Genomic DNA, 57,671 nt, shown 5'->3' on the forward strand with positions numbered 1-57,671 from the left:
ATTTGGCGATGCTCAAGACCGCAGAAGAATCCACGCCATGCACCATGTCCAGTCTGTCTGAACCGGACAGCCGTGGGACGAGCCCGGGCATGACGATGGGGTTGGCAGGGTGCCCCATCCTGAGGGCGGACGATCGTTGAGGGGCCGATGCCTCAGACTTGAGGACGGGCGCAAGAGGCGGCGCTCGACCCTATCCTCAATCCTTGAAATACGGCTCGACCGGCCCATGCACCTTGATGGTCAGCGGGTTGCCGTGGCGGTCCTTGGCGGTGCCGGCGGCGACGCGGATCCAGCCTTCGCTGATGCAGTATTCCTCGACATTGGTCTTCTCGGCGCCCTTGAAGCGGATGCCGACGTCGCGCGACAGGATCTCCGCGTTGTAATAGGGGCTCTTCGGATCGACCGAGAGACGGTCGGGGAAGGTGAAGGTCTCGTTGTCGCTCACAGCAGTGCCTCGATCTCTTTCTTCAGCGCCTCGGGCGTGGTGGTCGGCGCGTGGCGCGATGCCACGTGGCCGGTGCGATCGACCAGGAATTTGGTGAAATTCCATTTGATCGCCGAGCCCAACAGGCCCGTCTTCTCGCCCTTCAGGAACCTGTACAGCGGGTGCGCGTCGGCGCCGTTGACGTCGATCTTCGCAAACAGCGGGAAGGTGACGTCGTACTTGCCGGCGCAGAACGCGCCGATCTCCTCGGCCGTGCCGGGCTCCTGGGCGCCGAACTGGTTACAGGGAAAACCGAGCACGGCAAAGCCCCTGTCCGCATAGGCGCGGTGCAGCGCCTCCAGGCCGCGATATTGCGGCGTGAAGCCGCAGGCGCTCGCGGTGTTGACGATCAGGAGCACTTGGCCCTCGAAGCGCTGCAGCGGCACCTCCTCGCCCTTCAGCGAGGTCGCGGTGAAATCGTAGATGCTGGCCATCAGCCCAGCACCGGATCGATCGGTGACGGCGGCGTGCCGCCGGCCTCGATGGCCTCGCCCGCGGCGAGGCACATGTCCTCGCGAAAGCGCTGGCCGACGAGTTGGACGCCGACCGGCACGCGGCCGACCATGCCGGTCGAGACCGTCAGGCCCGGCAGGCCGAAGAAGGGAATGGCGATCTGCGTGAGCTGGGCATGCCAGACCTGCCTGAACGACTCCTCGTCCTTGCGGTCGAGCTGGTCGGCGAACGGCAGCATGCCGGAGACCGGCATCAGCAGCAGCGGATGCTGCTCCATGAAAAGGAGCCATTGCCGGGTCAGCGCGGCGCGGCGGGCCAGCGTCGCCGAGAGGTCGAACGGATGAACCTTGTCACTGACGCCGCGCAGGCAGGCCAGCGCGCCGGGATCGCCTTCCTTCTCGGCTGCGGCGAGCTGCGCCTCGTAGCCGTCGCCGAGCCAGAGCCGGGTCTGCAGCAGCGCGGCCTCCTGCAGCGGCGGCGTGTCCGCGATCTCCTCGACGGCCCAGCCGGCGGCTTCGAGCCGCCTGGCGGCATCGCGCAGCGCGGCGACGACTTCCGGCACCGGGTTGAGGCCGTCGGGGTTGACGCAGAGCGTGACGCGCTTCGGCAAGGGAGGGCCCTCGAGCGGCACCGGCATCCACCAGACGTCGCGGACGTCGCGCGCCGACATCGCTGCGAGCGCGATCCTGACGTCGTTGACCGTGCGGGCGAGCGGGCCGGAGACGGCGCTGATCTGCGGGCCGATCGGGCGCTCCGGCAGGCAGGTGTTGAAGGCGGGGATGCGGCCGACCGTCGGGCGCAGGCCGTGGATGCCGCAGGCGTAGGCGGGATAGCGCACCGAGCCGGCGATATCGGTGCCGTGGCCGATATGGCCGATGCCGGCGGCGGTCGCCGCGCCGGCGCCGCCGGAGGAGCCGCCCGGGGTGATGCCGGGGTCGCGGGGATTCCTGGTGTGGCCATGGATGAGGTTGCTGGTGAACCAGCGATACGACACCGCAGGCGTGTTGGTGCGGCCGAGCAGCACGGCGCCGGCCTTGACGAAGTTGTTGACGACCGGATTGTGGGCCGAGGCGATCGCGTCCTTCTGCAGATTGAGGCCGTTGGTGGTGGCGAAGCCTGTCTGGTCGACATTGACCTTGATCGTCACTGGCACGCCGGCGAGCGGCCCCGGATCCTCGCCGTTCGCCAGCCGGGCGTCGATGGCGTCGGCCTGTTTCAGAACCTCGTCTGGACGGTGATCGATCACGGCGTTGATCGCGGGGTTCACCGCATCGAGCCGCGCCAGCGCGGATGTCGCGGCCTCGCGGGCGGAGACCTGTTTCGACTTGATGAGGGCGGCAAGATCGGCAGCCGGCAGGCGCCAGAGATCGGTCATGGGAAGCTCCGTGGTGGTCTCGCGTTCTTAGCGCGACGGAGAGCACGGAGAAAGCCGCGCCAGGCGAGGTGGCCATGCACAAGCGCGGTCCCGCTGGCCTGCGTCTCACGCTCATGTTGCAGAGCAGCCGTGCCCGCGGCCGTCCTTCGAGACGCCCGCCTGCGGCGGGCTCCTCAAGACGAGGGTTGAGGGTGTGCCGCCGAATGTTCGCGGCACATTGCAATGCCTCCCCTCATGATGAGCGAGCTGCTCATGGTCAATGTGCCGCGCCGGCCTCGCGACCAAATCCTCATGGTGAGGAGCCCGCCGCAGGCGGGCGTCTCGAACCATGAGGCCTGGATGCCTCGACGCGACGCCCGAACGATCGATACCCAACCTGCATCGATCGATCCGGAATCAGGCTTGGTCAAGCTTCACATTCGACTTTAAGAGCTGAAGCAACAACATCACAAAGGGGGAAACAGATGATCAGACCGGGCACCATCATGGCCGCAACCTTCGTTCTCGCCGCTGCAGCAACGCTGGCGCCGCGCGCCGGCCAGGCCGAGACCTACGCCTATGTCGGCAACGCCGACAGCAACGACATCAGCGTGTTCAAGTTCGACGCCGCCTCGGGCGAGATGACCCCGGTGCAGACGGCTGCCTTCGTGGGCGTGGAGAAGCCGGGCTCGTCGACCCCGCTCGCGGTCAGCCCGGACAAGCGGGTGCTCATCGCCGGCGTGCGGTCACAGCCATTCGTCGCCGAGAGCTTCGCCATCGACGCCAAGACCGGGCGGCTCAGCCACATCGGCAACGGGCCGCTCGCCGACAGCATGGCCAACATCGCCTTCGACCGCACCGGCAAGGTGCTGTTCAGCGCCTCCTATGGCGGCAACAAGGTGGCGGTGAATCCGGTCCAGCCGAACGGCGTGGTCGCCGCACCTGGCCAGGTGATCCCGACTGGGCTGAACGCGCATGCCTTCCTGCCCTCGCCCGACAACCGCTTCGTGTTCGCGACCAATCTCGGCTCCGACCAGGTGCTCGGCTTCGCCTTCGACGCCGCCACCGGCACGCTGACGGCCAAGGAGGCGCTGACGGTGAAGACGCCGGAGAAGTCCGGGCCGCGGCACTTCATCTTCCACCCGAACGGCAAGTTCATCTACCTTCTGCACGAGCTCAACGCTGATCTCGCGGTCTACGCCTATGATGCCGAGAAAGGCACCTGGAGCGAGCAGCAGCGCACGACCGCCCTGCCCTCGGGCTTCACCGGCAAGCCCTGGGCGGCGGATCTTCATGCGACGCCCGATGGCAAGTTCCTCTACGCCTCGGAGCGCGGCTCGAACACGATTGCCGGCTTCAAGGTCGATGCGGCCAGCGGGCGCCTGAGCCCGATCGGCAGCGTGCCGACCGAAACCCAGCCGCGCGGCTTTGCCATCGATCCCACCGGGCGCTACCTCGCCGCCGTCGGCGAAGTGTCGAACGGGATGACGGTGTATCGGATCGACCCGGCCAGCGGCGCGCTGGAGAAGATCAAGTCCCATGCCGTCGGCAAGAAGCCGAACTGGGTGGAGTTCGTCAGCCTGCCGTGACCGGCGGGCTGCAACACCGCTGTTGCGGCCATCCTTCGAGACGCCCGCCTCCGGCGGGCTCCTCAGGATGAGGGGCTGAGGGTGCGGCAGGAATTCTTCCGCGTTGTGATGCCTCCCCTCATGGTGAGGAGCCCGCCGGAGGCGGGCGTCTCGAACCATGAGGCCCGGATGGCTCCAACCTTTCCATCGGCGCTGCGAGTGCCTATATGCAACACCATGACCATGCCTGCCGCCCAGCCCGACCGCCATCCCCTCGCCGTTCAACATCCGGACCTCGACGACGCCTCGATCCGCCTGCTGGTCGAGACCTTCTACGGCCGCGCACGGGAGGACGAGCTGATCGGCCCGATCTTCAACCGTACGGTGGAGGATTGGGACGAACATATCGGCAGGATCAGTGATTTCTGGTCGTCGATGTTCCTGAAGACGGGCCGCTACAGCGGCGCGCCGATGCGGCCGCATCTGCTGCTGGAGTTGCAAGGCGGGCATTTCGACCGCTGGCTGCGGCTGTTCGAGACGACGGCGAAGGACCTGTTCGCGCCCGAGCTCGCGGAGCTCTTCATCGTCCGCGCCCGCCGCATCGCCGACAGTTTCGAGATGGGCATCGCCAGCACGCGCGGCGACATCGCGCGCCCGCGCCATTCGGTCTGACCTCGGCCGCACGCACGCGGGCGTTCGGGAAGCGGCGATGCGGCCGTCCTGCGCTCAATGGCGCGTCATCGACTGCGCCGGCATGTTGAAGATCGCTTCGGAGAACGGGAACTCGAGCACGATCTCGCCGTCCTCGTCGGTGACCTCGATGACGGCCGTCATCAGCGCCGCGTTGCCACCTTCGGTGCGCAGCAGTTCCTTGATCATGTCGCGCGCGACTTCCCAGGCGCGGTCGGGATTGCGCAGCACCTCGCCGTCGGTGTCGGAGACCAGTTCCTCGCCGATCCGTGTGTTGAAGAAATATCTAGGCATCATCAGCTTCCAATGGGGTCGCGCGCTGGGGTTTTGAAGTCTCGAACATCTCACGACTGCTTTATCCGGCCAGCTCAGCCCCTCAAGCTAGGGGCTGAATTGTACGGCGTTGCGAAGCCATCGATCACGAATTCGTTGTTTTCACGGCTCAATCCGACGAAAACGGCAGCAACTCGCATCTGCAACTTCGCACTGCAATAAACAGGCCTGAGAGGCTCAAACAAAAAGATTCCACTGGCGAACTTTTCGTAGCACGGTAGTTTATTGCTGAGGACGATAACCGTCCCGTCTTGAAGGAGAGGACAATGGCCTGGAAAGCACCGAAGATCGTTGAAGTGCCGGTCGGCATGGAAATCAACATGTACGCCTGCGCGGCCCGCAAATAATTCGCGGGTGTGACGTCCAGGTCTCGGCGATCAGGACGTCGACGCTTGAGGGTGGGGATCAGCGACCGCGTATGTGCCAGCCCGTGCGCTGGTCGGATGTCCCACCCTCGTCACCTTCCCTGCGGGCGATCCTGACCGTCGGTCAGCCTGTCCGTCGGTGATCCTGCCGCTGGTAATCGCGTGCGCCACCACAGCTGAATTCCAGGAGACGGCTCATGCTTCGCCTCGTCGTCCTGGGCGCCGCCGCGGGCGGTGGAGTGCCGCAGTGGAATTGCGGCTGCGCCGTGTGTCGTGCCGCGCGCACCTCACATCCCGAGATCAGCAACAGTCAGGCCTCGGTTGCGGTCAGCGCAGATGGCGCCAACTGGTTCCTGATCAACGCCTCGCCCGATCTGCGTCAGCAGGTCACCCGCACGCCGCAGCTGCATCCGAAGCCAGGCGCCCTGCGCCACAGTCCGATCGCCGGCGTGATCCTGACCAATGGCGAGATCGATGCGGTGACCGGCCTCTTGTCGATGCGCGAGAGCTCGCCATTTTCGATCCATGCGCACCCCAAGGTGCTTGCGATCCTCCGCTCGAACAACATCTTCGATGTGCTGAAGGACGAGACCGTCAAGCGCGTGCCGATCGTGATCGACGTGCCGTTCCGGCCGCTGCTGCAGGACGGCAGGCCCTCGGGCCTGGAGATCACGGCCTTCGCCGTCTCGGGAACGAGCGCGTGGTATCTGCGCGACAAGCAGCATCCCGGCGGCAGCTCCTCGACCGGCGACACGCTGGGCCTGAAGATCGCCGATCTCGAGGGCGGGCAATATTGCTACGTCATCGCCGCCTGTGCGGCCGTGGACGATGATCTGAGAACGAGATTGAGGGGCGCGCCCTTGGTGCTGTTCGACGGCACGGTGTGGCGCGACGACGAGATGATCCAGGCCGGACTCGGCAACAAGACCGGGCAGAGCATGGGGCATATCGCGATGTCCGGAGAAAGCGGTGCGATCAAGCAGCTGGCGGACCTCGCGATCGGCAGGAAGGTCTTCCTGCACATCAACAACTCCAATCCGGCGTGGCTGCACGCCTCACCCGAGCGGCAAACGTTGGAGCGCGAGGGATGGGAAATCCCCGCTGAAGGGATGGAGATCGTACTGTGAGTGAGGTCAATCTGAGCGGAATGACGGCGCTGTCGATCGGCAGCGGCGTGACGCTGAACAATGCGAGCGAATTGGAAGCGGCGCTGCGCCACATCGGGGCGACGCGCTATCATAACCATCATCCGTTCCACAAGCTGCTGCACGGCGGCAAGCTCAACAAGGGCCAGGTGCAGGCCTGGGCGCTGAACCGCTACTACTACCAGTCGACGATCCCGCTGAAGGATGCGATGGTGATGACGCGCTTCCGCGACCGCGCCACGCGGCTGGAATGGCGCCACCGCATCGAGGATCATGATGGCGATGTCGGCAGCGAGGGCGGCATCGAGCGCTGGATCAAGCTGACCGAAGGCCTCGGCCTCGACACCGCCTACGTGGAATCCACCGAAGGCATCCTGCCGGCCACGCGCTTTGCGGTCGAAGCCTATGTGCATTTCTGCCGCGACCGCTCGCCGCTGGAGGCGATCGCCTCGTCGCTGACCGAATTGTTCGCGCCGAGCATCCATGAAGAGCGCATCTCGGGCATGCTCGAGCACTACGATTTCGTCAACAACGACACCATGAGCTACTTCAAGCGGCGTCTCACCCAGGCGCCGCGCGATGCGAATTTCGCGCTGCATTACGTCAAGGAGCACGCCACCACGCCGGAGCAGCGCGCCGCGGTCTGCAACGCGCTGATCTTCAAGACCAACGTGCTGTGGGTGCAGCTCGACGCGCTGTATCACGCGTATGTCGAGGGGCACATTCCGCCGGGTGCGTTCGTGCCGAAGGAGGGGTGAGCGTGCGCGTTGTGCAGCGAGCCTTTCACCACACGGGCACAGGGCTCCCTCCCCCCTTGCGGGGGAGGGTCGGGGTGGGGGGTCCACACGGGCAATCTTTCCGGAGACCCCCACCCGCGACCCCTCCCCGCAAGAAGGAGGGGAGTGGCGGCGCGCTCTGTGCAGCCGCTGTGCTCCCTCACGACCACACTTGCTAGAGAACCCCACCATGGCCCCGCGTCACATCCAAGTCACCGAGACCAGCCGCGTGGTGCTGCCGCGGCATACGAAGTTGAAGTTCGACGAGACGCGCCAGGTCTGGGTGATCCTCGCCCCCGAGCGGGTGCTGGCGCCGGATGAGATCGCGGTCGAGGTGCTCAAGCTGTGCGACGGTACGCGCAGCGTCGCCGGGATCATCGACGAGTTGGCGGCGAAATACGCCGCGCCGCGTGACGTGATCGCGATCGACGTCGTCGCCATGCTGCAGGATCTCGCCGACAAGGGATTCCTGACCGAGGTTCGGGAGACGACATCATGACCGAGCTGACCGACACCTCACCGCCCAGCGACAGCAATGACGGCCTCGCCGTGCTGGAGCGGCGCGGCTCCGTGGCCGAAACCTTCGGCATTCCGCTCGCCGTGCTGGCCGAGCTCACGCATCGCTGTCCGCTGCAATGCCCCTATTGCTCCAACCCGCTGGAGCTCGACCGCGCCGGCCAGGAATTGACCACGGCAGAGTGGAAGAAGGTGCTGTCCGAGCTCGCCGAGATCGGCGTGCTGCAGATCCACTTCTCCGGCGGCGAGCCGACGGCGCGCAAGGATCTGGTCGAACTGGTGCAGCATGCCAACGACGTCGGACTCTACACCAACCTGATCACCTCGGCCGTGCTGCTGACGCGCGAGCGGCTGAAGGAGCTGGCCGATGCCGGGCTGTCCCATGTCCAGATCAGCTTCCAGGGCAATGAGCCTGATGTCGCCGACCGCGTCGGCGGCTACAAGGGCGGCCACGCCAAGAAGCTCGAGGTGGCGCGCTGGACCCGCGAGCTCGACATGCCGCTGACGGTGAACGCCGTGATGCACCGGCAGAACCTGCATCAGCTGCCCGACATCATCCAGATGGCGGTCGATCTCGATGCCGACCGGCTCGAGGTCGCCAACGTGCAATATTACGGCTGGGCGCTGAAGAACCGCGCCAGCCTGATGCCGACCTACGCCCAGTTGGAGGAGACCGACCGCCTGGTCGAGGAGGCGCGCGAGCGGCTGAAGGGCACGCTGACCATCGACTACGTCGTCCCGGACTACTACGCGCTGCGGCCGAAGAAGTGCATGGGCGGCTGGGGCCGGCAGTTCTTCAACATCTCGCCGTCGGGCAAGATCCTGCCGTGCCACGCCGCCGAGAGCATCACCGGGCTCGACTTCATGTCGGTGCGCTCGAACCATTCGATCGCCTGGATCTGGCAGAACTCGGAGGCCTTCAACCGCTATCGCGGCACCGGCTGGATGAAGGAGCCGTGCAAATCCTGCGAGTTCCGCGAGATCGATTTCGGCGGCTGCCGCTGCCAGGCCTTTGCGCTGACCGGCGACGCCGCCAACACCGATCCGGCCTGCACGCTGTCGCCGCTGCACGAGAGCATCTTCAAGCAGGCCGAGCGCGATGCCGCCTCCGGCCAGGACCGCTTCCTGTATCGCAACTTCGCCGGCGGCACGCCTGAGAGCAATGATGCCTGACGCCGAAGCCGGCCGCGCCTCCGCGCGCCGCAGCGATCCGTTCGCGCCGCTGACGTCGGAATGGCTCGACGTCTCTGGCGGCCATCAGATCTATGTCGAGAGCGCCGGGCGAGTCGGCGGCCTACCCGCCGTCTACCTGCACGGTGGACCCGGCTCCGGCTGCCAGCCGGATCACCGCCGGCTGTTCGATCCCGAGCGCTTCCACGCCGTGCTGTTCGACCAGCGCGGCGCCGGCCGCTCGCGTCCCGCGCGCAGCCGCGACAACAACACTCTGCACGATTTGATCGCCGACATGGAGGCGATCCGCACGAAATTCGGCTTTGAGAAATGGATCGTCGCCGGCGGCTCCTGGGGCGCGACCTTGGCGCTGGCCTACGCCCAGGCGCATCCAGCGCGCGTGAGCGGCCTGGTGCTGCGCGCGACCTTTCTCGGCACGCGCGCGGAGGTGGAGACGGCGTTCGGCGAGACGCTGGCGCGCTTTCACCCTGCCCTGCATCGCGACTTCCTGGAGATGCTGCCGGAGAACGAGCGCGCCAACCCCTGCGAGGCCTATTTCCGCCGCATCCTCGATCCCGATCCGGCGATCCACGGTCCGGCCGCGCGCGCCTGGCACGACACCGAGCGGGCGCTGTCCGAGATCAAACCGGCGCGCGCCCATCTGGATCGGCTCGCCATCCGCTCCGGCAGCGCGCTGCCGGCGACGCCGTTCATGGAGGCGCATTACTTCTCTCAGGACAGCTTCATGGCGAAAGACCAGTTGCTGCGTGATGCGAGCAGGCTCAGCGGAATTCCCGGAATCATCGTGCAGGGCCGCTACGACCTGCTCTGTCCGCCCTCCACCTCGGCAAGGCTCGCGGACATCTGGCGCGACGCCGAAATCCGTGTCGTCGAAGCCGCAGGTCACAATCTTTATGACCCCGGCATCCGCGATGCGGTCATGAAAGCCATCTGCGATCTGGCGACGCGCACGACAGCGCCTTAAACACATCACTCATTCCCCTCATGCTGAGGAGGCGCGCCAGCGCCGTGTCGAAGCATGAGGCCCGCGACGCTTCGGGCCTCATGCTTCGACACGGCCGCCTTTGGCGGCCTCCTCAGCATGAGGATCAGCCACACGCACCAGGAGGCTCGAGATGCCCATCGCCGGGAAAGGCATGCTGTTGACGTCGATGAACATCGATGCCGCTCACGAGGCTGACTTCAACCACTGGTACGACAGCGAGCATCTCGAAGAGCGCGTCGCCATTCCCGGCTTCATCGAGGCGCGACGCTATGTCGCCGAGCAGGGCAGCCCGAAATATCTGTGCCTGTACTCCGCCGAGACGATCGGCGTGCTCGAGAGTCCGGCCTATCGCGCCCGGCTGGAGTCGCCGACAGAATGGTCGAAGGCGGTGATGGCGCGGTTCAAGAACATGATCCGCAGCGTCGCACGCATCACGATCTCGAAAGGGGCCGGCCGCGGCGCCGTGCTCGGCATCATCCGGCTGCGCCCGAAGCCGGAGCAGGACAAGGCGTTGCGCGAGGCATTGCAGATCGAGCTTGACCCGTACGACCTCAAGGGCGTGATCTCGATGCACCTGCTCGAAGGCGATGCGGATCTGTCCGGCCCCGCCGCTGGCGTTCCAGCGAGCTCGCGCGACGCCGACTGGTTCATCCTGATCGACGGCACCGACAGCCACGCCATCGCGACCTTGATGACGACGCGTTTCGCGGCGGTCGACGGCCCGCTGGCGACGCAGATTTCGGCCGGGATCTATCGCCTGATGTGGGACCTCAGCCGCGCTGATATTGCGGCGCGTTAGTTGGCCAGTCTGATTCCCCGCCGTCATGGCCGGGCTTGACCCGGCCATCCATCCTCTTCGGAAATCTTGGAAAGGTGGATGCCCGGGTCAAGCCCACGGCTGTCCGGTTCAGCTTCCGCATATTGCGAGGCTCAACTGTTGTGGGTTTTTGGCAAGTTGGGGTGGCCCCGTGAGCAATTGATCGATGGGGCGGCGATGCATGAGGTTGGTGCGGACCAATCTGGCAAAGACCAAGGGGCTTTGGATTGCCTTCTGAAGGTCTTGCGCGAGGCGAAGCAAGAGGAAGGCGATCAGGGCAACGGCGATCTGGATACGAACGGCGTTCTCAGAAGTCCCGAGGAACCTGGTGATCTTGAGGGTCTGCTTGACCCAACGAAAGAACAACTCGATGGCCCAGCGGCGACGATAGAGGTCGGCGATCTCTTGAGCGCTGGCATCGAGGTCGTTCGACAGGATGCGCAGGATCTTTCCCGTTTCCAAGGTGACGCGCACTTCGCGCACCGCAGTCTGCATTGGATTGCGGCGGCTGTAGGCTTGGCGTTGTGGAAGGAAGCCGATGCGGTCGGAGAGGATGTTGCCATCCGCGATGACAGGCAACTCCTCCACGACCCGCAGCGGCGTATTGGATTTGAACCGGGTCACGATTCGACAACCGGCGGCGTCCAGTTGAGCCCACCAAGCATATTCATAATAGCCGAGATCGAAGACGTAGGTTGCTCCCGGCTCGATGGGCATCTGATGCGCTGCAGTATTGTCGTTGACGTTGGCTCCGCTGATTGCCGCATAAATCGGCCGGTCGGCGTCGGCATCATAGATCACATGCACCTTGGCACCGCAGACACCGGTAGAGAACCGTGCCCAGCCAGCGCTGGCTTCTGTCAGCCGTACGCTGGTCGAATCAATCAAATACGTCGTCTCGGCAAGCTTGCGGCGTAACCGGCGATGGGCCTGCTTCATCATGATGGCCAACAGGGCGGCAAACATCTCCGCAGGCCGATTCATATTGGCGTCCGCGAAAGTCGAGCGGCGGACAGGGCCCCCACCCAGGTGATAAAGCCGCGCGGTGTGGCTCGACAGCCCGGTGACAATCTCACGCAGACTGGAAGCCCCCGAAAGCTGACCGTACAGCAGCGCCACAAATTGGTCTTTGGTGGAAAGCCGTCGAATCCGCGCGTCCGTGCCATGCTCGTCCACAAGCGCCTCGAAGCGATGCCAGGGGACCAACTTCAGAATGTCTCGGAATACTGTATTCTGATGCGGCATGGCGGGACCTTCCTGGTGTGTCTCGAACATTTGGCGATGCTCAAGACCGCAGAAGAATCCACGCCATGCACCATGTCCAGTCTGTCTGAACCGGACAGCCGTGGGTCAAGCCCGGGCATGACGACCGAGTGCGGAGCAACTCGCGTGTCCGCTCATTCGTTCTGTAAAGGTCACCATCGTCACCAGTCCGTCATCGTTTGTCGCACCACCTCCCGCATCGCAGCACGCGGCGGCATCGCGCCTGCAATGCGGCAGCGCACACTGTGCATGAGGGGCAGCGTTGCAAATTTGCCTTTGTGTGCGCCTTGGAATGGCTCTAGTCTGATAAGACTATTCAATTGAGCCATTCAAAAAGCAGAAGGGCGACGAACAGGACCTGCTCCGGACCCACATCGATCCCCAGCCGATCCTGAACAAACAGTCGTCCTCACGTCAGGAAGGCCGCGCGCTCATGGTTCGCCGCGCGGACAGGGTATGAATGAGAGCGACTGATATCTCGGCCCCCGACTACTTTCACAAAGTGGTCGATTGCCAATGGGCTTGTCCCGCACACACTCCGGTCCCTGAATACATCCGCCTGATCGCTGAGGGTCGCTACAGCGACGCCTACATGATCAATTGGAAATCGAATGTATTCCCGGGCATTCTCGGACGCACTTGCGATCGCCCTTGCGAGCCCGCCTGCCGACGCGGGCGTGTCGAGGAAAGCCCGGTCGCGATCTGCCGCCTGAAGCGCGTTGCGGCCGATTTCAAGGACGACGTGCACCAGCGCATGCCGCGCCCGGCCCCGAAGAACGGCCGGCGCATCGCGCTGGTGGGCGGCGGCCCGGCCTCGCTGACCGTCGCACGCGACCTCGCGCCGCTCGGCTATCACTGCACCGTGTTCGATGCCGATCCCAAGCCCGGCGGCATGATGCGCTCGCAGATTCCAAAGTTCCGTCTGCCCGACAGCGTCATCGACGAGGAGACGGGCTACGTGCTCAGCCTCGGCGTCGACTACAAGGCCGGCCATCGCGTCGACAGCCTCAAGACGCTGCTGGCCGAGAACTACGATGCCATCTTCATCGGCTCCGGCGCGCCACGCGGCCGCGAGCTGAACATCCCCGGCCGCAAGGAAGCCGCCGCGAACATCCATCTCGGCATCGACTGGCTGTCCAGCGTGTCGTTCGGCCATACCGACAAGATCGGCAGGCGCGTGATCGTGCTCGGCGGCGGCAACACCGCGATGGACTGCTGCCGGACCGCACGGCGGCTCGGCGGCGAGGACGTCAAGGTCATCGTGCGCTCCGGCTTCGAGGAGATGAAGGCCTCTCCTTGGGAGAAGGAGGACGCGCTGCACGAGGACATTCCGATCCTCAATTATCTCGTGCCGGTCGCGTTCACTCACGACAATGGCAGGCTGACCGGCGTCACCTTCCAGAAGGTGAAAGCCGAATATGACGACAAGGGCCGGCGCTCGCTGGTGCCCTCCGGCGAGCCCGACGTGACCTATGAGTGCGACGACGTGCTGGTCGCAGTCGGCCAGGAGAATGCCTTCCCCTGGATCGAGGCCGATTGCGGCGTGGAGTTCGACAAATGGCACATGCCGAAGGTCGACCCGGCCACCTTCGTTTCAACGAACCCGAAAGTGTTCTTCGGCGGCGATGCCGCATTCGGCCCGAAGAACATCATCTGGGCTGTCGCGCAAGGCCACGAGGCGGCGCTGTCGATCCACCGCCTGCTCTCCGGCGAGGACATCACCGAGCGGCCGCTGCCCGAGGTGCACGTCTCCTCGCAGAAGATGGGCATCCACGAATGGAGCTATGACAACGACGTCTCGCCGGAGAAGCGCTTCAAGGTGCCGCACCGCGACAAGGTGGTCGCGCTGAAGGACATCCGCGCCGAGGTCGAGCTCGGCTACGACGTCAAGCTCGCGCTCGGCGAGGCGCATCGCTGCCTGAACTGCGACGTGCAGACGGTGTTCTCCGACACGCTGTGCATCGAATGCGACGCCTGCGCCGACATCTGCCCGATGGACTGCATCACCTTCACCGACAATGGCGAGGAGGCCGATCTGCGCGCGCGGCTGAAGGCGCCGTCTGTTCATCCCGACCAGAGCCTCTACGTGTCGTCGGATCTGAAGACCGGGCGCGTGATGGTGAAGGACGAGGACGTCTGCCTCCATTGCGGCCTGTGCGCCGAGCGCTGTCCCACCGGTGCGTGGGACATGCAGAAATATTTCATCGAGACGACCCACGCAGGTAACGCATGTCCCAGCAAGCGCCGCTCAGCAGCGTAAACGACTTCGTCGTCCGCTTCGCCAACGTCAACGGCTCCGGCTCGGCCAGCGCCAACGAACTCTTCGCGCGCGCCGTGCTCCGTCACGGTGTGCCGGTCAGCCCCCGCAACATCTTCCCGTCGAACATCCAGGGCCTGCCGACCTGGTACGAGGTGCGCGTCACCGAAGCGGGCCATCTCGGCGCGCGCGGCGGCGGAACCGACCTGATGGTCGCGATGAACCCGCAGACCTGGGACAAGGACGTCGCCGGCATCGTGGCCGGCGGTTATCTGTTCTACGATTCGACCAAGCCGATGCCGTCGAGCAAGTTCCGCGACGACATCAACGTGATCGGCGTGCCGCTGACGGCGATCACCAACTCGACCTACTCCGATCCACGCCAGCGCCAGCTGTTCAAGAACATCATCTATCTCGGCGCGCTCTCCGCCCTCCTCGACATGGACCCGAAGCTGATCGAGCAACTGATCGGCGAGCAGTACAGGGGCAAGGAGAAGCTGCTCTCCTCCAACGTCCATGCGCTGCATCTCGGGCGCGATTGGGCGCTGCAGAATTTGAAATGCCCGATCGGCCTGCGCATCAGGAAGGCCGACAAGGTCGGCGACCGCATCTTCATCGAGGGCAACAACGCCGCCGCGCTCGGCGCCGTCTATGGCGGCGCGACTGTCTGCGCCTGGTACCCGATCACGCCGTCGTCGTCGCTGGCCGAAGCGTTCAGCAACCACTGCAAGAAGCTGCGGCACGATCCGGAAACCGGACAGGCCAAATACGCGATCGTGCAGGCCGAGGACGAGCTCGCCTCGATCGGCATCGTGGTGGGCGCCTCCTGGAACGGAGCCCGCGCCTTCACCACGACATCAGGCCCCGGCGTGTCGCTGATGACCGAGTTCATCGGCCTGTCCTACTTCGCCGAGATTCCGGCCGTGATCATGAACGTGCAGCGCGCCGGCCCTTCCACGGGCATGCCGACCCGCACCCAGCAATGCGACCTGATCGCCTGCGGATACGCCTCGCATGGCGATACCAAGCATGTGATGCTGTTCCCGGAGGATCCGGCGGAGGCGTTCGAATTCGCGGCGGCAGCGTTCGATCTGGCCGAGCGGCTGCAGACCACGATCTTCCTGATGCTCGACCTCGACATCGGCATGAACCAGCGGCTGTGCCGGCCGCTGAAGTGGGACGATGCCAAGCAGTATGACCGCGGCAAGGTGATGACGGCCGAGATGCTCGACGAAGGCCGCGACTTCGGCCGCTATCTCGACGTCGACGGCGACGGCATTCCGTTCCGCACCTACCCCGGCACGCATCCGACGAAGGGCTCCTACTTCACCCGCGGTACGTCACGTGATCGTTACGCGCGCTATTCCGAGGAAGGCGCCGTCTATGCCGACAACGTGCAGCGCCTGCTGCGCAAATTCCAGACCGCGGAGGACATGGTGCCGCGGCCGCTGCAGGCCAACGCGGCCAAGCCGACCAAATACGGCGTGATCTATTTCGGCTCGACCGCGCCGGCGATGGACGAGGCGATCGAATTGCTGGAGGCCCGCGGCCACCAGCTCGACCGGCTGCGCATCCGCGCCTTCCCGTTCCATTCGAGCGTGGCGAGCTTCATCGCCGAGCACGACTTCGTCTACGTGGTCGAGCAGAACCGCGACGCCCAGCTGCGCCAGTTGATCGTCACCGAGAACGGCATCGATCCGGTCCGTCTGGTGCCGATCCTGCACTATGACGGCACCCCGATCACCGCGCGCTTCATCGCGGATGCGATCGGGACCCATCAGGACCAGATCAAGGTCACCCCGCTGCGCAAGGCCGTATCATGACCTACATCGCAAAGCCGAAATTCCAGCATCCCGGGATCAAGAAGAACGCGCTTGGCTACAGCCATCGCGACTACGAGGGCAAGATCTCGACCCTGTGCGCCGGCTGCGGCCACGATTCGATCACGGCCTCGATCATCGAAGCCTGCTTCGAGCTGTCGATCGAACCGCATCGCGTGGCAAAAATCTCCGGCATCGGCTGCTCGTCGAAGACGCCGGACTATTTCCTCGGCAATTCGCACGGCTTCAACACCGTGCATGGCCGCATGCCGTCGGTGCTGACCGGCGCCAACCTCGCCAACCGCGAGCTGATCTATCTCGGCGTCTCCGGCGACGGCGATTCCGCCTCGATCGGCTTCGGTCAGTTCGCCCATGCGATCCGGCGCGGCGTCAACATGACCTACATCGTCGAGAACAACGGCGTCTACGGCCTGACCAAGGGTCAGTTCTCGGCGACCGCCGACCGCGGCTCGAAGTCCAAGAAGGGCGTCACCAACACCGACAACCCGATCGACCTCGTCGGCATCGCGCTGCAGCTTGGGGCCACCTATGTCGCGCGCTCGTTCTCCGGCGACAAGAAGCAGCTGGTGCCGATCATCGCCGGCGCGATCCAGCACAAGGGCGCCGCCTTCATCGACGTGATCAGCCCGTGCATCGCCTTCAACAATCACGCAGGCTCGACCAAGAGCTTCGACTACGTCCGCGAGCACAATGACGCCGTGAACCGGCTCGACGTGCTGACCGGGCGCGACCCGATCGAGATCGACCAGGATCCGGGCACGGTGCAGATCGTCGAGCAGCACGACGGCTCGCGGCTGGCGCTACGCAAGATCGACGCCGACTACGACCCGCACGATCGGCTGGGCGCGATGACCTTCCTCCAGAAGCATGCGGCGCAGGGCCAGATCGTGACCGGGCTGCTCTATGTCGACCCTGAGGCCGACGATCTGCACAGCCATCTCAACACCGTGGAGCAGCCGCTGAACCGGCTGGAGGCCGCGGATCTCTGCCCGGGACAGGCGGCGCTCGACAAGATCAACGCGAGCCTGCGCTAGGCTGATCGCTACGTTGACAGCTTCCCCATAGCCGTCCTTCGAGACGCCCGCCTTCGGCGGGCTCCTCAGGACGAGGTCTGAATGTGTGGCGCCCCTCCTTCAAGGGCGCCTCGCCGTCCCCCCTCATGGTGAGAAGCGCCGCGCCACCGGTCGCGCCATCGTCAACAGCCGGCCTGACGGCGCGTCTCGAACCATGAGGCCCCGATCTCATGACCGCAGCGCATTCGCCCACACCCGTTCGAGCTGCACAATCGCATCGGGCAACGGCAGCGCCGACAGCGCATCATCACCGCCGCTGATAAGGCCGAACTCGCGCAACCTGATCAGCGCCTCATCGATATTGAACGCCCGACCCAGCCCGAACATCTGCTGCAGCAACTCCTCGACATGACTGCCCAATGCAGCCCGCGAGAGCGGCACCGACGCCAGCAGCAGGCCGCCATAGGCCAGCACGGCCTCCTTCCAGTCCTGGTCCTCGGCCTCGCCGATCAGGTAGTTGAAGATGCCGGAATTGTTGTTGACGTTACGGAAGTAGATGTTGTCGGTGACCTGCTTCTGATGGATCAGCGACCGGCGATGGAAGTTGCCCCATTGCCTGAGGATGAAGGCGCCGAGCGCGAACAGGCCCGACAGCGCCGCCAGCGCCTGCTCGGTATCGTTGTCGTGCACGGTGCCGCTGAGGCCGAGATAGAAGCCGGCGACGATGAACAGCACGGTGAGCGTCGAGGCCAGCTTGAGCAGAATCGGCACGCCGCCGACCAGCGCCGGCACGCCCAGCGTCAGTTGCTCGCGCAGCCCCATGACGACACGGACGTTCGGCAGCAGCGCCTCGAGATCGAAGCGCGCGATGTGACGGAAATATTTGAACAGCACCGCCCCGCCGCGGATCTTGTTGCGGCCGCGCCAGGCTGCGGTCTTGCGCTTCGTCCGGGTCGGCTCGTCGGGCCTGGTCGCGACCATCAGGATGATGTCGTCATAGACCTCGATCTCATGCTTGCGCCGGCGCAGCCCATACAACATGGGGACCTCGATCGTCTCCTGATGCTGGCCGCGCCGGAACATGCGGACGGCGCGGTAGTCCGAGATCGACGCCTTCAGCTTGACCCTGACAAGCGCATGCTCGGCAAACGCGCGCTCGATCTCGGCATGGCTGATCTCGATGAAATTGGCCTCGCCGAGCACCTGCACGACTTCGTCGGCGAGGCTGCGATAGGCCGCGTCGAGCTCCTCGGGCGATCGATGGCGCCCGACCGGCACTTCGGGATCGAAGTCGAAATAGGCGTCGCGCAGGCGATCGAGCTCGTCGAAATACTCGTGATGCAGGATGGCACCGAGCATCTGGGCGAGCCGGCGCAGGTCGGCCGATTGCGTGTCGTCCAGTCCACCGTGCGAAATCACGGCGTCGAGGACCTCGGACTTGCGTATCGGAATGAACCGGTCCCGCCGGCTCGTCGTCTCCCCTGGTCCAACCACGCGTGTCACGCCCGACTTGCCACGTTCTCAACAGCCGATCCCGCTGCTGCTGCCGGGCGGCTCCCCCGTAACATAGCGAGCTCAGCCGACTTGCGCTACTCGCCGGGGACCGGATTGCGCGCGCTCCTCAGTGACGCAAGACGATGCCCGTCTGCATAACGCCAAATCGACGGCGGTTGCTGTTCTCGCGCTCGTCATGCCCGGGCTTGACCCGGGCATCCATGCACTTGGCGAAGAGATGGATGGCCGGGCCTTCGCCGCGCCGAAGCGGCTACGGCCGCGCAGGCGGGTCAAGCCCGGCCATGACGAAGCGAGGTTTGGACACGCACATCATCTTCATGGTCTAGAGTGGGCTGACAGAGAGGGAGAACCCGATGACCGGCACCCCAGAGATCAAGTCCGCCTTCAACGCCATTCGCGCCATCGACTATACGATCATCCTCGTCCGCGATTGGACGGCGATGCGCGGCTTCTATGAGAACGTGCTGGGCTTCCCGATCACGCGCGAGCTGTCGCAGGGCTGGATCGAATACCGGATCGGCGCCAATACATTGGCGCTGGCGCAACCGAAGCGGCTCGCATCGGACCAGCTGACGCCCCGAGGCGCCGCCTCGCTGCAGCTCGCGTTCAAGGTGGGCCGTAACGATGTCGACCGCTGCGCGGCAGAATTGACCAGCAAGGGCGTCGCTCTCATGGAGCCGCCGACGGACCAGCCCTTCGGGCACCGGACCCTGTTCTTCAGGGACCCGGACGGCAATCTGCTCGAAGTGTACGCGGAGATCTAACAGCTGATATCTAAGGCTTGGCGGCCGCGCTAGGCGGCCGCCGGTTGTATCCGGGGATTGAGCACGTACTCCTTCAGCACCTTGTCGGTGGCGGCATCGACTTCGACCAGCGACACGTCGTAGCTCCAGAGATCGGCGAGATGCTGCAGCACGCGCTTGGTGTCGGTCTCGTTGAGCTGGGCGCCCTTGACCACCGTATGCCGCAGCATCAGGCGGCGATCGCCGGCGAGATCGACATCGACCACCTCGATGTTGGGGTCGATGTAGCCGACGTCGTACTGCTTGGACAGCTCGCGGCGGATGCGGCGATAGCCGCGCTCGTCATGGATGGCATCGACAAGAATGCCGGCGCGCTCGGCCGGATCGTCATGCAGGTGGAACAGTCTGAGCTGCCGGATCAGGTTGGGGCTGAGGAACTGGCTGATGAAGCTCTCGTCGCGATAGTTCGCCCAGACGTCACGCAGCACCGCCATTTCGTCGCCGGTGCCGGCGATGTCCGGAAACCATTCGCGATCCTCGTCGGTCGGATCCTTCACGATGCGCTCGATGTCCTGCATCATCGCAAAGCCAAGGGCATAGGGGTTGAAGCCGGAGTAGCGCGGATCGTCGAACTCCGGCTGGAACACGACATTGGTGTGCGACTGCAGGAACTCCAGGAAATTGCCGTCGGTGAGTCGTCCTTCCTGGTGCAGACGGTTCATGATGCGATAATGCACGTAGGTCGCCGTGCCCTCGTTCATGACCTTGGTCTGACCCTGCGGATAGAAATACTGCGCGATGTGGCGGACGATGCGCAGCAGCTCGCGCTGCCAGGGCGCCAGCCGCGGCGCGGTCTTCTCCAGGAAATAAAGCAGGTTCTCCTGCGGCAGGCCGAGCAGCGCGCGGCGCCGCTCGACGTTCAGCATCGCATTGGTCTTGACCGGGCCGGTCGGCACCGTGCGCCAGAGATCGTTGAACTGGCCCTCCTCATAGAGCCTGCGCTTGCCGGCGCGCTTCTCCTCCTCGCGGAAGTCGAGCTTCTTCTTGCCGGGATAGCGGTCGACGCCATGCGACATCAGCGCGTGGGCGGCATCGAGCGTATGCTCGACCGCGAGCCGGCCATAACGTTCCTCGCATTGCGCGATGTAGCCGCGGGCGAAGTCGAGATAGTCGAGGATGCCGTCGGCATCGGTCCACTGCTTGAACAGGTAGTTGTTCTTGAAGAAGTGATTGTGACCGAACGCGGCATGCGCGATCACCAGGGTCTGCATCGTCGCCGTGTTCTCCTCCATCAGATAGGAGATGCAGGGCGAGGAGTTGATCACGATCTCATAGGCGAGGCCCATCAGCCCTTTGCGGTACGAGGCCTCGTGATAGGCGAAGTGCTTGCCGAACGACCAGTGCTTGTAGAACAGGGGCATGCCGACCGAGGAATAGGCGTCGAGCATCTGCTCGGCCGTGATCACCTCGATCTGGTTGGGATAGGTGTCGAGCCCGAGCTCCTTGTGCGCCACCCTCTCGCAGGTATCGTGAATGCGCTGCAAGGTGAGGAAATTCCAGTCGGCGCCCTCGAACAGCAGTCCGCTCATGACGCCGCCCTCTCCTGCGTGGTGCCGCGACGCTGAAACAGGTCGTGGAACACCGGGAAGATCTCGCTCCGGTCGCGCACCTTGCGCATCGACAGCGGCTCGCCATTGGCGCGCAGCCGCTCATACAGCGACCACAGCGCGGAGTCCGGCATCTCGAACGAATAGGTGCCGGACTCGCCGACCTCGAGATAGGCGAAGAACTGCGACACCGGCAGGATGTTGTCGGTCAGGAGCCGCGCGACATTCTCGGAATCCGAGGTGGCGTTGTCGCCGTCGGAGGCCTGCGCCGCGTAGATGTTCCAGTCCGAGGGCCGGAAGCGCGAGCGGACGATGTCGTGCATGCATTGCAGGGCGCTCGACACCAGGGTGCCGCCGGATGCCGGTCCGTAGAAGAAGGTCTGCTCGTCGACCTCCTCGGCACGATCGGTATGGCGGATGAACACGATCTCGACATGGCGGTAGCGCCGGGTCAGGAACACGTAGAGCAGCATGTAGAACCGCTTGGCGAGGTCCTTCATGTGCTCCGACATCGAGCCGGACACGTCCATCAGGCAGAACATCACGGCCTGCGCGATCGGCTTCGGCACCGCTTCGAAGCGGCGGTAGCGGATGTCGATCGGATCGATGAAGGGGATGCGCTTGGCCTTCGCCTTCAAGGCTTCGAGCTCGGCCAGCAGCGCGGCGCGCTTGTCGTCGTCGGTCTCCTGCTCCAGCTGGGCTTCGAGCTCGGCAATCGCCTCCGGCCGCGGCCGGCGGAGCGCGACGCGGCGGGCCAAGGCGCGGGTGACGGTGCGGCTGATCGAGATATTGGCTGGCGAACCCGACGTCGAATAGCCCGCGCGCACCAACCCTTCGCTCTCGGCCTCGGCGAATTTGCGCTTGGCGAGATCGGGCAGCTCGAGATCGTCGAGGAACAGGTTGACGAACTCCTCCTTGCTCAGCACGAAGCGGAAGGCATCCTCGCTGTCGCCCTGCCCCGGCGCCGACTTGCGGCCGCTGCCGTCGCCGGAGCGCGGCAGGATATCGCCCTCGACGAACTTCTTGTTGCCGGGCAGCACCATGTCGCGGGTGCCGCCCTCGCGGCGGAAGCGCGGCTCGTCCATGCCATCGAGCGGGATGGAGACCTCACCACCCTCGAGCACGTCCTTGATGTCGCGGTCCTGCGACGTCTTCTTCACGGCTCCTTGAACCAACGCCTTGGCTCGGCGCAAAAATCGCTGACGGTTTTCGAGACTTTTGCCGCCCGGATTCAGGCGCCGATCAATGATATGCATGACCACGTTTCCATACGCCTCCTGCTGCAGCGGTTTCGACTCCTGCTCTCCCCCGCCGCGATGCCGCGGTGCAGTATCAGACCCGATACCGGACCCGCATCATTCGCTGCCCGACGCGTCCCATCAAAGTTCAGCGTCGAACGTTCCGCTCGCCTCGTCGTCCCGGCGCCAACATCCGCCGATGGCCTGCAGCACATGCAGTGAACATCGGCGCCGGACCGCGATCAACCTGCCTGCTTCACCCGCATGTACCACTCGACCAGCCGGCGGACCTGCCGCTCGGTGTAGCCGCGTTCGACCATGCGCGCGACGAAGTCGTCGTGCTTCTTCTCGGTCTCGCCGTCCTTCTTGGTCCCGAACGAGATCACCGGAAGCAGATCCTCGACCTGCGAGAATATCCTCTTTTCGATGACCTCGCGGATCTTTTCGTAGGAGGTCCAGGACGGATTTTTTCCGCCGTTCTGGGCCCGGGAGCGCAGCGAGAACTTGACAACCTCGTTGCGGAAGTCCTTCGGGTTGGCGATCCCGGCCGGCTTCTCGATCTTGGTCAGCTCCTGGTTCAACAGCTCGCGATTGAGCAGCTGTCCCGTATCGGGATCCTTGAAGTCCTGATCCTCGATCCACGCGTCGGCGTAGTCGACGTAGCGGTCGAACAGGTTCTGGCCGTAATCGGAGTAGGATTCCAGATACGCCTTCTGGATCTCGTGGCCGATGAACTCCGCGTAACGCGGCGCGAGGTCCGCCTTGATGAATTCGAGGTAGCGCTTCTCGACCTCCTCCGGCAGCTGCTCGCGCTTGATCGACTGCTCCAGCACATACATCAAGTGCACGGCATCGGCGGACACTTCCGCCGTGTCGTGATTGTAGGTCGCGGCCAGGACCTTGAAGGCAAAGCGGGTGGAAATGCCGTCCATGCCCTCGTCGACGCCGGCGGCGTCGCGATATTCCTGCACGCTGCGCGCCTTCGGATCGGACTCCTTCAGGCTCTCGCCGTCATAGACCCGCATCTTGGCGTACAAGGTCGAGTTCTCGTGCTTGCGCAGGCGCGACATCACCGAGAAGCGGGCCAGGGTGTCCAGGGTCGCCGGCGCGCAGGGTGCGGTGGCGAGCTCGGAGCCCTGGATCAGCTTCTCGTAGATCTTGCGCTCCTCGGTGACGCGCAGGCAGTACGGCACCTTGATGACGCAGATGCGGTCGATGAAGGCCTCGTTGTTCTTGTTGGTCTTGAAGCTCTGCCACTCCGCCTCGTTGGAGTGGGCGAGGATCACGCCATTATAGGGGATCGCGCCGATGTTCTCGGTGCCGATATAGTTGCCCTCCTGCGTCGCCGTCAGCAGCGGATGCAGCATCTTGATCGGCGCCTTGAACATCTCGACGAATTCGAGGATGCCCTGGTTGGCGCGGTTGAGGCCGCCCGAATAGGAGTAGGCGTCGGGATCGTTCTGGGCGTAGGTTTCGAGCTTGCGGATGTCGACCTTGCCGACCAGCGAGGAGATGTCCTGGTTGTTCTCGTCGCCCGGTTCGGTCTTGGCGATCGCGATCTGCCGCAGCCGCGACGGCTGGATCTTGGCGACGCGGAACTGCGAGATGTCGCCGCCGAAGGCTTCGAGTCGCTTGTAGCACCACGGGCTCATCAAACCGGATAGACGGCGGCGCGGAATGCCGTATTTCTCCTCGAGCATCGGGCCCAGCGTGTCGGGATCGAACAGGCCGAGCGGCGATTCGAAGACCGGGCTCAGCTCATCACCGGCCTTGAGCACGTAGATCGGATGAGCTTCCATCAACTGCTTCAGCCGTTCGGCGAGCGACGACTTGCCGCCGCCGACCGGTCCGAGCAGATAGAGGATCTGCTTGCGCTCTTCGAGACCTTGCGCGGCGTGGCGGAAGAAGCCGACGATGCGCTCGATCGTGTCTTCCATGCCATAGAAGCCGGCGAACGCGGGATACAGCCGAACCGTCCGGTTCAAAAAAATACGGCCAAGGCGTGGGTCCTTGGCCGTGTCGATCATCTGAGGCTCACCGATCGCAGCTAGTAGTCGTTCAGCGGCGTTCGCGTATCGCATCGGGTCGGTTCGACACGATTCTAGATATTCCTGCATCGACATGTCGGTCTGGCTGCGTGCCTCGAACGACCTTGCGAACGCGTTGAACAACGAATCGTTGTACATGATCCCTCTCCACGTAGGTTCCGCCGCACTGCTGCAACGGGCCGAGATCTAAGTACGTTCCTGCTGATCCCGAACCGACTCAGAGTGAAGCGCGCTAGCCCCCATTGGGCACCGTCTTCGTCCTTTTCCGCAACGCAAAGTGCATGCAGCATATGCCCTATCAACATGCACTTCGCTCAATAGTTCGGCAAAAGCCGGCCGACTCTCCCCATTTGTACCTCATTGTCTCTGCTTCGCAACATCCGCAATACCCCGGCACCGTAGTCTTCCTGCGCCGCACAAGGTGTTGTGAAGCCACGTGAACTGGTGGCGTGACAGCTCCGCAATCAGTCTCCCTTCCGGAAGTGAACCGCGAGTGAACGCCAATCGTCGCGCATCTGCGCCAGGCAGCGAATGTCTCATTCGTGGCGCGACGTGATGCGCGCCAGCCACGGCTGGTCAAACAGACACAGCCAAGCTGCAAGCGCGTCGGCCGGCGCTCATACGATGTCATCATGACCCGGCGAGCGATGAACGCGCGCATCTCACAGCGCCATCCGCACACATGTTCACCGCTAGAACCGAATGTCGTAACGCAACGCACCGCCGAAGCCGGACGGATCACTCGATGCTGATCATTGCCATGATCAGGGTGCGGCTCGCCACCGAATGTCTGCAAGCAGAAAGCATCATGGGTTATCCGCCAATCACGAGGCGCAGCCGAGGCGACAATCGCAACACGCTCGCCCTGATCTGTGACGTGAGGCACCATTACCCAGAACACATGTGGCCCCCTTTCAGCATTGCAAGGCGGAGAAGGTTTGATCGACGGCATTTGCTCGCCCACGATGGGAGACCTCCGGCGCGGGAGTCGCAGAGACCGACGCGAGCCGAACACCGGCCGCGCTTGGCGGGCCTTTCCCCCGCCTTGGTCGTACGGCCGGCCGCAGGCTTCAGACTGCCTGCTTCAGACTGCCTGCTTCAGACTGCCTGCTTCAGACTGCCTGCAAGTCTCCCGCCGAGCGCACGCCGCCGGCACGTCGCACCCGGCACGAAGCTCTTGGGATTCCAGAGGGATCAATCCATTATGAATGGCGTTCTCCTGTGGGCTGGCGCATAGTTGTTCATGTGAGGTCCACGACCTGGCAGGCCGCCAGGCGGGAACCCGAAAAAGCAAGCCGACGCACATAGATAGGCATCATGAATCCGGTCAAAGCTCTCGAAGAACACGGCCAGGCGGTCTGGCTCGATTTCCTCGCACGCGGCTTCGTCGCCAGGGGCGACCTCAAGCGGCTGATCGATGAGGATGGCGTCAAGGGCGTCACCTCGAATCCCGCGATTTTCGAGAAGGCGATCGGCAGCTCCGATGAATATGACGCGCCGATCGCCGCGGCGCTGAAGAACGGCGATCGATCGCCGACGCAGCTGTTCGAGGCCGTCGCCGTCGAGGACATCCAGAATGCCGCCGACGTGTTGCGGCCCGTCTACGACCACTTCGATGGCAATGACGGCTTCGTCAGCCTCGAAGTCTCGCCCTATCTGGCGATGGACAGCAAGGGCACCATTTCCGAGGCAGAGCAGCTCTGGAAGGCGGTCGACCGCAGGAATCTGATGATCAAGGTGCCGGCGACCGACGCCTGCCTGCCGGCCATCCAGCACCTGATCGCCAAGGGCATCAGCGTCAACATCACCTTGCTGTTTTCGCAAGAAGTCTACCGGCAGGTCGCCGAAGCCTACATTGCCGGCCTCGAAGCCTATGTCGCCGCCGGCGGTGATCCGTCGCATGTTGCCAGCGTGGCGTCGTTCTTCGTCAGCCGCATCGACAGCGTGGTCGACAAGCAGCTCGACGCGAAGATCGCCCAGGCCAACGATCCCTCGGAGAAGGAGCGGCTGGCCGCGCTCAAGGGCAGGATCGCCATCGCCAACGCCAAGATGGCGTATCAGGACTACAAGCGGCTGTTCGCCGGCGCGCGCTGGGAGCGGCTGGCCGCGCACGGCGCCAAGCCGCAACGACTGCTCTGGGCCTCCACCGGCACCAAGAACAAGGATTACCGCGACGTCCTCTATGTCGAGGAGCTGATCGGACCGAACACCGTCAACACCGTGCCGCCGGCCACGCTGGATGCCTTCCGCGATCACGGAGAGGTGCGCGACAGTCTGGAGGAAGACGTCGACGCCGCCCGGGCCGCCCTGGAGGATCTGGCGAAGACCGGCATATCCCTCGACGACATCACCGCGGATCTCGTGGTCGACGGCGTCAAGCAGTTCGCGGACGCCGCCGACAAGCTCTACGGCGCGGTTGCGCACAAGCGCGCCGTCGTGCTGGGAGCAGGACTTGGGCAGCAGACGATCGCCATTGCTGCTGATCTTGAGAAGAAGGTCGCCTCCGCTACCGAGGACTGGCGCAAGGACGCCAGGATCCGCCGGCTCTGGCACAAGGATGCGACGGTCTGGACCGGCCATGACGAGCACAAATGGCTGGGCTGGCTGACCAGCGCTGACAAGGCCGATATCGCCGATTATGAGGACTATGCGCAGCGGGTGAAGGGACAGAAGTTTTCCGACGCCGTGGTTCTCGGCATGGGTGGCTCCAGCCTCGGGCCGGAGGTGCTGGCCGAGACCTTTCCGCGCAAGGCCGGCTTCCCCAGGCTGCACGTGCTCGACTCCACCGATCCCGCGCAGGTGCGCGCGATGGAGAAGGCGATCGACATCACCAGGACGGTGTTCATCGTCTCCTCGAAGTCGGGCGGCACCACCGAGCCGAACGCGATGAAGGACTATTTCTTCGCGCGTGTGTCCGAGGCGATCGGGCCGAACAAGGCCGGCCACCGCTTCATTGCCGTGACCGATCCCGGCTCGTCGCTGGAGAAGGCGGCCAAGGCGCAAGGCTTCGCCCGCATCTTCCATGGCGAGCCGAGCATCGGCGGCCGCTATTCAGTGCTGTCGCCGTTCGGCCTGGTGCCGGCCGCGACCGCGGGCATCGACGTGCGCAAGCTGATCACGCAGGCGCTGTCGATGGTGCGCTCCTGCGGGCCCGACGTGCCGCCGCTCCAGAACCCGGGCGTGCAGCTCGGTCTGGCAATGGGTCTTGCCGGCCTCGAAGGCCGCGACAAGGTGACGATCTTCGCCTCGCCCAAGATCGCCGATTTCGGCGCCTGGGCCGAGCAGTTGATCGCGGAGTCCACGGGCAAGGAGGGCAAGGGCCTGGTCCCGATCGAGGGCGAACCGGTGGCGTCGCCTGAGCTTTATGGCAGCGACCGCTTCTTCATCGATATCAAGGTCGACGGCGACGACGTGACCGGCCATGATGCGAAGCTCGCCGCGCTCGAGGAGGCCGGCCATCCGGTCGTGCGCATCGTCATGACGTCGATCGACCAGCTCGGGCAGGAATTCTTCCGCTTCGAGATGGCGACCGCCGTCGCCGGCGCCGTGCTCGGCATCAACCCGTTCGACCAGCCCGACGTCGAAGCCGCCAAGATCAAGACCCGCGAGCTGACGGCGGCGTTCGAGCGGAGCGGCGCGCTGCCGGAGGAGCAGCCGGTTGCATCGATCAAGGGCTGCGAGCTCTACACCGATGCTCAGAACGCCGAGAGCCTGCGCGAGCATGGCGCCGACGGCACGCTCGCGTCCTGGCTGAAGGCGCATCTTGGCCGCGCCGGCGCCGGCGACTACATCGCCCTGCTCGGCTATGTCGACCGCAACGCCGGCAATATCGACACGCTACAGCGGATCCGGCTGAGGCTGCGCGATGCCAAGCACCTCGCCACCTGCGCCGAGTTCGGTCCGCGCTTCCTGCACTCGACCGGCCAGGCCTACAAGGGCGGTCCGGACAGCGGCGTGTTTCTCCAGATCACGGCTGACGACGCCGAGGATCTGCCCATCCCCGGGCAGAAGGCGAGCTTCGGCGTGATCAAGGCGGCGCAGGCGCGCGGCGATTTCGACGTGCTCACCGAGCGCGGGCGCCGGGCTCTTCGGGTCCATCTCAAGGGCAATCTGAAATCGGGCCTGAAGATGCTCGACAGCGCGATCAGTGAAGCGCTGAGCTAGGAAGGGCGTCGTCGATGCAATTGGGAATGATCGGTCTCGGGCGGATGGGCGGCAACATCGTGCGCCGCCTGATGCGCGCGGGACACGCCTGCGTGGTCTATGATCGCGACGCAAAGGCGGTCGCTGCGCTGGTCTCCGAGGGTGCGGTGGGCGCCGCGAGCCTTGAGGAATTCGTCGGCAAGCTCGCTCCCCCGCGGCACGCGTGGATCATGCTGCCGGCCGGCAAGATCACGGAAGCCACCGTCGAGCAGCTCACCAAGCTGATGAGCCAAGACGACGTCGTCATCGACGGCGGCAACAGTTTCTGGCAGGACGACGTCCGCCGCGGCAAGGCGCTGAGGGAGCGCGGTCTGCACTATGTCGACGTCGGCACCTCCGGCGGAGTCTGGGGCCTTGACCGGGGCTACTGCATGATGATCGGCGGCGACAAGCCGGTCGTCGACCGGCTCGATCCGATCTTCGCGACGCTGGCGCCAGGCATCGGCGACATCCCGCGCACACCGGGCCGTGACGGCCGCGACCCGCGCGTCGAGCAGGGCTACATCCATGCCGGGCCGACTGGCGCCGGCCACTTCGTCAAGATGATCCACAACGGCATCGAATATGGCCTGATGCAGGCCTATGCCGAGGGCTTCGACATCCTCAGGAACGCGAACAGCGAGGCGCTGCCCGAGGCACATCGCTTCGACTTCGATCTCGCTGACGTCGCCGAGGTGTGGCGCCGCGGCAGCGTCATTCCGTCCTGGCTGCTCGACCTCACCGCCAGCGCGCTGGCGCGGCAGCCCGGCCTGGAGAAATATTCCGGCTATGTCGAGGATTCCGGCGAAGGCCGCTGGACCGTGAACGCGGCGATCGACGAGGCCGTGCCGGCCGAGGTGCTGACGGCCGCTTTGTTCGCGCGTTTCCGCTCGCGCCAGGAGCACACCTTTGCTGAGAAGATTCTCTCGGCGATGCGCGAAGGCTTCGGCGGGCACAAGGAGCCCGAACAGCACCCAGATCCGGCGCGCCAGAGCGCGCCTGGGATCGTCAAGCCCAGGGACGACCGCGCGTGACCCCGCTGTATCCGCACCAGCCGCGACATCAGAAGCCCGACGCCTGCGCCTTCGTGATCTTCGGTGTGACCGGCGATCTGACCCATCGGCTCGTTCTGCCATCGCTTTACAATCTCGCGGCCAATCATTTGCTGCCTGACAGGTTCTGCATCGTCGGCATTGCCCGCAAGGGCATGTCGAGCGAGCAACTGCGCGACAACCTGATGGAGGGCCTGCGCAAATATGCGACGCGTCCGATCGAGGACGAGATCGCCCAGCGCCTCCTGCAATGCGTGACCGCGATCGAGGCCGATCCGAAGGAGCCGGAGAGCTTCGATCAGTTGAAGGAGCGACTGGAAAAGCTCGAGGCCGCGCGCGAGACCCACGGCAACCGGCTGTTCTACCTGGCGACGCCGCCGAGCGCCTTTGCGCCGATCGCGCAACAGCTCGGGCGCGTCGGGCTGCTTCGCGAGGACGGCAAGGCCTGGCGCCGCCTCGTGGTGGAGAAGCCGTTCGGCACCGATCTCGCCTCGGCCAAGAAACTGAACGACACGCTGCTGCAGCTCGTAACCGAGCACCAGATCTACCGGATCGATCATTACCTCGGCAAGGAGACGGTGCAGAACATCCTGGTGCTGCGCTTCGCCAACGGCATGTTCGAGCCGATCTGGAACAGGCATCACATCGACCACGTTCAGATCACCGTCGAGGAGAAGCTCGGCGTCGGCACGCGCGGCAGCTTCTACGACGCGACCGGCGCGCTGCGCGACATGGTCCCCAACCATCTCTTCCAGTTGCTCTCGCTGGTGGCGATGGAGCCGCCGGCGCGGTTCGATGCGCATACCGTCCGCTCCGAGAAGGCGGAGGTGCTGTCGGCGATCCAGCCATTGAGCGAACGGGAGGCGCTGCTCAACTCGGTGCGCGGCCAGTACACGGCCGGCATGATTGGCGACGCCGAGCTGCCGGATTATGTGAGGAGCAAGGACGTTCGCCCCGACAGCACCACCGAGACCTACGCGGCCTTCAAGCTCACCATCGATAATTGGCGCTGGGCCGGCGTACCGTTTTATCTGCGCACCGGCAAGGCGCTCGGCGCCAAGCGCACCGAGGTCGCGATCAAGTTCCGCCAGGCGCCGTTCGCGATGTTCAGCTGCACCCCGATCGAGACCCTGGCCGAGAACTATCTCGTCATCGGCATCGAGCCGACCCAGAGCATCACCTTGCAGTTCAACACCAAGATCCCGGGGCCGACCATCCGCACCGACGGCGTGCAGATGAAGTTCAACTACAAGGACTATTTCCAGGCCGAGCCCGCCACCGGCTACGAGACGCTGATCTATGACTGCATGATCGGCGACAACATCCTGTTTCAGCGCGCCGACAGCGTCGAGGCCGGCTGGAAGGCCGTCGAGCCATTCATCGAGGCCTGGAAGAAGGCCGGCCGCGATGGCCTGCATTCCTACGCGGCCGGCAGCGAGGGACCTGAGGCGGCGGCCGATCTGCTGGCCCGCGACGGCCGCAGCTGGCGCAAGCTGGTTTAGCCGTGGTCGGACCGCAGGACCGCAACCTCGTGCGCGTCGCCGACCGGGCGACGATGGCGAGGGTCGCGGCCGAACATCTCCTGGCCCGGATCGATGCCAATCCGGCGACGATAGCCGTTTGCCTCACCGGGGGATCGAGCCCGAAGCAGCTCTATCAGCTGCTGGCGACGGACGCGTATCGCGAGCGGATTCCCTGGACGCGCGTGCACTGGTTCATCGGTGACGAACGATATGTTCCGCCCGGCGATCCCCTGCACAACATGACCATGGCGTGCCACGCGTTCCTCGATGCCTGCGCGCCGGCCGCCAACATCCACCCGATCGCGACCGATAGATCGGACCCGGAGGCCAGTGCCTGCGACTATCAGCGCGCGCTGGAAGCGTTCTACGGCGCCGCGCGGCTCGACTCTGCGCGGCCGCTGTTCGACCTCGTGCTGCTCGGAATCGGTTCCGACGGCCATGTCGCGTCGCTATTCCCCGGCTTTCCCGCTGTTGATATCGCCGATCGCTGGGTTGTCGGCGTCGACAAGGCTCACGTCGCACCCTTCGTGCCGCGGATCAGCCTGACCTTGCCTGCGCTCGCCTCCTGCCGAACCATGCTGTTCGAGGTCGCCGGCGCCGACAAGCGCGCGATCATGACGCGCGTGCTGGCCGGCGAAGACCTGCCCGCCAATCGCGCCCGCTCGATTCGGGAGACGATCCTGCTGATCGACAGCGAGGCCTGGCCGGAGAGGCAAAGTGGCGACATCTGACCTGCCCCATGCGCTCATTATCATGGGCGTCTCCGGCTCCGGCAAGAGCACGATCGGGCAAGCATTGGGCCAACGCCTCGGCTGGCGCTTCGAGGATGGCGACAGCTTTCACCCGCCCGCGAACGTCGCCAAGATGAGCGCGGGCCACCCGCTCACCGACGAGGATCGCTGGCCCTGGCTGCATGCCATTGCCACGGAGATCGCGCAATGCCGCAGCGCGGGCCAGCACATCATCATCGCCTGCTCGGCGCTCAAGAAGGCCTATCGCGATATCCTGGTCGGCGGCCGCGACGATGTCCGCATGGTCTATCTCCAAGGCACTCAGGAGCTGATCGGCGAGCGGATGAAGCATCGCGCCGGGCACTTCATGCCGCCGGGCCTGCTCACCAGCCAGTTCGCCACCCTGGAACCGCCTGGCGCCCCCGAGCATCCCATCACGGTCTCGGTCGACGCGCCGGTCGCGGCGATCGTGGACGACATCCTGCAACAGCTTCACAGCGGTCAGGGACGAGCCTGACCGCAAACAGGAAGGGCTCATGACCCGCATCGCTCTCGTCGTATCCGACGTCGACGGCACGCTGCTGACCAAGGACAAGGTTCTGACCGAACGGGCCGCGAAGGCGGCGCGGCGGCTGCACGAATCCGGCGTTGGCTTCACGCTCACCTCGAGCCGCCCCGCGATCGGAATGCGCTTTCTGATCGAGCCGCTGCAGATCAGCCTTCCGGTGGGGCCGTTCAACGGCAGCTCAATCGTCGACGCCGCCATGCGCCCGCTCGAGCAGAGCCTGATCCCGCCCGCGGCCGCCGCACGCTGCGTCGACCTGCTGCATCAAGCCGGCGTCGACATCTGGGTCTTCACCAACGACGCCTGGGTGACGCGCAATCCGGACGGTGAGTACGTCCCGAACGAGCGGCGCGCGATACGCGCGGAGCCGACGATCGTCGGCGATTTCTCGCCCTATCTGGCGAACGCCTGCAAGATCGTCGGCGCGAGCAGCGATTTCGCGCTGCTGGCGGGCTGCGAGAGCCAGATGCAGCAGGCATTGGGCGCGGAAGCGACAGCGGTGCGCTCGCAGAGCTACTATCTCGACATCACTCCGCCCGGACATGACAAGGGCACCTTCGTCAGCGCGATGGCTCAGCGGCTCGGTATCCCGCTCGACCAAGTCGCGACCATCGGCGACATGCACAATGATGTCGCGATGTTCGAGGTGAGCGGATTGTCGATCGCCATGGGCAATGCCAGTGACGAGGTGAAGAGCAAAGCCAAGCGCATCACCACGTCCAATCAGGACGAAGGCTTTGCCAATGCCATGGAGATGATCCTGGCGGAAAACGCGCAAGGCTGATCCGCAAGCTGACGTGCGGGAGCTCAGGCCTCCGACCGCTGCCTTGCGGGTTTGTCGCTGGCCTTCCTGGCGCTGCTCAGATTCTGCGCCGTGTTGATCAGCGCGATATGCGTCAGCGCCTGGGGAAAATTACCGGTCTGCCGCCGGGCCTCGCTGTCGTACTCCTCGGCCAGCAGTCCGACATCGTTGGCGATGTTCACCACGCGGCGGAACAGCGTCTCGGCCTTTTCCGTATCGCCCGCCAGGACATGGGCGTCGGCCAGCCACAGCGTGCAGGCAAGGAACGCGCCTTCGATCGGCTGCTGCTCGTCCGGAGGGACATCGCGCGGATCGTGCCGGAGCACGAAGCCGTCCCGTAGTAAATGCTGTTCGATCGCGTCCACCGTGCCGCGAATGCGCGAATCGGAGCTGGGGAGGAAGCCGACCGCCGGCAACAGCAGCAGGCTGGCATCGAGCAACCGCGAGCCATAGGACTCGACGAAGCTGCCGAGGCTTTCGTCATAACCCTTGGCGCAGACGTCGCGATGAATGGTCTCGCGCAGCCGCCGCCAGCGCTCCAGCGGCGCCTTGAACCCGAATTTCTCCGCGCTCTTGATCGCGCGATCGAACGCCACCCAGGTCATCACCTTGGAAAACACGTAGTGACGGCCGTCGCCGCGGCGTTCCCATATGCCGTGGTCGGGCTGGTCCCAGACGTCGGTGAGATGATCGAGCACCGCGCATTCCAGGTCCCATGTGCCGTCTTCCAGCTTGAGCCTGGTCATGCGGGCCTGGTGGAAGGCGTCCATCAGCTCGCCGTAGACGTCGAGCTGGAGCTGGGCGTGCGCGGCGTTGCCGATCCGCACCGGCCGGGCGCCTTCGTAGCCGGGCAGCCACTCGGCCTCCCACTCCATCAGCCGCCGCTGGCCCATGATGCCGTACATGATCTGCATATAGGCCGGTGCGCCGGCGGCGGCGCGCAGCAGCCAGTTGTGCCAGGCCAGCGCTTCCTCGGTGTAGCCCGAGTTCATCAGCGCGAGCAGCGTGAACGTCGCGTCACGCAGCCAGCAGAAACGATAGTCCCAGTTGCGCCGGCCGCCGAGCTTCTCCGGCAGCGACGTGGTCGGCGCCGCGACGATGCCGCCGGTCGGCGCATAGGTGAGCGCCTTCAGGGTGATCAGCGAGCGCATCACGAGTTCGCGGTGCTCGCCCTGATAGGTGCAGCGGCGCGACCAGTCGGCCCAGAAGGTCTCGGTGTCATCGAGCGCCTGAAGCGGATCGATCGCCTTGGGCACCGGTAGATGCGAGGGACCGTAGGTCAGCACGAACGGCACGGTGTCGCCGGCCGCGACCTCGAACTCCGCAACCGTGGTCATGTCCTCGCCGCGGGTGGCGATCGGCGTATGCAGCACCGCCATGTCCTGGCCGCAGATGGCAAGCAGCGCGGAGCGATCCTCGGAGCGCTTGACCCAGGGAATCTCGATGCCGAAGCCGAAACGGATGATCAGCTCCATCCGCATGGCGACCCGGCCGGCGACGCCGCGGACCAGCCGGACGACGTCGGAGGCGCTGCCCCGCGGCGGCATGAAATCGACCAGCTCGACGGTGCCGGTCGCGGTTTCGTACCGCGTCTCGAGGATGAGGCTGTCGCCACGATAGCGGCGGGACGTCGAGCGGATATCGCCGCGTGGCGCGATCAGCCAGCGGCCATGGCTGCGATCGCCCAGCAGGGAAGCGAAACAGGCGTCGGAATCGAACGCCGGCCAGCACAGCCAGTCGATCGAACCGTTTCGGCTTACGAGGGCAGCCGTCTCACAATCACCGATCAGCGCGTAATCTTCGATCCTGCAGGACATTCGGCATCCGCGTGCAATTGCCCCCTCGATCCCCGCATTCTAAACGCCGGCCGGGCTGATCCGTTCGGCGGTCGCCGCCTTCAACGCCGCGACGCTGGTCGCACCCGTGATGTCCTCGAGCTTGACCGGCATCTTGCGGCGCCAGTTCGGATGCTCGTCGATCGTGCCGGGAATATTGGGCTGATCGACCACCTGCAGCAGATCCTCCAGGGAAATCACCAGCAGCCGCGACCGCGTCCGCGACAGGAAGGCGATCGCCGAGTGGACGTCGTTGGCCTGAATGCCGTTGTGGCGCAGCACCTCGTCCCACAGCCCCAAGGCGTCCCAGCGATCCTGGTCGCTTTCGCCGGGATCGATGCCCAGCCCGCGTTTGGTCTTGAGATCGCCGAACGAGCGCCAGCCGGCATAGGTCGAGAGGTCGTGGGTGTTCAGCGTCACCAGCGCATTCGGCGGATAGAAGTCAACGTCGCGAAAGCGGCCGTTGTCGTCGCGTTCGAAGATCATCACCTTGTAGGACCACAGTCCCCAATCGGCCATCTGCTCGCGAAAGCCTTCAGGCACGGTGCCGAGATCCTCGCCGATGACGATGCAGTCGTTGGCCACGCTCTCGATGACGGTCGCGGCGAGCAGCGCATCGAACGGCATCTGCACATACGCGCCCTGCTTGGCCGGAAATCCGTGCGGCACCAGATAGAGCCGCTTCAAACCGAGCACGTGATCGAGCCGGATCGCGCCGGCATGGCGCATCGACGCCCTGATCATCTCCCGGAACGGCTCGAAATTCCTCAGCGCCAGCCCCGGCGCGTTGAAGCCGGCCAATCCCCAGTTCTGCCCGACCGTGTTCAACGGATCGGGCGGCGCTCCGACCGACAGCGTGCGCGAGATGGCGCCCTGCTCGTTCCAGGCATCGAAGCCGTCGGATTGAACGCCGACTGCGACGTCGAGATACAAGCCGACCTTCATTCCCAGCCGATGCGCGAGATCCCGGCAATGGCGCAATTGTCGCTCGGCGAGCCACTGCACATAGGCGATGAACTCGGCCTCCCTCCGGTCGGGGCCGCTGAGCAGCGCCGCGCAGCGCGCGGCATCGGGCCGCCGCCACTCCTCAGGCCAGTCCCACCAGGGCTTCTGGAAGCGATGCCGCAACACCTCGAAGCAGGAGAAGCGCGCCAGCAGCTCGCCGCGCTCGGCCCGATAGGCCTTGAACTCCGCAGCGGCCGCGGCGTCGGGCGCGGCCATGAAGGCGTCGAAGGCGGCGCGCAGGGCCGGCCATTTCAACGCCGCCACACCCTTGTAGTCCACCAGCTCGGCTTGTCGCAGCGGCTCCAGCACCTTGCTGCCGGGCCCCTTCGCAAAGCCCGGCGCCTGCTCCACATCGACATAGAGCGCATTCAGGAACAGCCGGCTGTTCGGTGCATAGGGGCTGAAGTCACCCGGCCGGTCGTCGAACAACGCGTGCAGCGGATTGAGCCCGACACCATCGGCGCCGAGCTTGGCGCAAAGCGTGATGAGATTGGCAAGGTCGGTGAAGTCGCCCATGCCCCAGTTGCGGGCCGAGCGGATGCCATAGAGTTGGACCGCCAGCAGCCAGACGCGGTCGAAATCGCCGGCGAAGGCCTTCGCCGGCGCGACCAGCAGCGGCAGCTCCTCGCGGTAGGATGACGCATCCACCAGCTCGAGGCGGTAGCTGCCGACCGGCAGATCACCCGGCCACTCGACCAGGGCCTCGCCCGCGTCTCCCTTTGCGATCTCGGTGTCGCCACGCCTGATGGTCCACCTGACCGGCAGCTTCGCCGCCTCGTTCAGGCGGCTGCGCGCCGGCTGGCCGGACCGAATCACGATCGCACCGCTCAGCAGCCGGTGCGGCGTGGGCCTGGGAAAGGCCTCCACGATGATCTTGAGTGCCGCTTCGTCGGTGACGCGACGCTGCCCCTGACCATCGTAGAATTCTGTCAGGATTCCGAGACTATGGGCTTCGCTGTAGAGATCCATTCGGCACGCGATCTGGACGTAACGGTAAGTCGTACGTCGTAAAATTGTTGTGGGACAGCAAGAGGATAAGCCTCTAACGCCGCGCCAAGGCCGTCGTTCCCCGGGGAACAAAACGAGCCTTGCAGCTTTGTAAGGGGGTCGTCTCGGTTTCTAGCGAACCGGGACGCCGTTTTCTTGTCAATGGCATCACCGTGAACAAATTTGCGCACACGTTCGAGAGCGTCGCCCTCAAAGACGCTTTCTCCCCTATTCTGCCCTCTTTTGAGGAGAGCCGCATCTGTCGAGGCCGAGACATCTTTCGAGACGCCTCCGATCGCAGCCGCATCATCATCCTCTCTCCTAGGTGAGGGCCTCATGAACCTGATGTCATCCCTGGATTCGCCGAGCCTGCAGACCGAGACCGACGGCGACGGTCTCTGGTACAAGGACGCGATCATCTACCAGCTGCACGTCAAGGCGTTCGCCGACAGCAACAATGACGGCGTCGGCGACTTCGCCGGCCTCACGGACAAGCTGGATTATCTGCAGGACCTCGGCGTCACCACACTGTGGCTGCTGCCGTTCTACCCCTCGCCCGGCCGCGACGACGGCTACGACATCGCCGACTACGGCAGCATCAATCCCGATTTCGGGACCATGAAGGAGTTCAAGCGCTTCATCCAGGAGGCCAAGCGGCGCGGCCTGCGGGTGATCACCGAGCTCGTGGTCAACCACACCTCCGACCAGCATCACTGGTTCAAGCGCGCCCGGCGCAGCCCGCCCGGCTCCAGCGCCCGCGACTGGTACGTCTGGAGCGACACCGACCAGAAATATCTCGGCACGCGAATCATCTTCACCGATACCGAGAAGTCCAACTGGACCTGGGATCCCGAGGCCGGCCAGTTCTACTGGCACCGCTTCTTCTCGCACCAGCCGGATCTCAACTTCGACAATCCGCGCGTGGTCAACGCGATCGTCCAGGTGATGAAGCGCTGGCTCGATGCCGGCGTCGACGGCTTCCGGCTCGACGCCATTCCCTATCTCTGCGAGCGCGACGGCACCAACAACGAGAACTTGCCGGAGACGCATGCGATCATCAAGCGCCTGCGTGTCGAGCTCGACAATTACGCCAAGGATAAGCTGCTGCTGGCCGAGGCCAACCAGTGGCCCGAGGATGTGCAGGAGTATTTCGGCCAGGGCGACGAGTGCCACATGGCCTATCACTTCCCGCTGATGCCGCGCTTCTACATGGCGATCGCCCAGGAAGACCGCTTCCCGATCACCGACATCCTGCGCCAGACGCCCGATATCCCCTCGACCTGCCAATGGGCGCTGTTCCTGCGCAACCATGACGAGCTGACGCTCGAAATGGTGACCGATGTCGAGCGCGACTATCTGTGGTCGACCTATGCCAACGATCCGCGCGCGCGCATCAATGTCGGCATTCGCCGCCGCCTCGCGCCGCTGATGGACAATGACCGGCGCAAGATCGAGCTGATGAACTCGCTGCTGATGTCGTTTCCGGGCACGCCGATCATCTATTACGGCGACGAGATCGGCATGGGCGACAACATCTATCTCGGCGATCGCAACGGCGTGCGTACGCCGATGCAATGGACGCCCGACCGCAATGGCGGCTTCTCGCGTGCCGACCCCGCACGGCTCTACGCACCGATGATCATGGACCCGGTCTACGGCTACGAGGCGGTCAACGTCGAAGCGCAGTCGCGCAGCCTGTCGTCGCTGCTGAATGCCACCAAGAAGCTGATCTCGGTGCGCAAGTCGACGCTGGCCTTCGGCAGGGGCACCATGAGCTTCATCCGCCCGGCCAACCGGTCGGTGCTGGCCTATGTGCGACAATACAAGGACGAGGTGATCCTCTGCGTCGCCAACCTGTCGCGCTCGGCACAGGCGACCGAGCTCGATCTTTCGCCGTTCAAGGATCGCGTGCCGATCGAGATGCTCGGCCGGTCGCGCTTTCCCGCGATCGGCGAGCTGCCCTACATGATCACGCTCGCGCCCTACGGCTTCTACTGGTTCCAGCTCAAGGAGCGCGACAAGTCCGAGCCGGTCGTTCAGCGCGCCGTGCCGGAATTCGAGACGCTGGTCGTCCCGCTCGGCTCGACCTGGGTGTCGCTGGCGCGCACCCGCAGCCTGTTCGAGCGCGACGTGCTTCCCGGCCACCTCGCGCGCACGCGCTGGTATCCCGAACGCTCGCCTGAGGCGATCCATCCGACGTTGACCTCCGCGATCCCGTTCTGTGACATCGGCGACAACAGGCCGTGGCTGATCTTCTTCAAGTCGGCCGAGCGCAAGGACGAGCAGCGCTACCTGCTGCCGATGCAGATCGAGTGGGTCCGCTTCGACCGCGAGCGCTATAATCCGCAGGCATTCGCCGCCGTGCGCCAGGGCGCCCGCGAGGGCACCCTGCTGGATGCCGCCACCAATCCCATCTTTCTGGCGCTGCTGCTGCGCAACCTTGCACAGTCACTTGTGGTCGAAGAGAACGGGATACGACTGGAATTCCGTCCGACGTCGCGATTTCCCGACAAGCCGATCCGCGAGTCGGAACAGGTGCGCATCATCGAGACCGACCGTTGCAGCAGCAAGGCTGTCGTCAACAACGAGTTCTTCATCAAGCTCCATCGCGAGCTCGAGGCCGGATCGCATCCGGAGATCGACGTCGGTCGCTTCCTGACCGAGACCATCGGCTTCGCCAACGTGCCGCCGCTGCTCGGCAGCGTCGAGGTGATCCAGGACGGTGAGCGGCAGACGATCGGCTGCGTCCATGGCTTTGTCGAGAACCAGGGTGACGGCTGGATCGTGACCGCCGCCTATCTCGACCGCTACATCGACGATCAGCGCGTGTTCGCCGCGAGCGGCGACGCGCGCCAGAGCGAGGAGCTGCCGCCCTATCTGCGCTACATGACGCAAGCCGGACGGCGGGCCGGAGAGCTGCATGCGGCCCTGGCCTCACGCAACGACATCGCCGATTTTGCGCCGGAGCCGACCACCGCAGATCATCTCGGTCACTGGATCGACCGGCTGCGCGCCCAGGCAAGCCGGGTCCTGACGGGCCTGAGCGAGCGCCGCGATCACCTCAAGGACCCGGAACGAGGGCTGGCCGATCAGGTGCTCGCGAGGCGTGGTGAGATATCGGAGCGCCTGAGCAGCCTGATCCCGCACCAGATCGGCGGCTGCGACATCCGGCTGCATGGCGATTTCCATCTCGGCCAGATCCTCATCGTCAAGGACGATATCTTCATCATCGATTTCGACGGGGACGAGGAGCAGCCGCTCGCCGAGCGTCGGCGCAAGGCGCCGCCGGCGCGCGACATCGCAGGCTTCCTGCGCTCGATCGATTGCTCGGTCCGCGTCGCCCAGGAGCGCGCTCTGAGGGCGGGCCCGGACGATCACGGCCGTATCGCCGCGGCGCTGTCGGAATGGCGCGACCAGGCCGCGACGGCCTTTTTGGCCGGCTATCGCGAGATCAAGGCCAATCAGCGCCTCTGGCCGGACGATCCGCATACGGCGGAGGCGCTCCTTAACTTTTTCATGCTGGAAAAAGCCCTCGGAGCGCTCGAATATGATCTGGCTCACCGGCCGGACTGGTTGCGCATCGCTTTGAGCAACCTGCTTCGCGTCCTGTCCGAGCCAGCATCAGTCAGCGAGTCCTCATGACCCATCTTTCTCCCGAGGCGTTTGCGATCATCGAGGGCCGGCACGCCGACCCGTTTCGCTATCTCGGTCAGCACAATGTCGACGGGCGCACTGTCGTGCGCGCCTTCCTGCCCGAGGCGTCCCGCGTCGAAGTGGTCGGCGAGCACGGCGACGTCGCCCCGCTGACGCGCATCCATGATGCCGGCCTGTTCACCGGGACCATGCCATCGCTGCAGCGCTATCGCTTTCGGGCAACATTCGGCGACCACGTCACCGACCTCGAGGACCCCTATCGCTTCCTGCCGATCCTGAGCGACTTCGACCTGCACCTGCTCGGCGAAGGCAACCACGAGCGGCTCTACGACAAGCTCGGCGCGCATCCCATGGTCATCGACAGCGTCGATGGCGTCGGCTTCGTCGTGCTCGCGCCGAACGCGCGCCGCGTCAGCGTGGTCGGCGACTTCAACTTCTGGAATGCGCGGCGCCACCCGATGCGCGTGCGCGGCAACGGCTATTGGGAGCTGTTCATTCCCCGCGCCAGGGCCGGCGACCACTACAAATTCGACATCATCGGTCCGCAGGGCGAGCACCTGCCGCTGAAATCCGACCCGATGGCCTTCGCGGCCGAGATGCGTCCCAAGACCGCGTCGATCGTGGTCGACGAGACCAGCCTGCCGCGCCCTCGGCCAGCGCCGCATGACATCAACAAGCTGAACAGGCCCGTCTCGATCTATGAGGTGCACCTCGGATCCTGGCGGCGCAAGGACAACAATCAATGGCTGACCTATCGCGAGCTCGCCGAGCAGCTGCCGGCCTATGCACGCGACATGGGCTTCACGCACATCGAATTCCTGCCCGTCAGCGAGCATCCGTTCGACGGCTCCTGGGGCTATCAGCCGACCGGCCTGTTCGCGCCGACCAGCCGCTTCGGCAGTCCTGAGGACTTCTGTGCGCTCGTCGATGCGTGCCACCGCGAGGGCCTCGCGGTATGGCTCGACTGGGTGCCCGGCCATTTCCCGGATGATCCGCACGGCCTCGGCCATTTCGACGGCACCGCGCTCTACGAGCACGCCAACCCGATGCAGGGCCGGCATCTCGACTGGGGCACGCTGATCTACAATTTCGGCCGCACCGAAGTCGCCAATTTCCTGCGCTCGAACGCGTTGTTCTGGCTGGAGCGCTACGGCGTCGACGGCCTGCGCGTCGATGCCGTCGCCTCGATGCTCTATCTCGACTACAGCCGTCCCTCCGGCGGCTGGATTCCGAACAAATATGGCGGGCGCGAGAACCTCGAGGCCATCGAGTTTCTGCGCCGGACCAATATCGAGGTGTTCGGCCATTTCCCGCAGGCGACTACGGCTGCCGAGGAATCCACGGCGTGGCCGCAGGTGTCCCGCCCGGTCGACATGGGCGGGCTCGGTTTCGGCTACAAGTGGAACATGGGCTGGATGCACGACACCTTGCGCTACATCAGCAAGGACCCGATCCACCGCAAATATCACCACGGCGAGATCCTGTTCGGCCTGCACTACGCCTTTTCGGAAAACTTCATCCTGCCGCTGTCGCATGACGAGGTGGTGCACGGCAAGCGCTCCATCCTCGGTCGGATGCCCGGCGACGACTGGCAGCGTTTTGCCAACCTGCGCGCGTATTACAGCTTCATGTTCGGGCATCCCGGCAAGAAGCTCCTGTTCATGGGCTGCGAACTCGCCCAGGAGCGCGAGTGGAATCACGATACCTCGCTCGACTGGCACCTCCTCGGCGACGCCCGATATGCCGGCATCCAGGCCCTGATCCGCGACCTCAACCACCTCTACCGCAACGTTCCGGCGCTGCACGAGCGGGACTGCGAACCGGACGGCTTCGAGTGGCTGATCACCGACGACTCCGACCGCAACGTCTTCGCCTGGGTGCGCAAGGGCTACGATGAGCACGCGCGCTGCGTCGTGGTCGTGAACTTTTCGCCCAACGTGTATTACAATTATCGGGTCCGCGTGCCGTTCGGCGGCAGATGGAGGGAAGCTTTCAATTCCGACTCCCTGCATTATGGCGGCAGCAATGTCGGCAATGTCGGCCAGGTCCATGCCTCTGAAGAACACCAGCTCAACCTCATCCTCCCGCCCATGGCAGCGGTATTTCTCCTCCCGGAAGCCTGACGCAATGCGCCTGGCCGCTGGAAGCCACGCCCGTCTCGGAGCAACCTGGGACGGACGGGGGACCAACTTTGCGTTGTTCTCCGCCAATGCCGAGAAGGTCGAGCTCTGCCTGTTCGACAGCCAGGGCCGGCGCGAGATCGAGCGGATCGAATTGCCGGAGCGGACGGAGGATGTCTGGCACGGCTATCTCAACGACGTCTCGCCAGGGCAGCTCTATGGCTACCGCGTCTACGGCCCGTACGAGCCGGAGCGCGGCCACCGCTTCAATGCCAACAAGCTGCTGCTCGACCCCTATGCCAAGCGGCTCGCCGGCCGGCTGGTCTGGAGCGATGCCCATTTCGCCTACCGCGCCGGCTCGCCGCGCGAGGACCTCTCGTTCGACCGGCGCGACAACGCCCGCGGCATGCCCAAGGCGGTCGTCATCGACGAGACCTTCAACTGGGGCCGGCGCGAGATGCGGCCGCAGATCCCGTGGGAGGACACGATCATCTACGAGGCTCACGTCAAGGGCCTGACCAACAAGCGCGACGACGTGCCGCCCAACCTGCGCGGCACCTATGGCGGTCTGTCGTCGCCGGCGATGATCAAGCATCTGAAGCGGCTCGGCGTCACCACAATCGAGCTCTTGCCGATCCACGCCTTCATCGACGACCGCATGCTGGTCGAGAAGAAGCTGGTCAACTACTGGGGCTACAACACCATCTCGTTCTTCGCGCCGGAGCTGCGCTACGCGCAGGACAATCCGCTCGATGCCTTCCGGACGACGGTGGCGCGGCTGCATGATGCCGGCATCGAGGTCATGCTCGACGTCGTCTACAATCACACCGCCGAGGGCAACCATCTCGGCCCGACGCTGTGCTACCGCGGCATCGACAACGCATCCTACTACTGGCTGCAGCCGGACAATCCGCGCTTCTACGACGACTTCACCGGCTGCGGCTCGTCGGTGAACCTGACCCATCCGCGCGTGCTGCAGATGGTGATGGACTCGCTGCGCTATTGGGTCGAAGTCTGCCACGTCGACGGCTTCCGCTTCGATCTCGCCACCACGCTCGCGCGCGAGAAGCACGGCTTCGACCGGCGCAGCGGCTTCCTGACCGCGATCCGCCAGGACCCGGTGCTGGCGAGCGTCAAACTGGTCGCAGAGCCATGGGACGTCGGTCTCGGCGGCTATCAGGTCGGCGCATTCCCCTCGCAATGGTCCGAATGGAACGACCGCTATCGTAGCGCCATGCGTCGCTACTGGAGCGGCGAAGGCAGCCTGATCGGCGAGGTGTCGAGCCGCATGACCGGCTCTTCCGACATCTTCAACCATGACGGCCGCACCCAGCGCGCCAGCGTCAATCACGTCACCGTCCATGACGGGTTCACGCTGGCCGATCTCTTCAGCTACAACAGCAAGCACAATGAGGCGAACGGCGAGGACAATCGCGACGGCTCCAACGACAACCTCAGCAACAATTTCGGTCATGAGGGGCCGACCAACGACGTGGCGATCACAGCGCTGCGGCGGCAGTCGCGCAAGAACCAGCTCGCCTGTCTGTTGCTCGCGCAGGGCCTGCCGCTGCTGCTCGCAGGCGACGAGGTCGGCAACTCTCAGCATGGCAACAACAACGCCTATTGCCAGGACAACGAGGTCGGCTGGGTGGACTGGAGCGGCATGGGCCGCGAGGGCGATGATCTCATCGACTTCATCGCGCACATGACCGAGCTGCGCCGCCGCTTCGGCCAGATTCGCGCGCGCCGCTGGCTCGACGGCCGCCGGTCGGACGGAAGCTTCGGCGTGCTGTGGCTGACGCCTTCGGCGGAGGAGATGACGCAAACCGACTGGACCTTTCCTGACGGACGATTTCTCGCCTATGTGCTCGCTCCGGTGGAACAGGAGCAGGCTCCGATCCTTATCGTTCTGAACGCGGCTCCCGAAGAGATCGGATTCAAATTGCCCAAGCTCGCCGAATACAAGACGTGGCAACAGGTCCTGAACACCACCGAAGCCCAGCAGACGCCGATCGACTTCGCGTCGGGCACGGACCTCAAGGCCCCGCCCCGCTCCGTGCTGGCGTATGCGGGCCAGTCATGAACGGCCGTCAATTCGGACCTCGGCTCACGCAGGACGGCACGACGTTCCGGCTGTGGGCGCCCGCCGCCAAGCGCGTCGATCTGATCCTCGACGTCAAGCATGAGATGCAGCGCGGGGATGGTGGTTGGTATTCGCTCGACGTCGCCGGGGTCGGCGCCGGCACGCGGTACAAGTTTCGTATTGATGATGAACTCGACGTTCCAGATCCCGGCTCGGATTTCCAGCCAGAGGATGTCTCCGGCCCGAGCGAAATCATCGACCACCGCGCCTACACCTGGCGCTCCGAAAAATGGCGCGGCCGTCCATGGCAGGACGCCGTGTTTCTCGAAAGCCATGTCGGCACCTTCACGACGGAAGGCACCTACGGCGCGATGATCGACAAGCTCGATCATCTCGTCGAAACCGGCATCACCGCGCTCGAGCTGATGCCGCTGGCGGACTTCGCCGGCTCCCGCAACTGGGGCTATGACGGCGTCCTGCTCTACGCGCCGGACAGCGTCTATGGGCGTCCCGATGATCTGCGCGCGCTGATCGACGAGGCGCATCTGCGCGGGCTGATGGTCTTCCTCGACGTCGTCTACAACCATTTCGGCCCCGAAGGAAACTACATCGGCCTGTATGCACCGACCTTCTTCACGGACGCTCACACGCCGTGGGGCAGCGCGATCGACTTCCGGCACCCCGAAGTGCGCGCCTTCGCGATCGAGAACGCGCTGCATTGGCTGACGGACTATCGCTTCGACGGGCTGCGTTTCGATGCCGTCAACCACATCCTCGCCAACGAGGGTGAGATCCCGATGCTGCATGATCTCAGCGCCGCCGTCGGCAGGCTCGTCGAGCAGACAGGGCGTCACATCCATCTCGTGCTCGAGAACGGTGATAACCGGGCCAGCATGCTCGACGCGGCAGAAGATCCGCCGCGGGGCAAGTTTCGCGCGCAATGGAACGATGATTATCACCACGTCTGGCATGTGATGCTGACCGGCGAGACCGGCGGCTACTACGGCGACTACCAACAATCGCCGCGGCGCGGGCTTGCTCGCGCGCTCGCCTCGGGCTTTGTCTATCAAGGCGAGCAGGCCGCCTTTTGGGGTGGCATGGCCCGGGGTGAACCAAGCGGTCATCTGGCCCCCGCGGCGTTCGTCAACTTCCTGCAGAACCACGACCAGATCGGCAACCGCGTGTTCGGCGACCGGCTGGAATCGCTGGCGCCGCCGGAAGGGATCGCAGCTGCGCTGGCCGTCACCTTGCTCGCACCGACCGTGCCGATGCTGTACATGGGCGAGGAATGGGGCTCGAAGCAGCCCTTCCCGTTCTTCTGCGATTTCCAGGGCGATCTCGCGCACGCCGTTCGCAAGGGGCGCCGCAAGGAATATGAGTGGGCATACGCCAAGTATGGCGACGAGGTCCCGGACCCTCTGGACATCGAGACGTTCAGATCCGCGATCATCGATTGGGACGCCCACAACGCATCGCCGGGACGCGAGCGATTGACGCTGGTGCGCGGGCTCCTCGCCGTGCGCCACAGGGAGGTGGCACCGCGGCTGCCGGGCGCATCCTTCGGCAAGGCCGACGTGACGGAGGATGGCTGCCTGACTGCGCACTGGACGATGGGCGACGGCGCGACGCTGCGGTTGCTCGCCAACGTTTCGGACAACGAGGTGCCCGCGCCGCGCAGCGGCTCGGCGGGCACGCCGATCTGGGGCGGCACGCCCGGCGATCGCCTGCCACCCTGGTCGGTGTTCTGGAGCATCGGAGGATAATCATGCCTCCTGCCATTCCGCTCGCGACCTACCGCCTGCAGCTCACCGCCGACTTCAATTTCGAAGCAGCGGCGCGCGTCGTGCCGTATCTGAAGGCGCTCGGCATCAGCCATGTCTACGCCTCGCCGTTCATGACGGCGCGCAAGGGCTCGACGCATGGCTACGACATCACGGATCACACCAAGCTCAATCCTGAGCTCGGCGGTCAGGACGGCTTCGCCAAGCTGAGCGCCGCGCTGAAGGCGCACGATCTCGGGCTCATCCTCGATTTCGTTCCGAACCATGTCGGCGTCCATTTCGACGACAATCCATGGTGGCTCGATGTGCTCGAATGGGGCCAGGCGTCGCCGCATGCAGCCTCGTTCGACATCGACTGGGACCAATTGCCGTATCGCGCCCGGGGCGGCGTGCTGCTGCCGATCATCGGGACGTCCTACGGCCATGCGCTCGAACATGGTGAGATCGAGCTGCGCTACGACCCGGACGAAGGCTCGTTCTCCTGCTGGTACTTCGAGCATCGCCTGCCGATCGCGCCGGAGCGCTATGGCGAGGTGCTGCGCATCATCGTAAAGGAGGCCGGTGAGGAGAGCAGCGAGGCCGGCAAGGCGATCCTCGACCTGGCGTCGCGCTATCGCGGCCTGCGCCATCCGAACCGCAAGGAAGCCCCGGCGTTCAAGGCTGCACTCAAGGCCATTCCCGGGGCTGGCGACATTATCGCGCGAGGCCTCTCGGCGTATCAGGCCGGCGAGGGCCGACCGACGCAGACGCTGGCCCTGCACCATCTGCTTGAACGGCAGAATTACAAACTCGGGCATTGGCGGCTTGCGTCCAGCGACATCAACTACCGCCGCTTCTTCGACGTCAACACGCTGGCCGGCCTGCGCGTCGAGGATGCTGGCACGTTCGAAGCGATCCACCGGCTGGTCAAGAAGCTGATCGCGGATGGCCAGCTGCAGGGTCTGCGGCTCGACCATATCGACGGCCTGCGCGATCCCGCACAATATTTCCAGCGGCTGCGGCGGCTGATCCGCGACGCTCGGGGACCCGCAGCCGGGCCATTCTACGTCGTCATCGAGAAGATTCTCTGCGAGCACGAGAAGCTGCCGAGCTTTGCCGGCGTGCACGGCACCACCGGCTACGAGTGGATGAACGTCATCACCCAGCTGCTCATCGACGGCAACGGCCTGGAGCCCTTGGACGAGATCTGGCGCCAGATCAGCAACAAGCCGCCGAAGCTGGCGCCCGTCATCAAGGAGGCCAAGCGGCGCGTGCTGGAAACGCTGCTGACCAGCGAGTTCACCGTGCTGACACGCCTCCTGGCGCGCATCGCCAACGGCCACTACTCGACGCGCGACTATTCGGAAGACAGCCTGCGCCAGGCGCTCGAACTGTATGTTCTTCACTTCCCGGTCTATCGCACCTATCTCACCGCGGCCGGGGCGACCGAGGCCGATCGCGAGCTGATCGATCACGCCATAGCCGGCGCCCGCGCCGAATGGTTTGCCTCCGACGGCTCGATCTTCGACTTCCTGCGCGATACGCTCACCATGGATCTGATCAAGCGCGACCGCAGCACCAGCCACAGCGTCCCACGTGTGCGCCGCTTCGCGCTGAAGGTGCAGCAGTTTACCGGCCCGATGATGGCGAAGTCGCTGGAGGATACCGGCTTCTATCGCTTCCACCGGCTGCTCGCGCTCAACGAGGTCGGCGGCGATCCGGCGGCGCATGCTCTGACGATCGCCGACTTCCACAAGCTGATGCAGGACCGCGCCAGGCATTGGCCGCACGGCATGACCGCCACCGCTACCCACGACACCAAGCGCGGCGAGGATGCCCGCACGCGGCTGGCCGCCATCACCGAGTTGCCCAACGATTGGACGTCCGCGATGGCGCGCTGGAAGACCTTGAACGCGCCGCACGTCATCACCGATGGCAAGATGCGCGCGCCCTCGGCGGCGTTCGAATACATGCTGTACCAGACGCTCGTTGGCATCTGGCCCGCAACTGGCGCCGACCCGAGCCTTGCGGAGCGGTTGCAGGCCTATGCGCTGAAGGCGGCGCGGGAGGGCAAGGAGGAGACCAGCTGGCTCAATCCAAACGAGGCCTATGAGAACGGCCTGCGCAGCTTCATCGACCGCATCCTGGATCGCGACCGCTCGCCCGAGTTCCTGCAGTCGTTGGAGACGCTTTCCAGGCGGACCGCTTTGCTCGGCGCGCTGAACTCGCTGACACAGCTCACGCTGAAGGCGACGATGCCCGGCGTGCCGGATATCTATCAGGGCACCGAGTTCTGGGACCTCTCGATGGTCGATCCCGACAATCGCCGACCGGTGGACTTCGCCGCGCGCGAACGGGCGCTGCGCGAGTGCGAGCGTCCCGATTGGGCCCGCTTGGCGGACCACTGGCCGGATGGCCGCATCAAGCTCGCCTGGACACGGCGGCTGCTCCGGCTGCGCAACGAGATGCCCGCGGTCTTCACCGACGGTTCCCATGAGCCGCTCGAGGTGAGCGGACGTCATGCCGATCACATCATTGCCTTCGCACGGCGGCATGGGCGGGACGCCGTCGTCGTCGTCACTGTGCGCAACTTTGCGCCCTTCACCGACGGTGGCCGGGTGTGGCCCCACCCAGATGGTTTCGAAGCCGAGGTTCATGCCCGCGGCTACACATCTGCGGACATACAGGACGGCATCCTTGCGGTGTCCTCCGTCTTCATACATTTGCCTGCAGCAGTGATCCCAGCGCGGACCGATGCGGCAACCCACCCGGCTGGTCGACGTCAGACAGCATCGACGCCGGGCTGATCAGCTCTTTTTCGTCAACAGCAGCTGGCCGCGGCTGCGGATCGCGGACTGCGCCGCCTCGGCAAAGCGCTGCAACAGCCAGGGCAGCACGACCTCGACACGCACGTGATCGTCGGCGACGTCGACATGGCCCGACGCCGCTTGACCCAGAGCGCGAACGCGAAAGATCATCTTGTCGCCCTCCCAGCGCTCTTCGTCGACCTTCAGGACCGGAACGCTGGTCGCGGCGCGGCTGAGACCGGCCTGGAGCCGGCGCACGGCCTCGTCCTTGCCGAGGCGATGCGGAATGGAAACGACAAGCGGTCTTGACATCGCGATCTCCTGACTAACAACTGCCTTTAGGTAGTCACTGGTGGTTACGACCGCAAAGACACGCTCCGAATTTTACCTGTTTCCCGCACGGAACTTTCGAAGTTCCGACCAGTTTCCTCGGCGAAGGCAGAGCACGTTGTCGCCCCGCTGCCGGGCACTGGAGGAAGCACATGTCCATCGGAACTATCATCCTGATCATTCTCATCATCGCCCTGCTCGGCGGCTTTTCCGGCATCGGCGGCGGTCCGTTCTACGGCACCGGCTACTATGGCGGCGGCGGTCTCGGCCTGATCATCGTCATCGTGCTGATCCTCGTCCTGCTCGGACGTATCTGATCCTTCTGAGGCGATCGGCTCGGGCAGACACCACGTCTGCCCGAGCGACTACGACGTCTCTGCGAGCTTCTTGATGGCCGCCTTGATCGAGCCCGCGGCATCTTCATAACCATCCCACTCCCTGGTCTTGGCCAGCAGCGCCGGTACGGTGCGGATGGTGTAGCGCTTGGGTTCGAGCCCGTTCTTCACCTGCGTCCAGGTCAGCGGCATGGACACGGTGGCGCCTTCGCGGGCGCGCGGCGACAGCACGGCGACCGCCGTCGACATCCGGTCGTTGCGCAGATAGTCGAGGAAGATCTTCCCCCCGCGCAGCTTCTTCGACATGTTGAGCAGGTATTGCTCCGGGCTGTCGTTCGCCATCCATTGGCACACACCTTGCGCAAACGCCTTCGCTTCGGGCCAGCTCACTCTGTCGCGCGCGCCGTGCAGCAACGGCGTCACCACGTGCAGACCCTTGCCGCCCGTGGTCTTGCAGAAGCTCTCGAGTCCGAGGCTCTTCAGGCGCTGGCGCATCTCCTTGGCGGCCGCGATCACCTCCCCGAAGGCGACGTTCGGCGCCGGGTCGAGATCGAACACCAGCCGGCCCGGAACGTCATAGGCGTCGGGTGCGCAATTCCATGGATGCAGCTCGACGGCGGCGACCTGGGCGACCGCGATCAATCCCTCGACACGGTCGATCTGCAGATACGGTTTGCGGTCGCCCGACACCTTGACCAGCTCGAGCAGGTCCGACATGCCCTGCATGCCGTGCCGCTGGAAGAATTTTTCGCCACCGATGCCATCAGGCGCACGTACGATCGAGCACGGCCGTCCCCTCAGATGATCGATCATCCAGTCGCCGACGGCTTCCAGATAGTTGGCGAGATCGAGCTTGGTGACGGGCTCGCCGTCGCCGGCGTCCGGCCACAGCGCCTTGTCGGGCTTGGAGATCGCAACGCCCATCACGGTCGCCGCGCCCTTCGTGCGTGACGGCGTCTTGTGCAGCGTGGTGCCGACGGTCGCGGCCGTGGCCGCCGCGCGCGCCACAGGTTTCGCCACCTTGGCCGCAGCCACGGGCTTTTCGGCAACGACCTCGCGGGCCGGCTTGTCCTGGCGCAGTCCCTTGAACGAGGCCTGCCTGACATTGTTGTCCGCGGTCCAGCCGGCAAACTCGATCTCGGCGACCAGCTCCGGCTTCAGCCAATGCACCTCACGCGTCTTGCGCGGCGCGTTCTTGCCGCTGAACGGGCTCTTGTCGGAGGCCGCCGCCTTCAGCGCCGGCATGATCTCCTTCACGGTGTCCTGGCCGAAGCCGGTGCCGACGATGCCGACATAAGCGAGATGATCGTCCTTGTTGACGCCGACCATCAACGATCGGAATTTGCCGTTGGTGGTCTTGAAGCCACCGATGACGACCTCGTGGCCTGGCCTGGTCTTGGCCTTGGTCCAGCTCTCCGTTCGTCCCGAATGATAGGCCGAGTCCAGCTTCTTGGAGACGATACCCTCCAGCGACAGCTTGCGCGCGGACTCCAGCACGGCCTCGCCGTCGCTCTCGAAGTGCTCGACATAGCGGATCCGTGGCGCCTTGCCCTTGATGTTCGCCTTCAACAGCTTCGCGAGCCGCGCCTTGCGCTCGCGCAAAGGCTGGCGGCGCAGGTCGAACTCCTCCGCAAACATCAGGTCGAAGGCAAAGAAGATCAGCTCGTCGGTTTCGCCCGCAGAGATCGCCGCCTGCAGCGCCGAGAAATTCGGATTGCCGTCCTTGTCGAGCGCGACGATCTCGCCATCGATGATCGCGTCCGGCAGCTTGGCGGCCTCCTCCGCGATCGCGCCGAACTTGGCCGTCCAGTCCAGCCCCTTGCGGGTCTTCAAGGTCGCCTTGCCGTCCTCCACCCTGATCTGCACGCGGTAGCCGTCGAACTTGATCTCGTGCGCCCAGCCCTCGCCGCGCGGCGGCTGGGCGACCGACGTACAAAGTTCGGGGGGCACGAAGTCCGGCAGCGACGACACGGTTCGCGGTGCGACCGTCTTCGGAGCAGCGGCCGCTTTCGCGGCCTTGGACTTCGGCGCCGTCTTCTTCGAGGACGCCTTGCCATCGCTGCGGTTGGAGTGCCACACCGCGTCGGCATTCATGCGCTGCGTCTTGGCGAGCATGAACGGCTTCGGCGCCTTGCCCCTTCCGGCCGCGATCTGCTCCATGGTGCGGCCCGAGGCGACCGACTTGTCGGCCTCCAGGATATCGTTGGCCTCGCCTTCGCGGGCGAACTCGTCGCGGTGCTTGATCAGCAGCCAGTTGGTGCGCTTGCCCCCGCTGCGATCATGGCGCATCCGCACCAGCACCCAGCTGCCATGCAGCTTCTCGCCTTCAAGGGTGAACTTGAGGTCGCCCTTCTTGAAGCCGCGCTCCGGGTCCTCGCTGTCCCAATGGCCGCGATCCCACAGCATGACGGTGCCGCCGCCATACTCGCCTTCCGGGATCGTACCTTCGAAATCGCCATAGTCGAGCGGGTGGTCCTCGACCTCGACCGCGAGCCGCTTGTCGTGCGGATCGAGCGACGGCCCCTTGGTCACGGCCCACGACTTGAACACGCCGCCGAACTCCAGCCTGAGATCGTAGTGCAGCCGCGTCGCGTCGTGCTTCTGGATGACGAAGCGCGGCCGCGCCGCACGCGCGACCTTGGCGTCGCCGGACGGCTCTGCCGTCTTGTCGAAATCGCGCTTCTTGCGATAGGTGGAAAGCTTCCTGAGCGCCACGGTGATCCCTCGTGTTGAGTGGTAGCGTAGCAAAGCCGGCAGGGTCGTGGAACCGGCTCCGCCGCTGGCGCCGGCGCGGCTCGCATCCACCTGATAACACCGGGCAAAGTTCCGCGTTCCCGCGGCTGAGGAAAGCCCGGGTGTTGCGATGGTCCACCCTCTGCCGATGAGAGGGCGCAGGGAAGGCCGGGAGCTCGCCGCCCCCATGGCCCGCCTGCGAAAGAAATGCAGGCGGCAGGTACCACAGGTGCAGCCGAGTCATCCCGGCCCTCCCTGCGCGACGGTTTTAACAGCTGCTTCGCGTTCTCCCCGGTGCGCCGGGCTTGTTGGCCACCGTCATCCGCGCGATGCACAAAGCATCCTCGCAAACTTGACCTCAGCGTCGGGAGGCCAGGACCGCGCGACTTGACCGTGCGTGCCAGATCGTTCGTCGGCGCAACGTCAATCACGCTGCAACCCGACACGCCCATCGCATTCCGCTGCCGACGTCCGTGACGACCGCGATACGTCCCCTCCGACGCAACGGAATGGGTCGGACCATAATGCTGATTTTACGAAGTCGTCAAGCGAATTATTTTTTCCCGAAGCGACCCTCGCCGGGGCCCATGGAACCCACACCGATGCTTGCCCGTTGCAGCCTCGTCCGGATTGTCCAAGGAGACCACGATGGCCCCCCGCGCCTACTGGAAAGGCTCGCTCAAACTCTCGCTCGTCAGTTGCCCCGTCGTCCTCTATCCGGCGTCGACCTCGGTCGAGAAGACGCGCTTCCATCTGATCAACCGCGAGACCGGCAACCGGCTCAAGCAGCAGATGGTCGACTCTGAGACCGGCGACATCGTCGAAGGCGAGCAGAAGGGCCGCGGCTACGAGCTCTCCAAGGGGCAGTATGTCGAGATCGAGCCGGAGGAGCTGGAGGCGGTCCAGATCGAGAGTAACCATACGATCGATATCGACAGCTTCGTGCCGCGCGAGGAGATCGACCAGCGCTATCTCAACCATCCCTATTACATCGCTCCCGACGGCAAGGCGGCGGTCGACGCCTTCGCGGTCATTCGCGACGCGATGAAGGAGCAGGATCGCGTCGCGCTGGCGCGGATCGTGCTGACCAACCGCGAGCACGTCATCGCCATCGAGCCGATGGGCAAGGGCATGCTCGGCACCACACTGCGCTTTCCCTACGAGCTGCGCGACGAGGCCGAGTTCTTCGACGACATCAAGTCGCCGAAGATTACCAAGGACATGGTGGAGCTCGCCGGCCACATCCTGCAGACCAAGGCCGCGCACTTCAAGCCGTCGGAGTTCAAGGACCAGTACGAGACGGCGCTGAAGGCGCTGGTCAAGCGCAAGGCCTCGGGCAAGCCGATCAAGCTGCCGGAGCCGGCGGAGCGGCCCGACAACGTCGTCAGCCTGATGGACGCGCTGAAACAGAGCCTGGGCAAGGGCGGAAAAAAGACAGCGCGTGCGGCGTCACGGCGGACGAGCGCGCATCGACGCCCCGCGAAGAAGGCGCATCGGTCGGCGGCGCGGCAGAGGAAGGCGGGGTGAAGGCCAGCAGCTGCCTGCGTGGCGCAAGCGGCCTCCACACCACCGCCCCGTCGTCCCGGCGAACGCCGGGACCCATACTCTGCGGCGGGTATTGTAAGACAAGACTCGTCCAACATCCCGCGCAATAACATCTCCCTGGGGTTATGGGTCCCGGCGTTCGCCGGGACGACAGCGGAGAATTTTGCGACGGCTGCGGGTCATGGCGTGCGCGATGATCGTAGCCCGAATGATCGCCTCGTCAGCTCTTCTTCTTCGACTTCTTCTTCGTCGTTTTCTTGGTAGTCTTCTTCGTGCTTTTCTTGCTCGCCTTCTTGGCGGACTTCTTCGCCGATGACTTGGCGCTCTTCTTCGGCGGCACCTTCTTGCCTTCGCGGCGCGCCTCCGACAGACCGATCGCGATCGCCTGCTTGCGGCTCTTGACCTTGCGGCCCGAGCCGCCGCTCTTCAACGTTCCTGCCTTGCGCTTCTTCATCGCGCGCTCGACGTCCTTGGACGCGCCCTTGGAATATTTGCGTGTTTTGCGTGCCATCAACATGGTCTCCCTGTGATATCACAGAAATCACGAGGGTGAGCGATGGTTCCGCTTTGAGGGACTGGCTCACATGAAGAAGCGCTAATCCGGCGCACGCAAGCGATAGCCGATGCCGGTCTCGGTCAACACGAATTGCGGGCGCTCGGGATCGGCCTCGATCTTCTGCCTGAGCTGGCGCACATAGACGCGCAGATATTGCGCGTCGGTCAATTCGTCCCACAGCTCCTTGAGCAGGAAGCGATGCGTCAGCACCTTGCCGGCGTGCTGCACGAGCACGCGCAGCAGATCGTACTCCTTCGGCGACAGCTTGACCTCGCGCTCGCCGACCTTGACGATGCGGCGGACGAGATCGACCGAGAGGTCGCCGGTGCGAAACACCGGCCGCTCTCCCTGCACCTGCAGCTGGTGCCGCAGCGCCGCGCGCAGGCGCGCCAGCAATTCATCCATGCCGAACGGCTTGGTGATGTAGTCGTCGGCGCCGAGATCGAGCGCCTGGACCTTGCCCGCCTCGTCGCCGCGGCTGGACAGCACCACGACCGGCACGGCCTCGTTGCGGCCACGGATGGTTCGCAGCAGCTCGAGTCCGTCGATGTCGGGGAGGCCAAGGTCGAGAATGATCAGCGCCGGCTCCTGGCTCAGCAGCTCCAGCGCGTTCCTGCCGTTGGAGGCCTCGAGAATCTCGTAGCCCTGCGTGGTCAGGCCCATCCGCAGCAGCTTGCGGATCGGCGGCTCGTCGTCGATCACGAGCACCTTGATCGGAGCGCCGGTCATGCGGCCGTATCCAGCGGTCTGGCCTGCGCCGGCACCGGCAGGCGGATGGTGAGGACCGCACCGCGCCGATCGGTACGGTTGCCGGCGAAGATGCGGCCATGCATCGCCTCGATGAAGCCACGCGAGATCGCAAGCCCAAGTCCGGTGCCGGGCCGCACCTGGTCGCCCTTCTGCACGCGATAGAACTTGTCGAACACGTGCTCGACCTCCGCGGCGGGAATGCCGTCGCCTTCGTCACGGATCTCGAGCACGATCCAGTTGCTGTCGCGGGCCGCACGGATCGCAATCGAGGTCTCGGGAGGCGCATATTTGGCGGCGTTGTCGAGCAGATTGAACAGCACCTGCTCGAACAGCACCGCGTCGACCTCGACCATCGGCAGATCGGGCGCCAGTACCAGCGAGACATGATGACGGGCGAGGATCTTGCCGGCACGCCGCAGCGCGCTGCCGACGATCTCGCCGACGTCGTGGAGGGCGGCGTTCGGCACGATCGCGCCGGATTCCAGCTTGGTCATGTCCAGGAGGTTGGCGATGAATCGATTCAGCCGCTCGGACTCGTCGATCACGGTGGCGAGCAGGTCGAGCTTCTCCTTGTCGGACAGCCTGGCCGCGAGATCGCGCATCGTCGAGGCCGCGCCGAGCACCGAGGCGAGCGGCGTCTTCAGATCGTGCGAGATCGAGGTGAGCAGCGCCGAACGCAGCCGGTCCTGCTCCATGGTGCGCTTGACCTTGTCCATGTCCTCGACCAGCAGAACGCGCTCGATCGCCAGCGCGCCCTGGTCGACCAGGGCGTCGAGCAGCCGGCGCTGGTCGGGGGTCAGCAGCGGCCCGGTGCGGTCGTCGTCGATGCCGATGACGCCGATCAGGCCGCGGCCGGTGCGCATCGGCAGGAACAGCCGCTTGGCTCCCGGCAGCGTGTCGGAGCCGCGGCCGGCGGCGCGGTCGTTGCTCCAGGCCCAGCTCGCGGCGGCGAGGTCGGCGTCGTCGAGCTGATCCTCCGGCGGGTAGCCGGTCATGACCGTGAGCTTGCCGTCCTGCGGCAACAGCAGCACGACCCGCACCTTCAGCATCAACGCCGCCTGATAGGCCGTGGCCCACAGCACGTCATCGAGGGTCGCGGTGCCCGCAAGCTTGCGGCTGAAGGCATAGAGCTGCTCGGTGGTCCGGACGCGGTGGGTGGCGGCGTCAGCCTGAACGCGAACGCGCGCGGCGACGTTGGACACCAGGATCGCGATCAGCATGAAGAAGAAGAACGCGCCGATGTTGGTCGGATCGGTGATCGTGAACGTATACAGCGGCGGGAGGAAGAAGAAGTTGTAGCAGAGCGAGGCGGCGAGGCTCGCCAGCAGCGACGGTCCCAGGCCGTAGCGTGCGGCGACGCCGACCACCGCCGTGAGGAACACGAGATCGACGTTCTCGATGCCGAAGACGGGCTGGATCAGCTCGGCGAGGCCAAGGCCGACAGCCGTGATCAGCAGCGCCATCACATAGGGCTTCGGCTGCAGCGGCTCGCTGCGCGGCCGCGTCTGCACCGAGCTGCCCGCGGTGTCGGGCGCCTCCTCGCCGGCGATGACGTGGATGCTGATGTTGCCGGCGCGCCTGACCAGGTCATGCACCACCGAGCCCCTGATGATCTCGAACAGGCGCGAGCGGCTCGACTTGCCGATGATGATCTGGGTGACGTTGTTGGCCTGCGCGAAGCCGATGAGGTCATCGGCGATACGCCGGCCGACGCCCGGAATCGTCAGCGCCTCGCCGCCGAGGGTCTCGGCCAACCGCAGCGTATCGGCGAGCCGGTCGCGCTGCCTGTCACTGAGCTGCAGATTGCGCCGGGTCTCGATGGTCACGGCGGTCCACGGCGCATGGACACGGTCGGCGAGCCGCTTGGTGTAGCGCACCAGCCCTGTCGCCCGCGGATCCTCCGACACGCAGACGAGGATCCGCTCGCCGGCCGCCCAGGGCCCCGCAATGGCGTTGGCCTGCATGTGAGTGAGCAGTTGCTCGTCGACGCGCTCGGCCGTCCGACGCAGCGCAAGTTCGCGCAGCGCGGTCAGGTTGCCGGGCGAGAAATAATGCTCCAGCGCGCGCTCCGCCTGCTTGGGCACATAGACCTTGCCCTCCTTCAGTCGCTGGAT

At 65.0% G+C, this 57,671-nt stretch carries 42 protein-coding genes (1 of these 42 running past the window's edge); 26 read left to right on the plus strand and 16 right to left on the minus strand.

Going from position 1 to position 57,671, the window contains the following annotated elements; genetic code table 11:
- Positions 1 to 196 precede the first annotated feature (196 nt).
- From ACQR1D_RS29330 to ACQR1D_RS29340, 3 genes are read right to left on the minus strand one after another with little or no spacing between them, the layout of a single operon-like run.
- A complete protein-coding gene (locus ACQR1D_RS29330; protein ID WP_006614234.1) occupies positions 197 to 445 on the minus strand; it encodes a DUF3297 family protein in 249 nt (82 codons plus the stop codon).
- Positions 442 to 918 (minus strand): glutathione peroxidase, encoded by a 477-nt coding sequence (locus ACQR1D_RS29335; RefSeq protein ID WP_316217648.1) that lies wholly within the window; start codon positions 916 to 918, stop codon positions 442 to 444. Before ACQR1D_RS29335 ends, ACQR1D_RS29330 begins: the two co-directional genes overlap by 4 nt.
- Positions 918 to 2,312 (minus strand): amidase family protein, encoded by a 1,395-nt coding sequence (locus tag ACQR1D_RS29340; protein WP_316239245.1) that lies wholly within the window; start codon positions 2,310 to 2,312, stop codon positions 918 to 920. Before ACQR1D_RS29340 ends, ACQR1D_RS29335 begins: the two co-directional genes overlap by 1 nt.
- Before the next feature lie 464 nt (positions 2,313 to 2,776).
- On the opposite strand from ACQR1D_RS29340, the gene ACQR1D_RS29345 reads away from it, so the two are divergent.
- A complete protein-coding gene (locus ACQR1D_RS29345; RefSeq protein WP_316239244.1) occupies positions 2,777 to 3,880 on the plus strand; it encodes a lactonase family protein in 1,104 nt (367 codons plus the stop codon).
- Positions 3,881 to 4,096: 216 nt separating this feature from the next.
- The gene (locus tag ACQR1D_RS29350) at positions 4,097 to 4,531 is read left to right on the plus strand and encodes a group III truncated hemoglobin (RefSeq protein ID WP_315805810.1); all 435 of its coding nucleotides are present in this window, start codon (positions 4,097 to 4,099) and stop codon (positions 4,529 to 4,531) included.
- Positions 4,532 to 4,585: 54 nt separating this feature from the next.
- On the opposite strand, the gene ACQR1D_RS29355 is transcribed toward ACQR1D_RS29350, so the two are convergent.
- Positions 4,586 to 4,843, minus strand: a complete 258-nt coding sequence (locus tag ACQR1D_RS29355; protein WP_172111173.1) for a DUF6894 family protein — start codon at positions 4,841 to 4,843, stop codon at positions 4,586 to 4,588.
- 305 nt (positions 4,844 to 5,148) lie between these two features.
- Between ACQR1D_RS29355 and pqqA the strand changes: the two genes are divergently transcribed.
- From pqqA to ACQR1D_RS29390, 7 genes are all read left to right on the plus strand, one after another.
- A complete protein-coding gene (pqqA, locus tag ACQR1D_RS29360; RefSeq protein ID WP_012029362.1) occupies positions 5,149 to 5,229 on the plus strand; it encodes a pyrroloquinoline quinone precursor peptide PqqA in 81 nt (26 codons plus the stop codon).
- 215 nt (positions 5,230 to 5,444) lie between these two features.
- Entirely contained in the window at positions 5,445 to 6,374 is a 930-nt protein-coding gene (gene pqqB / locus ACQR1D_RS29365; RefSeq protein ID WP_316177764.1) for a pyrroloquinoline quinone biosynthesis protein PqqB, read from the plus strand.
- Positions 6,375 to 6,394: 20 nt separating this feature from the next.
- A complete protein-coding gene (gene pqqC, locus ACQR1D_RS29370; RefSeq protein WP_409998002.1) occupies positions 6,395 to 7,150 on the plus strand; it encodes a pyrroloquinoline-quinone synthase PqqC in 756 nt (251 codons plus the stop codon).
- Positions 7,151 to 7,358: 208 nt separating this feature from the next.
- Complete coding sequence (gene pqqD / locus ACQR1D_RS29375; RefSeq protein WP_315805801.1) at positions 7,359 to 7,667, plus strand: pyrroloquinoline quinone biosynthesis peptide chaperone PqqD; 309 nt, start codon at positions 7,359 to 7,361, stop codon at positions 7,665 to 7,667.
- On the plus strand, positions 7,664 to 8,857 hold the full coding sequence (gene pqqE / locus ACQR1D_RS29380; protein ID WP_316177760.1) for a pyrroloquinoline quinone biosynthesis protein PqqE: 1,194 nt from the start codon (positions 7,664 to 7,666) through the stop codon (positions 8,855 to 8,857). The genes pqqD and pqqE overlap by 4 nt, the downstream gene beginning before the upstream one ends.
- Positions 8,850 to 9,839: a prolyl aminopeptidase gene (gene pip, locus ACQR1D_RS29385; protein WP_315805803.1), complete on the plus strand. Its 990-nt coding sequence runs from the start codon at positions 8,850 to 8,852 to the stop codon at positions 9,837 to 9,839. Before pqqE ends, pip begins: the two co-directional genes overlap by 8 nt.
- Before the next feature lie 151 nt (positions 9,840 to 9,990).
- Positions 9,991 to 10,659: a hypothetical protein gene (locus ACQR1D_RS29390; protein ID WP_434894232.1), complete on the plus strand. Its 669-nt coding sequence runs from the start codon at positions 9,991 to 9,993 to the stop codon at positions 10,657 to 10,659.
- Positions 10,660 to 10,767: 108 nt separating this feature from the next.
- On the opposite strand, the gene ACQR1D_RS29395 is transcribed toward ACQR1D_RS29390, so the two are convergent.
- Positions 10,768 to 11,922 carry an IS4 family transposase gene (locus tag ACQR1D_RS29395; protein WP_315800429.1) on the minus strand — a complete coding sequence of 385 codons (1,155 nt, stop codon included), beginning with the start codon at positions 11,920 to 11,922 and terminating at the stop codon, positions 10,768 to 10,770.
- A 478-nt stretch (positions 11,923 to 12,400) separates the two neighbouring features.
- On the opposite strand from ACQR1D_RS29395, the gene ACQR1D_RS29400 reads away from it, so the two are divergent.
- From ACQR1D_RS29400 to ACQR1D_RS29410, 3 genes are read left to right on the plus strand one after another with little or no spacing between them, the layout of a single operon-like run.
- Positions 12,401 to 14,200, plus strand: a complete 1,800-nt coding sequence (locus ACQR1D_RS29400) for an FAD-dependent oxidoreductase (protein ID WP_316177756.1) — start codon at positions 12,401 to 12,403, stop codon at positions 14,198 to 14,200.
- On the plus strand, positions 14,170 to 16,020 hold the full coding sequence (locus ACQR1D_RS29405) for a 2-oxoacid:acceptor oxidoreductase subunit alpha (protein WP_434839230.1): 1,851 nt from the start codon (positions 14,170 to 14,172) through the stop codon (positions 16,018 to 16,020). The genes ACQR1D_RS29400 and ACQR1D_RS29405 overlap by 31 nt, the downstream gene beginning before the upstream one ends.
- Complete coding sequence (locus ACQR1D_RS29410; protein ID WP_315805807.1) at positions 16,017 to 17,072, plus strand: 2-oxoacid:ferredoxin oxidoreductase subunit beta; 1,056 nt, start codon at positions 16,017 to 16,019, stop codon at positions 17,070 to 17,072. Before ACQR1D_RS29405 ends, ACQR1D_RS29410 begins: the two co-directional genes overlap by 4 nt.
- 207 nt (positions 17,073 to 17,279) lie before the next feature.
- On the opposite strand, the gene ACQR1D_RS29415 is transcribed toward ACQR1D_RS29410, so the two are convergent.
- On the minus strand, positions 17,280 to 18,545 hold the full coding sequence (locus tag ACQR1D_RS29415; protein WP_316178439.1) for a TMEM143 family protein: 1,266 nt from the start codon (positions 18,543 to 18,545) through the stop codon (positions 17,280 to 17,282).
- Positions 18,546 to 18,919: 374 nt separating this feature from the next.
- On the opposite strand from ACQR1D_RS29415, the gene ACQR1D_RS29420 reads away from it, so the two are divergent.
- Positions 18,920 to 19,330 carry a VOC family protein gene (locus ACQR1D_RS29420; RefSeq protein WP_316217688.1) on the plus strand — a complete coding sequence of 137 codons (411 nt, stop codon included), beginning with the start codon at positions 18,920 to 18,922 and terminating at the stop codon, positions 19,328 to 19,330.
- 29 nt (positions 19,331 to 19,359) lie between these two features.
- Here the strand turns inward: ACQR1D_RS29420 and ACQR1D_RS29425 are convergent, their stop codons facing one another.
- The 3 genes from ACQR1D_RS29425 to ACQR1D_RS29435 form a co-directional block, all read right to left on the minus strand.
- Positions 19,360 to 20,898: a SpoVR family protein gene (locus tag ACQR1D_RS29425; RefSeq protein WP_315805439.1), complete on the minus strand. Its 1,539-nt coding sequence runs from the start codon at positions 20,896 to 20,898 to the stop codon at positions 19,360 to 19,362.
- Positions 20,895 to 22,172, minus strand: a complete 1,278-nt coding sequence (locus ACQR1D_RS29430; RefSeq protein WP_315805438.1) for a YeaH/YhbH family protein — start codon at positions 22,170 to 22,172, stop codon at positions 20,895 to 20,897. Before ACQR1D_RS29430 ends, ACQR1D_RS29425 begins: the two co-directional genes overlap by 4 nt.
- Before the next feature lie 224 nt (positions 22,173 to 22,396).
- A complete protein-coding gene (locus tag ACQR1D_RS29435) occupies positions 22,397 to 24,340 on the minus strand; it encodes a PrkA family serine protein kinase (RefSeq protein WP_315805437.1) in 1,944 nt (647 codons plus the stop codon).
- A gap of 1,179 nt (positions 24,341 to 25,519) precedes the next feature.
- Between ACQR1D_RS29435 and ACQR1D_RS29440 the strand changes: the two genes are divergently transcribed.
- Genes ACQR1D_RS29440 through ACQR1D_RS29465 form a run of 6 tightly spaced genes read left to right on the plus strand, consistent with a single transcriptional unit; the run spans position 25,520 to position 33,039 of the window.
- Positions 25,520 to 28,366, plus strand: a complete 2,847-nt coding sequence (locus ACQR1D_RS29440) for a bifunctional transaldolase/phosoglucose isomerase (protein WP_316217656.1) — start codon at positions 25,520 to 25,522, stop codon at positions 28,364 to 28,366.
- A gap of 14 nt (positions 28,367 to 28,380) precedes the next feature.
- Entirely contained in the window at positions 28,381 to 29,418 is a 1,038-nt protein-coding gene (gene gnd / locus ACQR1D_RS29445) for a phosphogluconate dehydrogenase (NAD(+)-dependent, decarboxylating) (protein ID WP_316217657.1), read from the plus strand.
- On the plus strand, positions 29,415 to 30,938 hold the full coding sequence (gene zwf / locus ACQR1D_RS29450) for a glucose-6-phosphate dehydrogenase (RefSeq protein WP_315805434.1): 1,524 nt from the start codon (positions 29,415 to 29,417) through the stop codon (positions 30,936 to 30,938). The genes gnd and zwf overlap by 4 nt, the downstream gene beginning before the upstream one ends.
- A gap of 2 nt (positions 30,939 to 30,940) precedes the next feature.
- The gene (pgl, locus tag ACQR1D_RS29455) at positions 30,941 to 31,690 is read left to right on the plus strand and encodes a 6-phosphogluconolactonase (protein WP_315805433.1); all 750 of its coding nucleotides are present in this window, start codon (positions 30,941 to 30,943) and stop codon (positions 31,688 to 31,690) included.
- Complete coding sequence (locus ACQR1D_RS29460; RefSeq protein WP_316217658.1) at positions 31,677 to 32,207, plus strand: gluconokinase; 531 nt, start codon at positions 31,677 to 31,679, stop codon at positions 32,205 to 32,207. Before pgl ends, ACQR1D_RS29460 begins: the two co-directional genes overlap by 14 nt.
- Positions 32,208 to 32,226: 19 nt before the next feature.
- On the plus strand, positions 32,227 to 33,039 hold the full coding sequence (locus tag ACQR1D_RS29465; protein ID WP_316239230.1) for an HAD family hydrolase: 813 nt from the start codon (positions 32,227 to 32,229) through the stop codon (positions 33,037 to 33,039).
- 23 nt (positions 33,040 to 33,062) lie between these two features.
- On the opposite strand, the gene ACQR1D_RS29470 is transcribed toward ACQR1D_RS29465, so the two are convergent.
- Positions 33,063 to 34,874, minus strand: a complete 1,812-nt coding sequence (locus ACQR1D_RS29470; protein WP_315805430.1) for a glycoside hydrolase family 15 protein — start codon at positions 34,872 to 34,874, stop codon at positions 33,063 to 33,065.
- A 39-nt stretch (positions 34,875 to 34,913) separates the two neighbouring features.
- Positions 34,914 to 36,866, minus strand: a complete 1,953-nt coding sequence (malQ, locus tag ACQR1D_RS29475; protein ID WP_434845527.1) for a 4-alpha-glucanotransferase — start codon at positions 36,864 to 36,866, stop codon at positions 34,914 to 34,916.
- Positions 36,867 to 37,220: 354 nt separating this feature from the next.
- On the opposite strand from malQ, the gene treS reads away from it, so the two are divergent.
- From treS to treY, 5 genes are read left to right on the plus strand one after another with little or no spacing between them, the layout of a single operon-like run.
- Positions 37,221 to 40,526 (plus strand): maltose alpha-D-glucosyltransferase, encoded by a 3,306-nt coding sequence (treS, locus tag ACQR1D_RS29480; protein ID WP_434894233.1) that lies wholly within the window; start codon positions 37,221 to 37,223, stop codon positions 40,524 to 40,526.
- Positions 40,523 to 42,661, plus strand: a complete 2,139-nt coding sequence (gene glgB / locus ACQR1D_RS29485; protein WP_434894234.1) for a 1,4-alpha-glucan branching protein GlgB — start codon at positions 40,523 to 40,525, stop codon at positions 42,659 to 42,661. The genes treS and glgB overlap by 4 nt, the downstream gene beginning before the upstream one ends.
- Before the next feature lie 4 nt (positions 42,662 to 42,665).
- Positions 42,666 to 44,741: a glycogen debranching protein GlgX gene (gene glgX / locus ACQR1D_RS29490; RefSeq protein WP_316239225.1), complete on the plus strand. Its 2,076-nt coding sequence runs from the start codon at positions 42,666 to 42,668 to the stop codon at positions 44,739 to 44,741.
- The gene (gene treZ, locus ACQR1D_RS29495; RefSeq protein WP_434839233.1) at positions 44,738 to 46,504 is read left to right on the plus strand and encodes a malto-oligosyltrehalose trehalohydrolase; all 1,767 of its coding nucleotides are present in this window, start codon (positions 44,738 to 44,740) and stop codon (positions 46,502 to 46,504) included. The genes glgX and treZ overlap by 4 nt, the downstream gene beginning before the upstream one ends.
- 2 nt (positions 46,505 to 46,506) lie before the next feature.
- A complete protein-coding gene (gene treY, locus ACQR1D_RS29500; RefSeq protein WP_434894235.1) occupies positions 46,507 to 49,308 on the plus strand; it encodes a malto-oligosyltrehalose synthase in 2,802 nt (933 codons plus the stop codon).
- Here the strand turns inward: treY and ACQR1D_RS29505 are convergent, their stop codons facing one another.
- The gene (locus ACQR1D_RS29505; RefSeq protein WP_315717996.1) at positions 49,309 to 49,620 is read right to left on the minus strand and encodes a polyhydroxyalkanoic acid system family protein; all 312 of its coding nucleotides are present in this window, start codon (positions 49,618 to 49,620) and stop codon (positions 49,309 to 49,311) included. It lies immediately after the preceding gene.
- A gap of 170 nt (positions 49,621 to 49,790) precedes the next feature.
- On the opposite strand from ACQR1D_RS29505, the gene ACQR1D_RS29510 reads away from it, so the two are divergent.
- Positions 49,791 to 49,955 (plus strand): DUF3309 family protein, encoded by a 165-nt coding sequence (locus tag ACQR1D_RS29510; RefSeq protein ID WP_006614022.1) that lies wholly within the window; start codon positions 49,791 to 49,793, stop codon positions 49,953 to 49,955.
- Positions 49,956 to 50,003: 48 nt separating this feature from the next.
- On the opposite strand, the gene ligD is transcribed toward ACQR1D_RS29510, so the two are convergent.
- Positions 50,004 to 52,688 carry a DNA ligase D gene (gene ligD / locus ACQR1D_RS29515; protein ID WP_434894236.1) on the minus strand — a complete coding sequence of 895 codons (2,685 nt, stop codon included), beginning with the start codon at positions 52,686 to 52,688 and terminating at the stop codon, positions 50,004 to 50,006.
- Positions 52,689 to 53,354: 666 nt separating this feature from the next.
- Between ligD and ACQR1D_RS29520 the strand changes: the two genes are divergently transcribed.
- The gene (locus tag ACQR1D_RS29520; protein ID WP_434845533.1) at positions 53,355 to 54,233 is read left to right on the plus strand and encodes a Ku protein; all 879 of its coding nucleotides are present in this window, start codon (positions 53,355 to 53,357) and stop codon (positions 54,231 to 54,233) included.
- A gap of 238 nt (positions 54,234 to 54,471) precedes the next feature.
- On the opposite strand, the gene ACQR1D_RS29525 is transcribed toward ACQR1D_RS29520, so the two are convergent.
- The 3 genes from ACQR1D_RS29525 to ACQR1D_RS29535 form a co-directional block, all read right to left on the minus strand.
- On the minus strand, positions 54,472 to 54,762 hold the full coding sequence (locus ACQR1D_RS29525) for a DUF6496 domain-containing protein (protein WP_315805422.1): 291 nt from the start codon (positions 54,760 to 54,762) through the stop codon (positions 54,472 to 54,474).
- An 84-nt stretch (positions 54,763 to 54,846) separates the two neighbouring features.
- On the minus strand, positions 54,847 to 55,536 hold the full coding sequence (locus ACQR1D_RS29530) for a response regulator transcription factor (protein WP_316177718.1): 690 nt from the start codon (positions 55,534 to 55,536) through the stop codon (positions 54,847 to 54,849).
- On the minus strand, positions 55,533 to 57,671 hold the 3' portion of the coding sequence (locus ACQR1D_RS29535; RefSeq protein ID WP_434894237.1) for a DUF4118 domain-containing protein. The gene runs 579 nt beyond the window's last position; 2,139 of the gene's 2,718 nt are visible here — the last part of the coding sequence; the start codon falls outside the window, past its right edge — the gene reads right to left on this strand; its stop codon occupies positions 55,533 to 55,535. Before ACQR1D_RS29535 ends, ACQR1D_RS29530 begins: the two co-directional genes overlap by 4 nt.

Source organism: Bradyrhizobium sp. HKCCYLRH2047, assembly GCF_051168175.1.
Taxonomy (GTDB): domain Bacteria; phylum Pseudomonadota; class Alphaproteobacteria; order Rhizobiales; family Xanthobacteraceae; genus Bradyrhizobium.

Excerpts from the sequence above, each read along its gene's own strand:
- ACQR1D_RS29335 (WP_316217648.1), bottom strand. The coding sequence starts at position 918 with ATGGCCAGCATCTACGATTTCACCGCGACCTCGCTGAAGGGCGAGGAG.
- ACQR1D_RS29340 (WP_316239245.1), bottom strand. The coding sequence starts at position 2,312 with ATGACCGATCTCTGGCGCCTGCCGGCTGCCGATCTTGCCGCCCTCATC.
- ACQR1D_RS29345 (WP_316239244.1), top strand. The coding sequence starts at position 2,777 with ATGATCAGACCGGGCACCATCATGGCCGCAACCTTCGTTCTCGCCGCT.
- ACQR1D_RS29350 (WP_315805810.1), top strand. The coding sequence starts at position 4,097 with ATGACCATGCCTGCCGCCCAGCCCGACCGCCATCCCCTCGCCGTTCAA.
- ACQR1D_RS29355 (WP_172111173.1), bottom strand. The coding sequence starts at position 4,843 with ATGCCTAGATATTTCTTCAACACACGGATCGGCGAGGAACTGGTCTCC.
- pqqA (WP_012029362.1), top strand. The coding sequence starts at position 5,149 with ATGGCCTGGAAAGCACCGAAGATCGTTGAAGTGCCGGTCGGCATGGAA.
- pqqB (WP_316177764.1), top strand. The coding sequence starts at position 5,445 with ATGCTTCGCCTCGTCGTCCTGGGCGCCGCCGCGGGCGGTGGAGTGCCG.
- pqqC (WP_409998002.1), top strand. The coding sequence starts at position 6,395 with ATGACGGCGCTGTCGATCGGCAGCGGCGTGACGCTGAACAATGCGAGC.
- pqqD (WP_315805801.1), top strand. The coding sequence starts at position 7,359 with ATGGCCCCGCGTCACATCCAAGTCACCGAGACCAGCCGCGTGGTGCTG.
- pqqE (WP_316177760.1), top strand. The coding sequence starts at position 7,664 with ATGACCGAGCTGACCGACACCTCACCGCCCAGCGACAGCAATGACGGC.
- pip (WP_315805803.1), top strand. The coding sequence starts at position 8,850 with ATGCCTGACGCCGAAGCCGGCCGCGCCTCCGCGCGCCGCAGCGATCCG.
- ACQR1D_RS29390 (WP_434894232.1), top strand. The coding sequence starts at position 9,991 with ATGCCCATCGCCGGGAAAGGCATGCTGTTGACGTCGATGAACATCGAT.
- ACQR1D_RS29395 (WP_315800429.1), bottom strand. The coding sequence starts at position 11,922 with ATGCCGCATCAGAATACAGTATTCCGAGACATTCTGAAGTTGGTCCCC.
- ACQR1D_RS29400 (WP_316177756.1), top strand. The coding sequence starts at position 12,401 with ATGAGAGCGACTGATATCTCGGCCCCCGACTACTTTCACAAAGTGGTC.
- ACQR1D_RS29405 (WP_434839230.1), top strand. The coding sequence starts at position 14,170 with ATGTCCCAGCAAGCGCCGCTCAGCAGCGTAAACGACTTCGTCGTCCGC.
- ACQR1D_RS29410 (WP_315805807.1), top strand. The coding sequence starts at position 16,017 with ATGACCTACATCGCAAAGCCGAAATTCCAGCATCCCGGGATCAAGAAG.
- ACQR1D_RS29420 (WP_316217688.1), top strand. The coding sequence starts at position 18,920 with ATGACCGGCACCCCAGAGATCAAGTCCGCCTTCAACGCCATTCGCGCC.
- ACQR1D_RS29425 (WP_315805439.1), bottom strand. The coding sequence starts at position 20,898 with ATGAGCGGACTGCTGTTCGAGGGCGCCGACTGGAATTTCCTCACCTTG.
- ACQR1D_RS29430 (WP_315805438.1), bottom strand. The coding sequence starts at position 22,172 with ATGCATATCATTGATCGGCGCCTGAATCCGGGCGGCAAAAGTCTCGAA.
- ACQR1D_RS29435 (WP_315805437.1), bottom strand. The coding sequence starts at position 24,340 with ATGTACAACGATTCGTTGTTCAACGCGTTCGCAAGGTCGTTCGAGGCA.
- ACQR1D_RS29440 (WP_316217656.1), top strand. The coding sequence starts at position 25,520 with ATGAATCCGGTCAAAGCTCTCGAAGAACACGGCCAGGCGGTCTGGCTC.
- gnd (WP_316217657.1), top strand. The coding sequence starts at position 28,381 with ATGCAATTGGGAATGATCGGTCTCGGGCGGATGGGCGGCAACATCGTG.
- ACQR1D_RS29465 (WP_316239230.1), top strand. The coding sequence starts at position 32,227 with ATGACCCGCATCGCTCTCGTCGTATCCGACGTCGACGGCACGCTGCTG.
- ACQR1D_RS29470 (WP_315805430.1), bottom strand. The coding sequence starts at position 34,874 with ATGTCCTGCAGGATCGAAGATTACGCGCTGATCGGTGATTGTGAGACG.
- malQ (WP_434845527.1), bottom strand. The coding sequence starts at position 36,866 with ATGGATCTCTACAGCGAAGCCCATAGTCTCGGAATCCTGACAGAATTC.
- treS (WP_434894233.1), top strand. The coding sequence starts at position 37,221 with ATGAACCTGATGTCATCCCTGGATTCGCCGAGCCTGCAGACCGAGACC.
- glgB (WP_434894234.1), top strand. The coding sequence starts at position 40,523 with ATGACCCATCTTTCTCCCGAGGCGTTTGCGATCATCGAGGGCCGGCAC.
- glgX (WP_316239225.1), top strand. The coding sequence starts at position 42,666 with ATGCGCCTGGCCGCTGGAAGCCACGCCCGTCTCGGAGCAACCTGGGAC.
- treZ (WP_434839233.1), top strand. The coding sequence starts at position 44,738 with ATGAACGGCCGTCAATTCGGACCTCGGCTCACGCAGGACGGCACGACG.
- treY (WP_434894235.1), top strand. The coding sequence starts at position 46,507 with ATGCCTCCTGCCATTCCGCTCGCGACCTACCGCCTGCAGCTCACCGCC.
- ACQR1D_RS29505 (WP_315717996.1), bottom strand. The coding sequence starts at position 49,620 with ATGTCAAGACCGCTTGTCGTTTCCATTCCGCATCGCCTCGGCAAGGAC.
- ACQR1D_RS29510 (WP_006614022.1), top strand. The coding sequence starts at position 49,791 with ATGTCCATCGGAACTATCATCCTGATCATTCTCATCATCGCCCTGCTC.
- ACQR1D_RS29520 (WP_434845533.1), top strand. The coding sequence starts at position 53,355 with ATGGCCCCCCGCGCCTACTGGAAAGGCTCGCTCAAACTCTCGCTCGTC.
- ACQR1D_RS29525 (WP_315805422.1), bottom strand. The coding sequence starts at position 54,762 with ATGGCACGCAAAACACGCAAATATTCCAAGGGCGCGTCCAAGGACGTC.
- ACQR1D_RS29530 (WP_316177718.1), bottom strand. The coding sequence starts at position 55,536 with ATGACCGGCGCTCCGATCAAGGTGCTCGTGATCGACGACGAGCCGCCG.